Annotated in this window: 51 protein-coding genes (1 of these 51 running past the window's edge); 38 read left to right on the forward strand and 13 right to left on the reverse strand. The window is 69.6% G+C overall.

Annotated elements, in window-relative coordinates; translation table 11 throughout:
• Positions 1-840 (reverse strand): ROK family transcriptional regulator (locus Aple_RS40680; RefSeq protein WP_246265095.1); only part of this gene is annotated, 840 nt, incomplete at its 3' end.
• Between the two features lie 156 nt (positions 841-996).
• On the opposite strand from Aple_RS40680, the gene Aple_RS40685 reads away from it, so the two are divergent.
• The 5 genes from Aple_RS40685 (at position 997) to Aple_RS40705 (ending at position 9,487) form a co-directional block, all read left to right on the forward strand.
• On the forward strand, positions 997-2,034 hold the full coding sequence (locus Aple_RS40685) for a LacI family DNA-binding transcriptional regulator (RefSeq protein ID WP_246265096.1): 1,038 nt from the start codon (positions 997-999) through the stop codon (positions 2,032-2,034).
• Positions 2,035-2,316: 282 nt separating this feature from the next.
• Positions 2,317-4,164 carry an extracellular catalytic domain type 1 short-chain-length polyhydroxyalkanoate depolymerase gene (locus tag Aple_RS55110; protein WP_155350114.1) on the forward strand — a complete coding sequence of 616 codons (1,848 nt, stop codon included), beginning with the start codon at positions 2,317-2,319 and terminating at the stop codon, positions 4,162-4,164.
• Positions 4,165-4,249: 85 nt separating this feature from the next.
• A complete protein-coding gene (locus Aple_RS40695) occupies positions 4,250-6,493 on the forward strand; it encodes a HelD family protein (protein ID WP_155350115.1) in 2,244 nt (747 codons plus the stop codon).
• A gap of 580 nt (positions 6,494-7,073) precedes the next feature.
• Positions 7,074-8,735 carry an apolipoprotein N-acyltransferase gene (gene lnt / locus Aple_RS40700; RefSeq protein ID WP_246265097.1) on the forward strand — a complete coding sequence of 554 codons (1,662 nt, stop codon included), beginning with the start codon at positions 7,074-7,076 and terminating at the stop codon, positions 8,733-8,735.
• Between the two features lie 8 nt (positions 8,736-8,743).
• The gene (locus Aple_RS40705; RefSeq protein ID WP_155350116.1) at positions 8,744-9,487 is read left to right on the forward strand and encodes a polyprenol monophosphomannose synthase; all 744 of its coding nucleotides are present in this window, start codon (positions 8,744-8,746) and stop codon (positions 9,485-9,487) included.
• Here the strand turns inward: Aple_RS40705 and Aple_RS40710 are convergent, their stop codons facing one another.
• Entirely contained in the window at positions 9,488-10,204 is a 717-nt protein-coding gene (locus tag Aple_RS40710) for a TetR/AcrR family transcriptional regulator (RefSeq protein ID WP_155350117.1), read from the reverse strand.
• Between the two features lie 96 nt (positions 10,205-10,300).
• Here Aple_RS40710 and Aple_RS40715 point away from each other — a divergent pair, with 96 nt between their 5' ends.
• Entirely contained in the window at positions 10,301-11,212 is a 912-nt protein-coding gene (locus Aple_RS40715; protein ID WP_155350118.1) for an SDR family oxidoreductase, read from the forward strand.
• A 284-nt stretch (positions 11,213-11,496) separates the two neighbouring features.
• Complete coding sequence (locus Aple_RS40720) at positions 11,497-12,024, forward strand: hypothetical protein (protein ID WP_155350119.1); 528 nt, start codon at positions 11,497-11,499, stop codon at positions 12,022-12,024.
• A gap of 226 nt (positions 12,025-12,250) precedes the next feature.
• Here Aple_RS40720 and Aple_RS40725 read toward each other — a convergent pair whose 3' ends face one another.
• Complete coding sequence (locus Aple_RS40725; protein ID WP_155350120.1) at positions 12,251-12,523, reverse strand: site-specific integrase; 273 nt, start codon at positions 12,521-12,523, stop codon at positions 12,251-12,253.
• A gap of 424 nt (positions 12,524-12,947) precedes the next feature.
• On the reverse strand, positions 12,948-13,700 hold the full coding sequence (locus Aple_RS40730; protein ID WP_155350121.1) for a nucleotidyltransferase domain-containing protein: 753 nt from the start codon (positions 13,698-13,700) through the stop codon (positions 12,948-12,950).
• 281 nt (positions 13,701-13,981) lie between these two features.
• On the opposite strand from Aple_RS40730, the gene Aple_RS40735 reads away from it, so the two are divergent.
• The gene (locus Aple_RS40735) at positions 13,982-14,905 is read left to right on the forward strand and encodes an NmrA family NAD(P)-binding protein (protein ID WP_218038750.1); all 924 of its coding nucleotides are present in this window, start codon (positions 13,982-13,984) and stop codon (positions 14,903-14,905) included.
• 44 nt (positions 14,906-14,949) lie between these two features.
• Here the strand turns inward: Aple_RS40735 and Aple_RS55115 are convergent, their stop codons facing one another.
• Positions 14,950-16,566 carry a fibronectin type III domain-containing protein gene (locus tag Aple_RS55115; protein ID WP_246265098.1) on the reverse strand — a complete coding sequence of 539 codons (1,617 nt, stop codon included), beginning with the start codon at positions 16,564-16,566 and terminating at the stop codon, positions 14,950-14,952.
• A 264-nt stretch (positions 16,567-16,830) separates the two neighbouring features.
• Between Aple_RS55115 and Aple_RS40750 the strand changes: the two genes are divergently transcribed.
• Both Aple_RS40750 and Aple_RS40755 read left to right on the forward strand, forming a co-directional pair.
• Positions 16,831-18,243, forward strand: a complete 1,413-nt coding sequence (locus tag Aple_RS40750; protein ID WP_155350122.1) for an RICIN domain-containing protein — start codon at positions 16,831-16,833, stop codon at positions 18,241-18,243.
• 72 nt (positions 18,244-18,315) lie between these two features.
• Complete coding sequence (locus Aple_RS40755) at positions 18,316-18,822, forward strand: winged helix-turn-helix transcriptional regulator (RefSeq protein WP_155350123.1); 507 nt, start codon at positions 18,316-18,318, stop codon at positions 18,820-18,822.
• A 73-nt stretch (positions 18,823-18,895) separates the two neighbouring features.
• Here Aple_RS40755 and Aple_RS40760 read toward each other — a convergent pair whose 3' ends face one another.
• Together Aple_RS40760 and Aple_RS40765 are read right to left on the reverse strand one after the other, a co-directional pair.
• A complete protein-coding gene (locus Aple_RS40760; protein WP_155350124.1) occupies positions 18,896-19,561 on the reverse strand; it encodes a hypothetical protein in 666 nt (221 codons plus the stop codon).
• A 318-nt stretch (positions 19,562-19,879) separates the two neighbouring features.
• Positions 19,880-20,980, reverse strand: a complete 1,101-nt coding sequence (locus tag Aple_RS40765; RefSeq protein WP_155350125.1) for a hypothetical protein — start codon at positions 20,978-20,980, stop codon at positions 19,880-19,882.
• A 350-nt stretch (positions 20,981-21,330) separates the two neighbouring features.
• On the opposite strand from Aple_RS40765, the gene Aple_RS40770 reads away from it, so the two are divergent.
• Positions 21,331-22,521 (forward strand): MFS transporter, encoded by a 1,191-nt coding sequence (locus tag Aple_RS40770; RefSeq protein WP_155350126.1) that lies wholly within the window; start codon positions 21,331-21,333, stop codon positions 22,519-22,521.
• On the opposite strand, the gene Aple_RS40775 is transcribed toward Aple_RS40770, so the two are convergent.
• Positions 22,518-23,552, reverse strand: a complete 1,035-nt coding sequence (locus tag Aple_RS40775) for a uroporphyrinogen decarboxylase family protein (RefSeq protein WP_155350127.1) — start codon at positions 23,550-23,552, stop codon at positions 22,518-22,520. The genes Aple_RS40770 and Aple_RS40775 overlap by 4 nt on opposite strands.
• A gap of 159 nt (positions 23,553-23,711) precedes the next feature.
• On the opposite strand from Aple_RS40775, the gene Aple_RS40780 reads away from it, so the two are divergent.
• From Aple_RS40780 to Aple_RS40795, 4 genes are all read left to right on the forward strand, one after another.
• Entirely contained in the window at positions 23,712-23,885 is a 174-nt protein-coding gene (locus Aple_RS40780) for a hypothetical protein (protein WP_155350128.1), read from the forward strand.
• Between the two features lie 205 nt (positions 23,886-24,090).
• Entirely contained in the window at positions 24,091-25,620 is a 1,530-nt protein-coding gene (locus tag Aple_RS40785; RefSeq protein ID WP_155350129.1) for a S8 family peptidase, read from the forward strand.
• Between the two features lie 13 nt (positions 25,621-25,633).
• The gene (locus tag Aple_RS40790) at positions 25,634-26,866 is read left to right on the forward strand and encodes a hypothetical protein (RefSeq protein WP_155350130.1); all 1,233 of its coding nucleotides are present in this window, start codon (positions 25,634-25,636) and stop codon (positions 26,864-26,866) included.
• Between the two features lie 142 nt (positions 26,867-27,008).
• On the forward strand, positions 27,009-27,725 hold the full coding sequence (locus Aple_RS40795) for a cellulose-binding domain-containing protein (protein WP_155350131.1): 717 nt from the start codon (positions 27,009-27,011) through the stop codon (positions 27,723-27,725).
• Positions 27,726-27,742: 17 nt separating this feature from the next.
• On the opposite strand, the gene Aple_RS40800 is transcribed toward Aple_RS40795, so the two are convergent.
• A complete protein-coding gene (locus Aple_RS40800; protein WP_155350132.1) occupies positions 27,743-27,922 on the reverse strand; it encodes a hypothetical protein in 180 nt (59 codons plus the stop codon).
• Positions 27,923-28,202: 280 nt separating this feature from the next.
• Between Aple_RS40800 and Aple_RS40805 the strand changes: the two genes are divergently transcribed.
• From Aple_RS40805 to Aple_RS40885, 18 genes are all read left to right on the forward strand, one after another.
• Positions 28,203-29,039 carry an aldehyde dehydrogenase family protein gene (locus tag Aple_RS40805; RefSeq protein ID WP_246265099.1) on the forward strand — a complete coding sequence of 279 codons (837 nt, stop codon included), beginning with the start codon at positions 28,203-28,205 and terminating at the stop codon, positions 29,037-29,039.
• Entirely contained in the window at positions 29,036-29,368 is a 333-nt protein-coding gene (locus tag Aple_RS55120; RefSeq protein WP_246265100.1) for an aldehyde dehydrogenase family protein, read from the forward strand. The genes Aple_RS40805 and Aple_RS55120 overlap by 4 nt, the downstream gene beginning before the upstream one ends.
• A gap of 220 nt (positions 29,369-29,588) precedes the next feature.
• A complete protein-coding gene (locus Aple_RS40810; RefSeq protein ID WP_170321919.1) occupies positions 29,589-31,076 on the forward strand; it encodes a 4-hydroxyphenylacetate 3-hydroxylase family protein in 1,488 nt (495 codons plus the stop codon).
• 12 nt (positions 31,077-31,088) lie between these two features.
• The gene (locus Aple_RS40815) at positions 31,089-31,631 is read left to right on the forward strand and encodes a flavin reductase family protein (protein ID WP_155350134.1); all 543 of its coding nucleotides are present in this window, start codon (positions 31,089-31,091) and stop codon (positions 31,629-31,631) included.
• 38 nt (positions 31,632-31,669) lie between these two features.
• Positions 31,670-32,656 carry a DODA-type extradiol aromatic ring-opening family dioxygenase gene (locus Aple_RS40820; protein ID WP_155350135.1) on the forward strand — a complete coding sequence of 329 codons (987 nt, stop codon included), beginning with the start codon at positions 31,670-31,672 and terminating at the stop codon, positions 32,654-32,656.
• Positions 32,656-33,378 carry a PIG-L deacetylase family protein gene (locus tag Aple_RS40825; RefSeq protein ID WP_155350136.1) on the forward strand — a complete coding sequence of 241 codons (723 nt, stop codon included), beginning with the start codon at positions 32,656-32,658 and terminating at the stop codon, positions 33,376-33,378. Before Aple_RS40820 ends, Aple_RS40825 begins: the two co-directional genes overlap by 1 nt.
• Positions 33,375-33,986, forward strand: coding sequence for an RraA family protein (locus Aple_RS40830; protein WP_155350137.1), 612 nt, complete (start codon positions 33,375-33,377; stop codon positions 33,984-33,986). The genes Aple_RS40825 and Aple_RS40830 overlap by 4 nt, the downstream gene beginning before the upstream one ends.
• Positions 33,986-36,013: a hydantoinase/oxoprolinase family protein gene (locus Aple_RS40835; protein WP_218038751.1), complete on the forward strand. Its 2,028-nt coding sequence runs from the start codon at positions 33,986-33,988 to the stop codon at positions 36,011-36,013. The genes Aple_RS40830 and Aple_RS40835 overlap by 1 nt, the downstream gene beginning before the upstream one ends.
• Positions 36,010-37,737 carry a hydantoinase B/oxoprolinase family protein gene (locus Aple_RS40840; RefSeq protein ID WP_155350139.1) on the forward strand — a complete coding sequence of 576 codons (1,728 nt, stop codon included), beginning with the start codon at positions 36,010-36,012 and terminating at the stop codon, positions 37,735-37,737. The genes Aple_RS40835 and Aple_RS40840 overlap by 4 nt, the downstream gene beginning before the upstream one ends.
• Before the next feature lie 3 nt (positions 37,738-37,740).
• Positions 37,741-39,315, forward strand: coding sequence for an ABC transporter substrate-binding protein (locus tag Aple_RS40845; protein WP_155350140.1), 1,575 nt, complete (start codon positions 37,741-37,743; stop codon positions 39,313-39,315).
• A 13-nt stretch (positions 39,316-39,328) separates the two neighbouring features.
• Positions 39,329-40,384 carry an ABC transporter permease gene (locus tag Aple_RS40850; protein WP_155350141.1) on the forward strand — a complete coding sequence of 352 codons (1,056 nt, stop codon included), beginning with the start codon at positions 39,329-39,331 and terminating at the stop codon, positions 40,382-40,384.
• A complete protein-coding gene (locus tag Aple_RS40855) occupies positions 40,381-41,196 on the forward strand; it encodes an ABC transporter permease (RefSeq protein WP_155350142.1) in 816 nt (271 codons plus the stop codon). Before Aple_RS40850 ends, Aple_RS40855 begins: the two co-directional genes overlap by 4 nt.
• A complete protein-coding gene (locus Aple_RS40860; protein ID WP_155350143.1) occupies positions 41,193-42,161 on the forward strand; it encodes an ABC transporter ATP-binding protein in 969 nt (322 codons plus the stop codon). The genes Aple_RS40855 and Aple_RS40860 overlap by 4 nt, the downstream gene beginning before the upstream one ends.
• On the forward strand, positions 42,149-43,123 hold the full coding sequence (locus Aple_RS40865) for an oligopeptide/dipeptide ABC transporter ATP-binding protein (RefSeq protein ID WP_155350144.1): 975 nt from the start codon (positions 42,149-42,151) through the stop codon (positions 43,121-43,123). Before Aple_RS40860 ends, Aple_RS40865 begins: the two co-directional genes overlap by 13 nt.
• The gene (locus Aple_RS40870; RefSeq protein ID WP_155350145.1) at positions 43,123-44,823 is read left to right on the forward strand and encodes a thiamine pyrophosphate-dependent enzyme; all 1,701 of its coding nucleotides are present in this window, start codon (positions 43,123-43,125) and stop codon (positions 44,821-44,823) included. Before Aple_RS40865 ends, Aple_RS40870 begins: the two co-directional genes overlap by 1 nt.
• 37 nt (positions 44,824-44,860) lie before the next feature.
• The gene (locus Aple_RS40875; RefSeq protein ID WP_246265102.1) at positions 44,861-45,703 is read left to right on the forward strand and encodes an amidohydrolase family protein; all 843 of its coding nucleotides are present in this window, start codon (positions 44,861-44,863) and stop codon (positions 45,701-45,703) included.
• A complete protein-coding gene (locus Aple_RS40880; RefSeq protein WP_155350147.1) occupies positions 45,700-46,416 on the forward strand; it encodes an SDR family NAD(P)-dependent oxidoreductase in 717 nt (238 codons plus the stop codon). Before Aple_RS40875 ends, Aple_RS40880 begins: the two co-directional genes overlap by 4 nt.
• A complete protein-coding gene (locus Aple_RS40885) occupies positions 46,413-47,156 on the forward strand; it encodes an SDR family NAD(P)-dependent oxidoreductase (protein ID WP_155350148.1) in 744 nt (247 codons plus the stop codon). Before Aple_RS40880 ends, Aple_RS40885 begins: the two co-directional genes overlap by 4 nt.
• On the opposite strand, the gene Aple_RS40890 is transcribed toward Aple_RS40885, so the two are convergent.
• Positions 47,114-48,145 carry a LysR family transcriptional regulator gene (locus tag Aple_RS40890; RefSeq protein WP_155350149.1) on the reverse strand — a complete coding sequence of 344 codons (1,032 nt, stop codon included), beginning with the start codon at positions 48,143-48,145 and terminating at the stop codon, positions 47,114-47,116. The two genes, Aple_RS40885 and Aple_RS40890, sit on opposite strands and share 43 nt — an antisense overlap.
• 95 nt (positions 48,146-48,240) lie before the next feature.
• Here Aple_RS40890 and Aple_RS40895 point away from each other — a divergent pair, with 95 nt between their 5' ends.
• From Aple_RS40895 to Aple_RS40910, 4 genes are read left to right on the forward strand one after another with little or no spacing between them, the layout of a single operon-like run.
• Complete coding sequence (locus Aple_RS40895; protein WP_155350150.1) at positions 48,241-49,233, forward strand: amidohydrolase family protein; 993 nt, start codon at positions 48,241-48,243, stop codon at positions 49,231-49,233.
• Positions 49,230-50,369 carry a M24 family metallopeptidase gene (locus Aple_RS40900; RefSeq protein WP_155350151.1) on the forward strand — a complete coding sequence of 380 codons (1,140 nt, stop codon included), beginning with the start codon at positions 49,230-49,232 and terminating at the stop codon, positions 50,367-50,369. The genes Aple_RS40895 and Aple_RS40900 overlap by 4 nt, the downstream gene beginning before the upstream one ends.
• 1 nt (position 50,370) lies before the next feature.
• Positions 50,371-50,778: a RidA family protein gene (locus Aple_RS40905; RefSeq protein WP_155350152.1), complete on the forward strand. Its 408-nt coding sequence runs from the start codon at positions 50,371-50,373 to the stop codon at positions 50,776-50,778.
• 37 nt (positions 50,779-50,815) lie between these two features.
• Positions 50,816-51,610 (forward strand): SAM-dependent methyltransferase, encoded by a 795-nt coding sequence (locus Aple_RS40910; RefSeq protein ID WP_155350153.1) that lies wholly within the window; start codon positions 50,816-50,818, stop codon positions 51,608-51,610.
• Positions 51,611-51,614: 4 nt separating this feature from the next.
• Here the strand turns inward: Aple_RS40910 and Aple_RS40915 are convergent, their stop codons facing one another.
• The 3 genes from Aple_RS40915 to Aple_RS40925 all read right to left on the reverse strand — a co-directional run bounded on the left by Aple_RS40915 (position 51,615) and on the right by Aple_RS40925 (position 56,010).
• Complete coding sequence (locus Aple_RS40915) at positions 51,615-52,712, reverse strand: hypothetical protein (protein ID WP_155350154.1); 1,098 nt, start codon at positions 52,710-52,712, stop codon at positions 51,615-51,617.
• 122 nt (positions 52,713-52,834) lie between these two features.
• The gene (locus tag Aple_RS40920; protein WP_155350155.1) at positions 52,835-53,833 is read right to left on the reverse strand and encodes a hypothetical protein; all 999 of its coding nucleotides are present in this window, start codon (positions 53,831-53,833) and stop codon (positions 52,835-52,837) included.
• A 14-nt stretch (positions 53,834-53,847) separates the two neighbouring features.
• A complete protein-coding gene (locus tag Aple_RS40925) occupies positions 53,848-56,010 on the reverse strand; it encodes a hypothetical protein (RefSeq protein ID WP_155350156.1) in 2,163 nt (720 codons plus the stop codon).
• A gap of 185 nt (positions 56,011-56,195) precedes the next feature.
• Between Aple_RS40925 and Aple_RS40930 the strand changes: the two genes are divergently transcribed.
• Positions 56,196-57,671, forward strand: partial view of a glycoside hydrolase family 15 protein gene (locus tag Aple_RS40930; protein ID WP_246265101.1) — the 5' portion only. 324 nt of this gene lie beyond the right edge of the window; the window shows 1,476 of its 1,800 coding nt (coding positions 1-1,476); it begins with the start codon at positions 56,196-56,198; its stop codon lies beyond the right edge, outside the window.

Consider the following 57,671-nt stretch of genomic DNA (forward strand, 5'->3'; position numbering starts at 1 on the left):
GCGCAGGCCGTGCCCGCGCAGCACCCGCAGCACGGCCGGGCCGCCGGACAGGGCCTGGAAGCCGTGGTCGGCCCGCTTGCCGACCTCGCGGGCGGTGGGCGCGCCGACGGCGGGCATGTAGCCGACCTCGCCCGCGCCGCCGGTCGCGCCCCGGTGCAGCCGGCCGCCGAGCACCAGCGCCGCGCCGATGCCCTCGTCGGCCCAGAGCAGCACGAAGTCGCGGTGCCCGCGGGCGATGCCGTGCGCCTGCTCGGCCATCGCGACCAGGTTGACGTCGTTCTCCACGTCCACCGGCACGCCGAGGCCGTCGCGGAGGGTGCCGAGCAGGTCGGGGATGTGCCAGCCGGGGATGTGGGCGGCGTAGCCGAGCCGCCCGGTGGCCGGGTCGATCGCGCCCTGGATGCCGATCACCACCCGGCTCGGGGCGGGCAGGCCGTGACCGGCCCCCGCGAGCGCGGCCCGGACCCGCTCCACCACATCCCCGGCCGTGCGGCCCGGCGTGGGCAGCCGGTGCTCGGCGACCACGGCGCCGGTCAGGTCGGCCATCGCGACCTCGATCCGGGCGGGGGTGACGTCAAGCGCGGCGACATAGGCCGCGCCCGCGTTGATCCGGTACAGCTCGGCGGTGCGTCCGGGGAGTCCCTCGCGGATGCCGTCCAGCACGACCAGCCCGGCCTCCTGCAGCCGGGCCAGCAGCTGGGAGGCGGTCGGCTTGGACAACCCCGTCAGCGCGCCCAGCTCCGGCCTGGTCAGCGGGCCCCGGTCGAGCAGCGCCTCCAGGGCGGCCCGGTCGTTGATGGCACGCAGCAAGCTCGGCGTACCCGCCATCGCACGGCCCACGTTTCCTCCTACAGATTAGGAAAGCTTCCTAACTTATCGTAGAAAGTAAAGAAACCTTCCGAACCCGTCAAGTGGGGGAACGCGCTCGCAACCGACTCGTGACCGATGGGGTCGCCGGGAGAACCGGCTGTGATTTCCCGGCAATATAATCGCCGCGTGACGGCCACTGATCCGGAAGCTCATCGGCGTGGGCGTCGTCGGGGTGCGATAACGGTCGCGACCATCGCCAGGATGGCGGGGGTTTCCGCGCCGACGGTCTCCAAAGTGATCAACGGCAGGGCCGGGGTGGCCCTCGACACCCGGCGGCGGGTCGAGGAGCTGCTGCGCGAGCACGGCTACCGCCGCCCCGAGGCGGTCGAGCCCGCCGCCATCCTCGAAGTGGTGTTCTCGGTCCTGGAGAGCCACCTGGCCATCGAGATCATGCGCGGCGTGGAGTCGGTGGCGCGCGAGCACGAGCTGGCCGTCGGCTTCAGCGAGATGCGCGGGCGGCTGGCCCCCGGGCGCGGCTGGATCGAGCAGGTGCTGGCCCGCCGCCCCACCGCCGTGATCGCCGTCTACGCCGGGTTCACCCCGCAGCAGCAGGGCCTGCTGTCCACCAGCGCGATCCCGCTGGTCGCGCTGGATCCGACCGGCGAGCCTGGGCACGCGATCCCGTCGGTGGGCGCGACCAACTGGAGCGGCGGGGTGGCCGCCACCCGGCACCTGCTCGACCTGGGCCACCGCAGGATCGCCAAGATCAGCGGCCCGCCCGGCTTCCTGTGCGCGCGGGCCAGGCTGGACGGCTACCGGGCCGCCATGGACGCCGCCGGGATCCCGGTCGACCCCGCCCTGGTCCGGGATGGCGCGTTCGCCTTCGAGGACGGCCTGGCCAGGGGCGCCGAGCTGCTCGCCCTGCCCGACCGGCCCACCGCCGTCTTCGCCGGCAACGACCTGCAGGCGCTCGGCGTGTTCGAGGCGGCCAGGCGGGCCGGGCTGCGGGTGCCGCAGGATCTCAGCGTGGTCGGCTTCGACGACCTGGAGTTCACCCGCTGGTGCGGGCCGCCGCTGACCACCGTGCGCCAGCCGCTGACCGACATGGGCGCCGCCGCCGCCGAACTGGCCGTCGGGCTGGCCGCCGGGCGGCCCCCCGCGCAGACCAGGGTGGAGCTCGCCACCACCCTGGTGGTGCGCCAGAGCACGGCCGCCCCCGCCTGAAAGTTTTCCGCTTCGCGCCTTCCCGCTCACGCCTGAAAGTTTTCCCCGCTCCGCGCCTGAAGGTTCTCCCGCTTCGCGCCTTCCCGCTCACCCCTGAAAGCTTTTCCCGCTCCGCGCCTAAAGGTTTCTCTGGCTTCGCACCTGAAAGTTTCTCTCGCTTCGCTCTCTGGCCAGGGACGCGTGCCTCCGCCCTGGCCAAGCGCTTGACCGGCTTTCCGGCGCGGCCTACGTTTCCGCCGAATGCGATCGCTGCTAGCTGCGAAACGTTTCTAAGGAGAGCGAATGACGAAGGTGAAAGGCGTCGTGAGCACGGCCGTGGCGATGCTGATGGTCGTCGCCGGCCTGGTGCTCGCCCGGCCGGCCTCGGCGGCGTCGCTGGTCGAGGTCACCGGCTTCGGGACCAACCCGACCAACCTGCGTATGCACATCTACGTGCCCGACAACGTCGCGCCGAACCCCGCCATCCTGGTGGCCGTGCACTACTGCACCGGCTCCGGCCAGGCCTTCTACTCCGGCACCCAGTTCGCGTCCCTGGCCGACCAGTACGGCTTCATCGTGATCTACCCCACGGCCACCCGCAGCGGCAGCTGCTTCGACGTGTCCTCGCCGCAGACCCTGACCCACAACGGCGGCAGCGACTCGCTGGGGATCGTGTCGATGGTCCGCTGGGCGGTGCAGAACCGCAACGGCGACGCCAACCGGGTCTACGTCACCGGCGCCTCCTCCGGCGGCATGATGACCAACGTGCTGATCGGCGCGTACCCGGACGTGTTCAAGGGCGGGGCGGCGTTCATGGGCGTGCCGTTCGGCTGCTTCGCCACCACCGACGGCTCGATGTGGAACAGCCAGTGCTCCTCCGGCCAGCGGATCATGACGCCGCAGCAGTGGGGTGACCTGGTGCGCAACGCCTTCCCCGGCTACACGGGGGCCCGGCCGCCGATGCAGATCTGGCACGGCACCACCGACACCACCCTCGCGTACCCGAACTTCAACGAGCAGATCAAGCAGTGGACCAACGTCCACGGCATCAGCCAGACGCCCTCCTCCACCACGACCCCGCAGCCGAACTGGACCAGGACCCAGTACCGGGACGGCGGGGGCAACCTGAAGGTCGAGGCGTACAGCATCGCGAACACCGGGCACAGCCTGCCGCTGAGCGGCCAGGCGGCGCTCGCCGTCCAGTTCTTCGGCCTCAACAACCCCACGCCGGGCAACGACACGACCCCGCCGAGCACGCCGGGCGCCCCGACCGCGTCCAACGTGACCTCTTCGGGTGCGACCCTCACATGGACGGCATCGACCGACACGGGTGGTTCCGGTCTGGCGGGTTACAACGTGTATCGCGAGCAGGGCGCGACGGACCCGCTGCTTGGGTCGCCGACGACCAACTCGATCACGCTGACCGGCCTGACCGCCAACACCCAGTACCAGGTGTACGTCCGAGCGCGTGACGGCGCGGGCAACCTGTCGGGCAACTCCCAGCTGGTGACGTTCACCACGACCACCGGCGGCGGCACCGACACGACTCCGCCGTCCACGCCTGGTACGCCTACCGCCTCCAACGTCACCTCGTCGGGCGCGACCCTGACCTGGACGGCGTCCACCGACACGGGTGGTTCCGGCCTGGCGGGTTACAACGTGTATCGCGAGCAGGGTGCGACCGACCCGCTGCTGGGTTCGCCGACGACCAACTCGATCACCTTGACCGGCCTGACGGCCAACACCCAATACCAGGTCTACGTCCGAGCCCGTGACGGCGCCGGGAACCTGTCGGGTAACTCCGCATTGGTCACCTTCACCACCACCGGTGGCGGTACCGGCGGCGCCTGCACCGTCGTGGCCACCACCCAGAACACCTGGAGCAACGGGTACGTGATTCAGCCGGTCACCGTGACGGCCGGCGGCGCGCCGATCACCTCGTGGACGGTGACCTTCACCCTGCCCGCCGGTCACACCGTCACCGGTTCCTGGAACACCGCGCTGACCGTCAGCGGCCAGACCGTGACCGCCAAGAACGTCGGTCACAACGGCAACCTCCCGGCGGGAGGCAGCGGGAACTTCGGCTTCCAGGGCAGCCGTCCCAACGGCAACACCGCCGTGCCGACCGGCTACACCTGCACCACTCCGTAAATCCGGGAAACCCGGAAACCGATGGAATGATCGCCGACTCGCCCGTCGTGAGAGTCGTGGGCACCCAGGTAGAATCTGGCGGCCTATGTCTCATTCAACGGCGGGCGAGCTGGCCCGCGAGCAGCAATACGTCGCCACGCTGTACGAGCGGCTTGACGTCCTGCGGGTGCGGACCCGCGGTCAGCTGGACGGCGTCCTGGCCCAGGGCGCCGCGGGCGGAACCCACCAGAACCGCTCGGAGCGCGACTCGTTCGCGGACATGTACGCGACCCGCCTGGCCCGGCTGTGGGCGGTGGAGCACGGCCTCTGCTTCGGCCGCCTCGACCTGGTCGACGGCGTCGGCGACGAACTGGATGAGACCAGGCTCTACATCGGCAGGCTGGGCCTGTCCGACGACGACCAGCAGCGGCTGCTGATCGACTGGCGGGCCCCGGTGGCACAACCGTTCTACCGGGCCACCCCGGCCGCGCCGATGGGCGTCACCCGCCGCCGCCACCTGCACACCAAGGGCAGGACCGTCCTCACGATCGACGACGACCTGCTCGACCTGGACGGCCTCTCCGACGCCGACAAGGCCACCCTGAACGGCGAGGCCGCCCTGCTGGCCGCCCTCGGCGAGACCCGCACCGGCAGGATGCGCGACATCGTCGCCACCATCCAGGGCGAGCAGGACAAGATCATCCGAAGCGACCTGAACGGCGTGCTGGTCGTGCAGGGCGGTCCTGGCACCGGCAAGACCGTGGTGGCGCTGCACCGGGCGGCGTACCTGCTCTACACCTACCGGGAGCGGCTGGAACGCCGGGGCGTGCTCATTCTCGGGCCCAACCTGACGTTCCTGCGCTACATCGAGCAGGTGCTGCCGTCGCTGGGCGAGACCGACGTGCTGCTGTCCACCGTGGCCGAGCTGTATCCCGGGGTGACCGCGCGCCGGGCCGAACGGCCGGAGGCCGCCGCGTTCAAGGGGGCGGCGCGGATGGCGGAGGTGGTGGCGCGAGCCGTACAGGATCGGCAGCGCATGCCGCGGCAGACGGTCGAGATCAGGCTGGACAAGTTCACCCTCAAGCTGGACCGGCAGACCTGCGACGTGGCCCGCTCCCGGGCGGTCAAGTCGCGGCGGCCGCACAACGCGGCCAGGAGCGTGTTCGTGCGGCAGCTGCTCAACGCGCTGACCAAGCAGGCCGCCCGGCATCTCGGCCGGGGCATGCTGAACGACGAGGACTTCGCCGACCTGCGCGAGGACCTGCGCACCGAGGAGCCGGTGCGGGCCGCGCTGAACCGGCTGTGGCCCTACCTGACCCCGCAGCAGCTGCTGATCGGGCTGTTCACCTCCCGGGAGCGGATGGCCTACGCCGGGCTGACCCCGGCCGAGGCCGACCTGCTGCTGCGCGAGCCGCCCCGGGCCGGGGAGGGCTGGTGGAGCGAGGCCGACGTGCCGCTGCTGGACGAGGCGGCCGAGCTGCTCGGCGACATCGACGAGAGCGTGCTGCGGGCCGCCCGCCGGGCCGAGGAGGAGCGCGAGCAGCAGCTCGCCTACGCCCGCGAGGTGCTGGAACTCACCGGCATGGCCGACATCATGGACGCCGAGCGGTTCGCCGAACGGCAGCAGGCCGAGGAGACCTACCTCACCACCGCGGAACGCGCCGCCAAGGACAGGACCTGGGCGTTCGGGCACGTCATCGTGGACGAGGCGCAGGAGCTCTCGGCGATGGCCTGGCGCCTGGTGATGCGCAGGTGCCCCACCCGCTCGATGACCGTGGTCGGCGACATCGCCCAGACCGGCTCCACGGCGGGCGCGCTCAGCTGGGCCAACGTGCTGGACCCCTACGCCGCCGGACGCTGGCGTGAGGCCAGGCTGTCGGTCAACTACCGCACCCCGGTGGAGCTGATGGCGGTCGCCGCCGACGTGCTCACCCTCGTCGACCCGGCCCTGAAGGCCCCGGAATCGGTACGGGAGAGCGGCGAGCGCCCCTGGGCCCTGCACGTCGCCGACCTGGCCGGACTCCCCGCCATCGTGGCCGAGCACCAGGTGCGGGACGGCAAGCTGGCGGTGCTCGTCCCCGAAGCGCTGCGGATCGAGCTCCCCGGCGCGGCGACCGGCGCGGGACCGGCCGCGCTGGAGGCGCCCGTGTCGGTGCTCACCGTGGCCGAGGCCAAGGGCCTGGAGTTCGACGCGGTGCTCGTCGTCGAGCCGGGCCGGATCCTAACCGAGTCGCCGCGCGGCCCAAGCGATCTTTATGTCGCGCTGACCCGGGCCACGCGACGCCTTGGCGTGGTGCACACCGCGGGCCTGCCGTCTGTTTTGACGGCCCTGGATCGGCGCACCCAGTAGTGCGGCAATAGCGGTCGGTGGGGGACATCCCCGGTGCGCACCCCTACGGTGGCTCTCGCCCGGGCCTGTCCTACCTGCGAAAACTTGGTATTCCCGCTGTTCGGGACACGGTTGACATCTGCGCTGAGGTCGGTAGTTTGCTGCGCAGTCCAGCACGGGACTGACCGGTTGGCCGTCTTCAGACATCATCGGATTCTGCGTCCGTGACGGAGCGTGACCACCTGGTCCGTCCGTTAGCTCAGCCAGGCGCAGCGCCGACGTTCCGTCGAGGCGGGGCACCCCAACCGGGTGGGGGGTTGGACCCGGGAAGGATCCGGACACCCAGTAGACAACGGAACTCCGCGCCCGCCGCCGACGGGACGGAACCGGTCCGAAGGGTTCGTCCGCGTCCTGTTCCGTCTCGTGCGAGGGACTGCGAAGGACGAAGGGCACGAAGGCACCCGTGCCCGGAGCGAAACGCCGGGATGGTCCTTGAGTTCTCCTGTGGCCACAGGAGAACTCAAGGACCATTGATCCATAACCGACTCATAACGCCCCCCGTGGTTTGGGGTCCGCTGGTCATCGCGGGTACGGTCCTATCGTGCTGAGTGACGCGACCGTCCCCGACGTGGCCGAGACGGCGGAGACGCCCGGTTCCGGCCACCCGGCCGGGCCGCCCGCCTGGGCGCGCGCGCTCACCGTCATCGGCGGCGGAATCCTGACATTCCTCGCCTTTCCTCCGCTCGGCTGGTGGTTCACCGCGCCGTTCGGGGTGGCGCTCCTCTTCTTCGGTCTGTACGGCGTGCGCCTGCGGCGCGCGGCTTGGCTCGGCTACCTGGGCGGGGCGGCTTTCCTGTTCCCCGCGATGGCCTGGGTTCGGCCCATCGGAGACGACGCCTGGGTGGCCCTGGTCGCCACTGAGAGCGCTTTCTGGGCCGTTATGGCAGTCGCGGGCACGCTCGTCATGCGGCTGCGGCTGTGGCCGCTCTGGGTCGCCTGCCTGTGGGTCGCCCAGGAGTGGGCCCGCGGCCAGTTCCCCGTCGGGGGGTTTCCCTGGGCCCGGCTCGCTTTCAGCCAGGGCGATTCCCCCTACACCGGGCACGCCGCGCTGGGCGGGGCTCCGCTTGTAACTTTCACGGTGGTCCTGTCCGGCTCGCTGATCTCTTTCCTGCTCGTGCGCGGCCTGCCGCGCCCCGCCTGGGACCGCCAGGTCGCGCTGATCCTCGCCGGGGCGGTGGCCCTGCCGGTGCTCGGGCTCCTCGTTCCCCGGCCGGGCGATGAGGGCAAGACCATTCGCGTCGGGGTCGTCCAGGGCAACGTGCCCGGCCGTGGTCTCGGCTGGGCGGGGAACGAGCCCGCCGTCGTGCTGAAGAACCACGCCGACGAGACCCACCGGCTGGCCGCCGCCGTGCGGGCGGGCGAGCTGCCGAAACCGGACATCGTGGTGTGGCCGGAGAACTCCACCGACATCGATCCGTACCGGAACGCGGCCGCTTACCAGACCATCGACGCGGCTGTGAAGGACGTCGGGGTGCCGGTTCTGGTCGGGGCCGTGGTGTCGATCGGAACCGAGAACCGGGCCACCCGGGCCGTCGTGTGGGATCCGGTGACCGGGCCCGGGGCCTACTACGACAAGCAGAAGCTGGTGCCGTTCGGGGAGTTCACGCCGTACAAGGAGATCGTGCTGGCGCTGTTCGAGCGGGCCAACCTGGTCGGCAGGCAGTCGGTGCCGGGGTCCGAGGACGGGGATCTGGTGGTCGGCCCGGTCACCGTCGGGGCGGTGAGCTGCTACGAGGTGGCCTTCGACCAGATCGTGCGCGGCACCGTCCGGGCCGGGGGCTCGCCGCTGGTCGTGCAGACCAACAACGCCACCTACGAGCTGACCAACCTGCCGCCGCAGCAGCTGGCCATGTCCCAGCTGCGCGCCGTCGAGCACAACCGGGCGGTGATCGCCGTGGCCACCACCGGCATCTCCGCCTACGTCAGCCCGGACGGGACCGTCCAGTGGCGGACCGCCGAGCTGGTGCCCGGCCGCACCGTGGTGACCGTGCCGGTGCGCACCGCGAACACGCTGGCCACCCGGGTGGGCGGGTGGCCAGAGCTGCTGTTGATATTGATGGGGGCGGCGGCGACGATGGTGGCTACCGGTGCGGCATGGCGGCAGCGGGAGAACGCGCGACGGGAAAACAGGCGGGACGGCAGGGCGGCACGGGACGACGTGCCGGGCGAGCACAGCCAGGGTCACAGTCAGGGATTGGACTAGGGAGTCGCATGGATCGGATGCCGGGACGCGTCCTCGTCATCGTCCCCACCTACAACGAGCGCGAGAACCTCCCGCTGATCGTGAAACGGCTCCGCACCGCGCTGCCCGACGTGGACGTGCTCGTCGCCGACGACAACAGCCCCGACGGCACCGGGCAGGTCGCCGACGAGCTGGCCGCCGACGACGCGCAGGTGCACGTGCTGCACCGGCCCGGCAAGCAGGGCCTCGGCACCGCCTACATCGCCGGATTCCAGTGGGGCCTGGGCGAAGGCTACGACGTGCTCGTGGAGATGGACGCCGACGGCTCCCACCAGCCCGAGGAACTGGCCAAACTCCTCGACGCGGTGGCCGGGGGCGCGGATCTGGCGATCGGCTCCCGCTGGGTGCCCGGCGGCAAGGTCGTCAACTGGCCGTCCTCCCGCGAGTTCCTGTCCCGGGGCGCCAACATCTACACCCGCATCATGCTCGGCCTCCCGGTCCGCGACGCCACCGCCGGCTTCCGCGCCTACCGCGCCACCACCCTCCGCAAGATCGGCGTCGAGGGCGTGCAGTCCCAGGGCTACTGCTTCCAGGTCGACCTGACCCTGCGCACGGTCCGCAACGGCCTGCGCGTCACCGAGGTCCCGATCACCTTCGTCGACCGCACGATCGGCGCCAGCAAGATGAGCGGCCGCGTAGCCACCGAAGCGCTCTGGCGGATCTCCCTGTGGGGCATCACCGGCCTACCGGCCCGCCTCCGGCGAAAGCGCTGATCACAAGACTGGTTCCGACGCGTTCAGGTCGATGGGGGCGGCTCCCACCGGTAGGTCCTCGCGGCGGGCGAGGAGCCCGGAGATGGTCACCGCGAGGGTCTGGCGCAGCAGGTCGGTGAAGTCCACGCGGAGGGCGGCCACGGCCGGGTCGGCGGCGTAGGCGGCCAGCATCGCCTCCGGCGGCTGGCTGTACGGCCAGGCCGCGGCGGTGATGAGCGTGGTCACCGCCACCAACCGGGTCGCGTCCTGCGCGCCGAGTTCCGGCACGTACCGCAGGACCAGCCGGGCTTGTGTCTCGATGGCCAGCCTCGTGGCGCGCTTGTGCCGCAGGGCGACCTCGGTGGACACGTTATGTTCCAGCACCGTGGCCTGCGTGCTGATCAGGTCGCACAGCACCGGCCGCCGCGCCAGCGACTCGGCCAGGATGGCGGCGAACCGGTCCCCGCGCTCCCGGGGTGTGCCGTCGATGGGCTCGAGCGATCGCTCCAGCTGGGCCAGCCACTCCTGGAGTTCCGCGTCCAGTAGTTCGAGCAGGACCGCCTCGCGGGAGTCGAAGTAGCGCAGCACGTTGGATTTGGCCAGGTGGGCGCGGCGGCTCAGCTCGTTCAGGCTGAGCTTCGCGACGGGCATCTCGGTCAGCATCGTGGCCGCCGTGTCGACGATCTGCCGCCGCCGTTCGGTCCGCTGCTCGTCGTTTCGGGCGCGCTTGAAGTCCACGACCACATCGTACAGACCACAGGTCTCTTGTTAGAAGACCGCCGGTCTGCTAGGTTCGGATGACATTACAGACCAGTGGTCTTTAAGGAGTTCGTCATGTACCAGGTTCCGGATCAGCGGGGGAAGCTCGCGGTGGTGACCGGCGCGAACAGCGGGACCGGCAAGGAAGCCGCCAAGCGGCTGGCCGCGGCCGGCGCGGAGGTGGTGCTCGCGGTGCGCACGCCGGCCAAGGGCGAGCAGGCCCGCGCGGAGATCATTGCCGAGCACCCCTCCGCCCGGGTGCGGGTCGGTCGCGTCGACCTGGCCGACCTCGCCTCGGTCCGCGATTTCGCCGAGGGCCTGCTCGCCGACGGCCGGCCGCTGGACCTGCTGGTGAACAACGCCGGTGTGATGACCCCGCCCCGTCGTTTCGAGACGGCCGACGGGTTCGAACTGCAGATGGGCAGCAACTACCTCGGCCCGTTCGCGCTGACCGTCCGCCTGCTGCCGTTGCTGCTCGCCGCTCCCGCGCCGCGGGTGACCACGATGAGCAGCGGCATGGCCAACCGCGGCCGGATCAACTTCGACGACCTGCAGTGGCAGCGCCGCTACAGCCCGGTCGGGGGCTACGCGCAGTCGAAACTGGCCGACCTGATGATGATGCTCCAGCTGTCCGAGATCGCGGCCGCGCGCGGCTGGCCGCTGCTGTCCACCGGCGCGCACCCCGGCAACACCCGCACGAACTTGGCGGTCGCGGGCCCGAATCTCGGCGGCCGCGCAAGCCTGCTGCTCAGGGCGGCGGCGAAGGTCGTGCCCTCACAGGCGGTCGAGCAAGGCACCGAACCCCTGCTGTACGCCGCAACCAGCCCTGACGCGGTGCCCGGCGGCTACTACGGCCCCCACTGGTCGATGATCGGCCCGACGAAGGTCGCCCGCCCACCGCGCGCGGCGCTGGACAAGGCGGCCAGCACGCGCCTGTGGACCGAATCCGAACGCCTCACCGGCGTCTCCATCCCCGCACCTGCCTGAGCAGTTGAAACATGTTCAAGGGAGGATGTGTGTGGTCGGCAGCAGGTTTGCCACCCGCTACGGAGCGTCGTCCTGAGAGTTGTCGTCGTCTGCAGGCCGCCCCGAAGTGAATCGCGGTAGGCGGCAGGCGAGCCGAACGACGCCTGCGCGACGCGTGGCGCTGCATTGGAGTAGACGGTCATAGTCCATTCGTCCGTCAGAAGCCGGTGCTCAAATACACCGGCACGGCGTGGGCACGCTGGGGCTATACCGGCTCTATACCGGGGTTTCCTAGGGTCGGGCGCATGATGATCAGGAAATTGGCCGCAGGCCTCGCCGCGGCCGGATTCGCCGCAGTCCTCCTCGCGCCCTCTCCCGCCGTGGCGGCGGAGTGCACCCTCGGTTTCTGCGGAACGGTCAAGAACAACCTCCCGAGTTACTACACCGTCAAGGTCGCCCGGTTCGGTGTCGGCAACGAGACCTGCTGGACCTACAACGCCGGTTCGTTCACCTGCCAGACCTACTGGCTGCCCAGCGGCAAGTCCAGCAGCGACATCGGTGTCAAGGACGCCGACGGTTTCATGCTCGAGCAGCCCTTCCGCCACGGCATCCTGGGCCAGGTTCTGCCCGCCTACACCTGGGTCAAGATCCCGTCGATAGCCACCGTCTGGTGCAACCTCCTGAACGGTGCCACCACCCCGACCTGCTACCAGTGCCCCCCCATCCGGCGGGAACGCGCACAGCAGCCGGTCGCCGCCCTCCTGCCACAGCGTGCGGATCTCAGTGAAGCCCGCCTCGGCCAGCGCGGTCACGTGGGTGTCGAGGTGGAGTGACCCGAGCCGTGTGCGCGGCCATCGCGCGGCGCTTCTCGCGGTCGGCCGCCCACCAGGCCGCCCACTCCTAGGGGCGCTCCCCGGGGAGTGGGCGGCGGTCGGGTGGCGCGTTCGTAGCGATCTGAGTGGAAGGCCGTGATGGCGGAGCCCGGGGGAGAACAGAGGGATGGGTGGGTGGTGAAGGTAAGCCATCGAGGGATATAGACCCTGACCTGCGGCTATGTCTCTACGCAGCGGCCGGAAGGGGTGTGTGGCCCGTGTGTGGCCCGTCGTTTACGGGCGTGTTCGCGCTGGTCACAGAGCCGAGCACAGCGGCATCGAAGGCCGCTTCAATCTTGGCGTTGACGGCGTCTTCGTCGGCCTCGATCCAGTGGGCGTAGACCGCGAACAGGACCTTGACCGTGTGCCCCATGCGTTTGGCGACCTCCAAGGGGTTGACGCCCGCCGACAGTTGCATGGTGGCGTTGGCGTGGCGCAGGTCATACGGCCGACGCGCCACTTGGGAGGCGAACTCGGCAGCGGTGAAGGCGCCTTACGAGCCTGCCGCCAGATCTGGCCGTAGACGCTCTTGTCGATCCGGGCATGGTCGTCACCGTCCCAGAACAGCCGCCCGTCATCCGCCGTGCCGTACGTGGTGATGTGCTCACGGAGAATCGCCACGAGCGCCGGGAGAATGGGCACGATCCGGACCGCCTTACGGCCCCGGGGCTTGAGCCCCCGCTGTCCGTTGCTCTCGCCGGTTCCGGTCCACAGCTCACCCACATCAGGCGAGGAGCCGCACAGGGTGAGCCGCCCGCACCCCGACTCAGGCCCCTAAAGCAGTTCCAAGCGGCCCGGATCTCGCAGGGCACGCCCACCGGCGGACGCTCAGGGGGGAATGCTCCGGGCACCCCCCGGCCCGCATAGCGGTAATCGGTGCCACCTCAGAGTTGCCTCTTCAGCGTCGTTTCGATCGCTGGCCCGAGAAAGGCGAGGGTCAGGTCCGCTCTTCGAGCTAGCCATTGGTCAGAGACCGGAGCGGCGTCCCCATACCGGCGTCGCCTTGTGTCCTCCACGACCTCTGACGGTGCCCCCAATTGATCGAGGACATCCAAGGCTTCTCGCTTGGTGATCAACTTGCCCGTGCGCAACGTCACTGTTGCCCTGGCAAGTGTTAGCAGGCCAAGGTCAACCCAGATGTCACGGAGCCACCACTCCGGATGGTCGAGCGATGGACGCCAGAAGGTCTCAAGATCTTCGACCACAAAGTCCGTGAGTTGCTCATCGGTCACCGGCGGCAGGATCGCTCCCGGTCCTTCGCCCCACAGAACCAAGCCGAACTCATGAAGCTCACGCCTCGTCACCGGCGTGACGGGTTTGCGCATCAGCTCCTCATGCGCCCAGCGGAGATGTACACCCGCAAGGTCAGCGACCTCAGCCTGGACGAGGTAAGAGCAGTGCAGTTCGGATGCAAGGGTGGTCGACTCGCTCAATTGCCGGTGCATTCCCTCTAACCGCCGCTCATCTTCGGAGGAGCATGCTCGTCCGAGAATCGCGATGAGATCGAGATCGCTACGGCCCGGCTGATAGTCCCCACCCGCGAGTGATCCATGCGCCCACACGGAGACGACAGGAACAACCGACTGCACCGCCTGGACAAAGCGGCCGAGGAGCTGATCTGTGGCTTCGTCAGTCATACGGCCAGTCTGTGTCACACGAATGCCGAGGGCGTGCGCAATTGCAGAGTCTTCGACATGTTTCCCGCCCCCGCGAGTTCTGTCACTCGCCCAATCATAGACTTACTTTCGCGCCCGATCCAACACGCAGGATTGCACTCCATGGGCGCTATATTGTTGGATATACCAACCATTCATACATTTTCCTATAGGTACGCAGCCCATACAGGAACCACCCAATTCACTTCACCCTCGTATATCGCGCTTTACACTTCCAGCCCTGGTTCATACTTGGCGCTCATGTGGGCGAGACTCTGATGTCCGATGAACGGCCGATTCTGGTGACCGGGGCCGCCGGAGGGGTCGGCGCGGTCGGGCGTACCGTGGTCGAACTGCTCCGGCGGACCGGTCTGCCTGTTCGTGCGCTCGTGCACCGGGAGGACGAGCGGGCCGAGGCATTGCGGGCCGTGGGCGCGGAGGTTGTGGTGGGGGATCTCAGCCGAGCGCCCGACGTTGTGCGGGCTGTGGAGGGGTGCAGGCGGATGTACTTCGGCATGAGTGTTTCACCGGAGTATCTGGAGGCCTCGCTCACCACGGCTATGGTGGCCCGTCGTTACGGGGAACTGGACGCTTTTGTGAACATGTCTCAGATGACCGTCTCGCAGATGGATCTGATGAGTACGGAGGAGTCGGTTCATCAGCGGTATCACTGGCTGGCCGAGCAGGCGCTGAACTGGTCGGGTGTTCCGGTTGTGCATGTCAGGCCGACGGTGTTCATGGAGAACCCGCTCTTCATGGTCTTGGCGGTTTCGTCGATCAAGAAGGACGGGACGATACGGCTTCCGTTTGGCTCAGGCCGCACCTCTCCGGTCGTGGCGCATGATGTGGCCGAGGCGGTGGCCGCGATTCTGCGATCCCCTGGTGCTCATGTTGGCAAGGTCTATGAACTGACCGGCCCTCGATCGCGTGATTTGACGGACATGGCGGCGGAATTCTCCGAGGTGCTCGACCGGCCGGTCACCTATGTCGACGTTCCCTTCGGCGAATGGGTCGAGCAGAGTCTCCGGCCTCTGAAGCTGCCTCCGCATCTGTTCGACCATGTGGTCACCATGGCCCGGCTGCACGCCAAGAATCGCTATGACCGCGTCACGGCCGATGTTGAGCTTCTCACCGGAAGGCCTGCCTCGGATATCCGCGAATTCTTCGAATTCCATCCGGAGCTCTGAAGAGCCGGTCGGGCCCCCGGAGCGGGGGCCCGGCCGGTGGGGAATCAGGGGGAGGTGCAGGTGTAGGTGGTAGGGACTGCGGTGTTGCCGTTGGGGCGGCTGCCCTGGAAGCCGAAGGATGTGCTGGCTCCGGCGGCGAGGGTGCCGTTGTGGGCGACGTTCTTGGCGGTTATCGTCTGGCCGCTCTGGGTGAAGGTGGCGTTCCAGGAGCCGGTGACGGTGTGGCCGGCCGGGAGGGTGAAGGTGACCGTCCAGGAGGTGATCGGGGAGGTGCCCGCGGTGACGGTGACCGGCTGGATCACGTAGCCGTTGCCCCATTGGGTCTGGGTGGTCGGGACGACGGTGCAGGCGCCTCCGGTGCCGCCTCCGGTGGTGGTGAATGTGCCGAGGGGGGAGTTGCCGGAGAGGTTGCCGGCGTTGTCGCGGGCGCGGACGTAGATCTGGTAGGCGGTGTTCGCGGTCAGGCCGGTGAGGGCGAGCGTGGTGCCGGTGGTCTGGCCGAGGAGCGGGTCGGTGACGCCCTGCTCGCGGTAGACGTTGTAGCCCGCGAGGCCGGAGCAGCCGGAGTCGGTGGAGGCGGCCCAGGTGAGGGTCGCGCCGGAGGCGGTCACGCCGGACGCGGTCGGGGCGCCCGGGGTGGTGGGTGGGGTGGTGTCGGTGCAGGTGCCTGGCTGGGTGGTGAAGGTGACCAGGCCGGAGTTGGCGGAGAGGTTGCCCGCGGCGTCCCTGGACCGTACGTAGATCTGGTACTGGGTGTTCGGGGTCAGGCCGGTGAGGGTGACGGTGTTGGTGGTGGGCGAGGCCAGCAGCGGGTCGGTGGCGCCCTGCTCGCGGTGCACGTTGTAGCCGGCGACGCCGCCGGTGCCGCCGGTGGATGCGGTCCAGTTGAGGGTGGCGCCGGTGGAGGTCACGTTGGAGGCGACCGGGGTGCCGGGCACGCTGGGCGGGGTGACGTCGCCGCCGCCGACCAGGGGGGCCAGCACCGGGTACCACGCGTTGGACATCTTCTGGTCGCCGGCCGCGTTCGGGTGCACGCCGTCGTAGGTGTCGGTGGTCGTGTTGAAGCCGGTCCAGTGGTCGACCACGGTGATCGGCGAAGCCGAGGTGGTCTTGCCCGCGGCCCAGGCGGGGATGGCGTTGTTGAAGTCGATGACCCGCTGCGGGCAGGGGCCGCAGGCGCTGGCGGCCATTGGGATGATCTTGGCGACCAGGATCTTCATGTTCGGGTTGTTGGCGCGCATCTGGTCGACGAGCTTGCCGAACGCGGTGAGGATGGTGGCCGGGGCGATGTTGCTCCACACGTCGTTGGTGCCGAAGTGCATCAGCACGACGTCGGGGTTGGTGGCCGACAGCCAGCCGGGCAGCTGGTTGGCGTTGGCGACGTTGGTGGCGAGAAACCCGCCGTGGCCTTCGTTGTCCCCGTCGTACGGCACCCCGCAGCCCTGGGGGCCGAGCGTGCCGACGAAGTCGACGTTGGTGAGGCCGTTGCTCTGCAGGCGGTTCCAGAGCAGGGACCGCCAGCAGCCGGGGGAACCGGTGATGGAGTCGCCCAGCGGCATGACGCGCACGGGGGCGGCCTGGGCGGGTGAGGTGAAGCCGAAGACGACCGCCCCCACCATGGTGAGCAAAATCGTGAGTAAGGTGCTGATTTTTCGGCGCATGCGTACTCCTGTGGTCGGCTCAGGCGATGCTAGGAGCCGACTGATCGGATGGGCATGTCATGACCAGGGCCGATATCGGCTACCTGCGGCTTTTCCGAGACGGGAATGTAATTTTCGTCATTTCGGCCGAGGGCCTGAGGGCATAACCCCCGTTGAGGGGCCCTGTCACGTGGACACGATGATCTTCATCGTTGCGGCTTCCGGATTCCGGCCGTAATTTTCGGGTGCCCATCGCGCGCCGGCGGCGACAAAGAGGGAGCCCTCATGTCCAGAATCGTGGCACTCGTGCTGGCGCTGGCGCTGATCCTGGTGGGGAGCCCGGCCGCCGCGGCGGCGGTGACCGTACCCGTCGGGGCGCAGTTCACCGACACGAGCGGCGCGCTGGTGCACGCGCACGGCGGCGGCGTGCTGAAGGTCGGGGCGTACTACTACTGGTTCGGTGAGAACCGCAACGCCAACGGCACCTTCCGGTACGTGTCGGTCTATCGCTCGGCGGATCTGCGGACCTGGGAGTTCCGCAACAACGTGCTCACCCAGTCGAGCGCGGCGGAGCTCCAGGTCGCCAACATCGAACGGCCGAAGGTCATCTACAACGCGAGCACCGGCCAGTACGTGATGTGGATGCACAAGGAGAACGGCAGCGACTACGGCGAGGCCCGGGCGGCGGTGGCGGTCTCGTCGACCGTGGACGGCAACTACACATATCTCGGCAGTTTCCGCCCGCTGGGGCATATGTCCAGGGATATCACGGCGTTTGTGGACACGGATGGCACCGGGTACATGATCTCGGCGGCGGATGAGAACTTCGATCTGCACATCTACCGGCTTACTCCGGACTACCGGTCGATTTCAGCGCTTGTCCGGATGTGGGACGGGGACCATCGCGAAGCGCCCGCGATGTTCAAGCGGAACGGCGTCTACTTCCTGCTCACCTCGGCCGCCACCGGCTGGCAGCCCAACCAGGCCAGGTACGCCACCGCCACCAGCATCACCGGCCCGTGGAGCGCGTGGCAGAACGCCGGCGACGGCCTCACGTTCGGCTCCCAGTCCACGTTCGTGCTACCGATCCAGGGCACGCAGACCACGTCGTACCTGTACATGGGCGACCGCTGGGCCGGCGCGTGGGGCGGCCCCGTCAACGACTCCCGCTACGTCTGGCTGCCCATCGCCTTCCCGACCGGCACCACGATGAGCCTGTCCAACGCCCGCCAGCTCAGCGTCGACACGACCACCGGGACCCTGTCGGCGACCGGTTCCGGGTTCGACCGCCTGGCCGTACGGCATTCGGGCAAATGCCTGGACGTGCGCAACCAGTCGACCGCCAACAGCGCCGCCGTCGTGCAGTACGCCTGCAACGGCGGCAACAACCAGCAGTGGCGCATCCAATCCATCAGCGGCGGCTACGTTCAGGTCATCGCCCGCCATTCCGGCAAATGCCTGGACGTGAACAGCGCGAGCACCGCCGACTACGCCACGATCCTGCAGTACACCTGCGGCTCCGGCGCCAACCAGCAGTGGACCCTCCAGGACGCGGGCGGCGGCTACCTCCGCCTGGTGGCCCGCCACTCCGGCCGCTGCCTGGACCTCCCCAGCTCCTCCCCCGCCGACAACATCCAGTTCCAGCAGTACGCCTGCCACACCGGTAACCAGCAGCAGGTCACCCGCACCGCGCTCTGACCCGCAAAACCGGAGGTCCCGCCGCTGGTTCTCTCTTGTAACCAGCGGTATCTTGGGACACCATCGATGACCATGGAAGACGACATTTCAAAGTCATCCGGTTACTGCGGGGATACCGACGGCGACTACGACGTTCTCCAGTGGGACACGCGGGAGGACTGCGAGGTCCGGCAGATTCTCGACCGGATCGCCGACAAGTGGTCGCTGCTGGTCATCGCCCTGCTCGACCAGCGCAGCCTGCGCTTCTCCGAGCTGCGGCGCAGGATCGAGGGCATCAGCCAGCGCATGCTCACCCGGACCCTGCGCCAGTTGGAGCGCGACGGCCTGGTGAGCCGCACCGTGTATCCGGCCGTGCCGCCGCGCGTGGACTACGCGCTCACCCCGCTGGGCGTGACCTTGCACCACACCATCCGCGCACTGGTCACCTGGACCGAGGAGCACCAGAACGAGATCGCCTTCGCCCGCGCGGCGTACGACACCCGGGTGGCGGCCGAGCAGGAGGCCGCGGAGCGGGACTCGGCGGAACGGGACGCCATCGCCCGGGACGTTCTCGCGGCAGGCCGGGCGACCACCGGCTGAGCACACGGGTCGACGCACGCCTTGGCAGTACTCGCGACCCGCGAGCTGGACGTCACCTCGCCGCGGCAGGTGATCAGGGGGCGCGGAACGGGGTGAACTTCAGGATCGGGGCCAGGCCGAACAGGGGCTCGCCGGGGGTCAGGGCGCGCTCGCCCAGGACCGTGTTGATGATCTCGGCGAGGGACTGGGAGACCTTGAACGGCCAGGGCCTGATGCCGCCGCCGAGGCCGCCGTCCTTGATCCCGGCCACCGACGCCAGCGCGTCGGGGGCGAAGCAGGTGGCCAGCTGGATCTCCCGGGTGGCGCGCACGCCGTTGACGACCGGCCTGGCGTAGGCGCCGCAGGGCATCACGCGGATCGCGAACCCGTCGTCGACGCGCAGGTGGGCGCCGTTCTTCAAGGTGATGGAGAACCCGCCGGGGTAGCAGATGCGGCCGTCCAGGCCGATGCTGTCGTGCTGCATGCCGATCGGCATCGTGATGCCGAGGTCGGCGCCGTCCGCGCCGATGACGCGGGTGACCGGCTTGACCGCGTCCCAGGTCCCGTCGTACTTCTGGACCAGCTCCCTGATCTTGGGCTCCCAGAGGACCGTCGCCTTGCCCCAGGGCGAGAAGTAGAGGCCGCCCTTGGTGCTGGAGCAGTACTCGGTCCGCGGGGCTTCGGCCGTGGCCACGGCGACGGTGGACATGGCCAGGGCCGCGCCGGCGACGGCTGACGCGATCAGACGGGTGGTGCGCATATGTGGATCCCTCTCTGGACACGAAACGATGTCACTTTAAGTAGCTGGCGACTACCCAAAGCGATGACACGCCGCTTTTGCCGGGCCCGGTTACGGTGGAGGGATGGCGCGGGCCGATTGGGTGATCGTCGACCTGGGGCCGAAACTTTCGGACTCGGCGAGGATGACCGTTTGAAGGATTGACCGAATCGCCAAGGATTACCTATGTTTCAAGGGCGAAAACTCTCGGAGACAATCCGAAAGTTTCGTCCCCACATGTGGAGGCGCCGGCGGATCGGCGCCCGCCGGCGCCTCCATCTCATCGCTAGAACTCCATCGCTAGAACTCTGAGGTGTAGGTGACGAGTGACTGGCGGTCCACCCGTGTCGTGGCGTTGTAACAGACCACGTCGCGCACGGTGGCCTGACTGCCGCCCGTCCCCCACGTCGTCAGCAGGTTGCAGTACTCCGGACCGGGTCCGTACGCCGTGGCCTGGACGTGGTCACGCAGCACGCCGGCCCTCGGGAAGAGCACCAGCCGCATGCCCACTCCGGCGGTCTGCACCGTGTTGACGGCGCCCTGCGAGTTGTAGTTGATGCCCGGCGGAGCCGGGACGTACGGGCCCGGGTTGGCCGGGCTGACGTCGAAGGTGTAGGCGAAGTTCTTCGGCGGGATCGCCCCGCCGGTGATCGCCCGCTCCCGCTGGTAGGTCAGGTTCCAGCCGGTGTTGAAGGGATTGTTGACCGCGTCATGGCAGCGCACCTGCACCGTCTGCACGACGGCCGAAGGCGCCCAGCCGCCCACCTTGCACCGGGCGGGAGCCGTCGGATTCACCGCGGTCACCTGGATGTTGCCCGCGGGCGACGGCGAGCCCAGGCCGTTCAGGGTGACCGTCCAGACGCCGGGAGCGGCGGGGACCACGGTGTTCGGGGCGAGCACCGAGTTGTAGGAGCCGACGACCGCCGCGCCGTTGTAGGCGACGTAGCCGAAGCCGTGGGTGCCCGGCGGGAGCGGGCCGCTGCTCTCCTCGTAGACGATGGTGAACGGCACGAACCCGGGCACCCCGCCGAACCGGTAGCAGCGCACGCTGACCACCTCGTCGACGCCGACCGCGTTCCACTTCTCGACCTGGCACCAGGCCGGTCCGCCGACCACGGCCGTGACGTGCACGATCCCGCCGGGGCCGCCGATCTGCGGGAACCGTACGAACGTCTGCCCGACCACGCCCGGGGAGACGCTGACGCTGAACGCGGCCGGCCAGCTGCCGGCCTGGTGGCTCGGGTCCGGCACGCCGGACGGGATGTTGACGAGCGCGAATCCCCACCGGTTCGGCACGGCCGCCTGCGCCGGACCGCTCAGCGCGGTCAGCCCGGCCGCCACCAGGGCGGCCGACACCAGCGCGAGAAGAATCCTGCGGAGAGGTAATCGGATTGGCGACATACGCTTCCTCACTACTCGGGAAATCGGCCGGTGCAGGCCGTCGTGACGTTCATAGGCTGGAAATCAACCGTTGAGAAGACTCATTTCTCCCACTGGACGCCAACTCCGCTGTCAAGGCCCGCTGACGTGCGAATTCGAGTTACTCGGGCATTCGTTTCGCGAACGATTCATCGGTACGGCATGATGGTCCGGTGGACCCCTCCGAAGAAATTTCGGGAAGACCAGCGCGGCCCTATATTCGCCGAACTTCATGGCCCATTTTCGGCCACCCTTATCCGCCCTCTCGTCCGCCGGGCCAAGGGAATTAGCTCCGTCCCCCAGATCATTTTCGATGCCCGGAAGGACAGTCGATGGGACACGGCCTGCGCGGGGCCCGGATCGGCACGACTCTCACCTTCATCCTCGCGGGGATCTTCTCGGGCACGGTGGCCGTGCGTATGCCCGCGCTCACCGAGAAGCTCGAACTGTCGGAAGGGCAGCTGGGCATGGCGCTGCTCGCGCTGGGGATCGGCTCGCTGGCCAGCATGCAGACGGCTCGCCCGCTGATGCGGCGGCTGGGCAGCCGGGGCATCCTGGCGGTGGCCGGGCCGAGCTGCGCGGGCGCGCTCGCGCTGGTGGGGGCGGCTCCCTCCTACCCGCTGCTCCTGGTCGCCACGAGCGTGTTCGGGATCACCTTCGGCCTGCTCGACGTCGCGATGAACGCGCAGGGCGCCGCGGTGGAGGCCGGGTACGGGCGCCCGCTGCTGAGCGGCATGCACGCCGGATGGTGCTTCGGCGCGATCGTCTCGGGCGTCCTCGGCTTCGCGGCCATCCGGCTGGGGCTGACGTTCACGCCCCACCTGGTGGCCGTCGGGCTGGCCGGCGTCCCGGCCGCGCTCGCGCTCCTGCCCGCGTTCCTGGCCGACCCGCCCGCGCCGGACGAGGACGCCGGTTCACGGCGCGGGCTGCCCCGGGTCGTGTACCTGCTCGGGGTCGTCGTCTTCGCGGCGTTCACGGTCGAGGGCATGGTCGCCGACTGGAACGGCCTCTACCTGCGCGACATCCTCGACGCCCCCGAGTGGCTGGCCGCGCTGGGCTATCCCCTGTTCGTGACCGGCATGCTCGTCGGACGCCTCGCCGGGGACCGCCTCCGGGCCCGGTACGGCGCCCGCGCCCACCTCACCGCCAGCGGCGTCGCGACAGTGGCCGCGTTCACGGTCGTCGTGTCGGCCCCGGCGGCGGGGGTGGTCATGCCGGTCCTGCTCCTGGCCGGGCTGGGGATCGCGCCCGTCATCCCGTTCGCGCTGTCCCTGGCGGGCGGCGCCGACCCCGCCCAGTCCGGCCCGGCCATCGCCCAGACCGCCACGATCGGCTACGCGGGCCTGCTGCTCGGGCCGGTGATCATCGGTTTCCTGGCCGACGCGACCTCGCTGCGCGTGGCGATGGCGTTCGGCCTGGTCCTCGGCGTGGTGATCGCGGTGACGTCCCGCTTCCTCCCCGGGGACAGGCCCGGCAGTGCCGTACCCAGCCTGGCCCGGGAGGAGTCCGCGGCTCAGCGTTAGGCCAGTTCGCGGCGGACCAGGGCGACCGCTTCGGTCATCGCCTGGAGTTTGGCGAAGGCGCGAGGGCGGGGCAGGTATTTCATGCCGCAGTCGGGGGCGATCTGGAGCTGGTGCGGCGGGTGGTAGCGGAGCGCCTCGCGGATCCGGGCCGCGATCGACTCCGGGGACGCCACGTCCGGGGTGGACAGGTCGAGGACGCCGAGGATGACGGTCTTGCCGGGAAGCTGCTTGAGGATGGACAGGTCGAGGCCGGGCTGGGCGGTTTCGAAGGCGATCAGATCGGCGGCGCAGTCGTTGAGTTCGGCGAGGAAGGAGTAGCCGGGGGGCCGCTCGTGGACGATCGCCGCGTAGCCGAAGCAGGTGTGCAGGGCGACCGGTCCTGGCAGGCCGTCGATGGCGCGGTTGATGGCTTCCACCGCGTACTCGCGGGCGGCTTCTGGGCGGGCCTGGAGATAGGGCTCGTCCAGCTGCACGATGTCGGCGCCCGCGGCGAACAGGTCGGCGACTTCGGCGCGGACGGCGTCGGCCAGGGCGAGCGCCAGGGAGCGGCGGTCGCCGTAGAAGTCGTCCTGGGCCTGCTGGGCCATGGTGAACGGGCCCGGCAGGGTGATCTTGACCGGGCGGTCGGTGTTGCGGCGCAGGAACTCCAGGTCCTCGACCTCGACCGGGCGGGTGCGCTGGATCGGGCCGACGGCGCGGGGCACGGGGTTGGGGTGGCCGGTGCGGTCGATGGCGGTGCCGGGGTTGTCCACGTCCATGCCGTCCAGGGCGGTGGCGAAGCGGTTGGAGTAGCTCTCCCTGCGGATCTCGCCATCGGTGATGATCTCGACGCCCGCGCGTTCCATGTCGCGGATGGCGATGATCGTGGCGTCGTCCTGCGCTTCGGCGAGGAACTCCTCGGGAACCCGCCAGATCTCCTTGGCCCGCACCCGGGGTGGCAGCCTGCTGCCGAGCATCTCCCGGTTGACCAGCCAGCCGGGCTGCGGGTAGCTGCCGACCACCGTCGTCACCAGAACACCATCAATCACCATGAGCGACCTCCTCCCCCGACCCTGCCCCGCCCAGGCGGTCCCGGCAAGAGCCCGTTCCGGACGTTGTGCCACGGTTCCGCCCGCCAGGGACAGCTGATGGAACGAAAAGTCACGGCTAGGGAGTAATGCGGAAATAGCAAGACATCAGGGGGATCGGTCATGGATGTTGAGGTCAGGGACCCGGATCGGGAGGAGACGACTGCCGCCGAGTTACCCGCGAACGTGAAGGGGAAGCTCTTCCACCGGCACGAGTGGCTGGAGATCGAGCGAATCGGGAACGTCGTCACCAGCCAGTGCCTGTGCGGGAAGAGCAAGACCCGCGTCAAGTATTAATTAGAAAGTCGTGATCTGGACAGCCGCGGCGGTGAATCGCCTGATCGGCGGCTATGCGGCTGTCTACGGGACGGGTTTCTGGTTAATAGCCGCTTCGGAATCCGATCCCCGGGGTATGGGACTAGGGATTTCCCTAGGCCGGAACCGGATCCGGCCGCACTCCCCCGCGCTTTAACGTGGACCGCCACGAACGGGGAGGTGGGCGATGAGCATGCCGGACGGGCCGGAGATCCCCCGCGAGTACGGCGCGAGGTCCGAGGGAACCTCGCCGCGGGAACATGTCCCGGCCGCGCCCGACCTGGTGGCCGACTCGATCATCTCGCGCCCGCTGATGGAGCGCATGGCGGTGGCGGAAGGCCGCCGGCTGGGTGTGGTGATCGAGCTGCGCACCTCCCATCCGGGCGGCGTGCGCGGGGCGTACGAGCAGGTCAACGCCCTGGTCCGGGAAGTGGCCGGAACCGAGACGCGGCAGGTCGGGTCGTATCTGGCGGTGGCGCTGACCGCCGACGAGATCCGCGACCTGGTCGACCGGGACATGGCGAAGGGCCGCAGCCGCGGCGACACGTCCACGCCGGGCGCGCCCCGCTGGTCGATCCACCGGCTGTGGCCCAACTTCGAGGTCACCACGCTCACCCACCGCAGCGTGATCACCACCAAGTGCGCCGCCGCGCACCGCACCTTCGAGGCCTCCGGCGAGGGCATCGTGTGGGCGGTGCTGGACTCGGGCATCGCCCCGCACGCCCATTTCGACCTGCATCGCAACCTGGAGGAGCTGCCCGGCATCCGGCACCGCAGCTTCGTGCCCGGCAAGACCCACGCCGAGGCCCTGCTCGACGAGCACGGCCACGGCACCCACGTGGCCGGCATCCTGGCGGGCGAGTCGGTCAGCGAGGACGCGCGGACCGCGCCGCTCATCGCCGCCGCCTGGTACCAGGACGAGCGCAACGCGACGACCGGCCGGCTGGACGTGCGCCGGCTGGAGGTCGAGTCGTTCCGCGGCATGGCGCCCCGCTGCCGCCTGCTGTCCTGCAAGGTGCTCCGCGACGACGGCACCGGCGACGTCACCGCCGTGCTGGCGGCCCTGCAGTACATCAACGACCTGAACGCGGGCGGGCGCGAGCTCAAGGTGCACGGCGTCAACCTGTCGGTCGGCTACCCGTTCGACCCCAGCTGGTTCGGGGCCGGGCTCAGCCCCGTCTGCCGCGAGGTCGACCTGCTGGTCCGCAGCGGCGTCGTCGTGGTGGTCGCGGCCGGGAACACCGGTTACGGCTTCGCCCAGGACACCGGCAGCAGGGCCGTACGGCTCGGCCTGGACATGACCATCAACGATCCCGGCAACTCCGACCTGGCGATCACGGTCGGGTCCACCTCGTGCAGCCCGCACGTCAGCGGGGTGTCGTATTTCTCGTCGAAGGGCCCCACCGGGGACGGGCGGCCCAAGCCCGACCTGGTCGCGCCCGGCGAGCGTATCGTCAGCGCCGGTTCCGGCGCCCTGCTGCGGCGGGCCACCGACTCCGTGAAGGACGCCATGTTCGTGGAGGACTCGGGCACGTCGATGGCCGCGCCGCACGTGTCCGGGGTGATCGCGGGCTTCCTGTCGGTGCACCGCGAGTTCATCGGCCGCCCCCGGGAGGTCAAGGAGACGCTGATGCGCTCGGCCATCGACCTGGGCCGGGACCGGTCCTTCCAGGGCGCCGGGCTCGTCGACGCCATGCGCGCCATCCAGCTGGTCTGAAAGGGAGACTCCGGTGCGATTCCCGTACGCGAAGGTGCAGTTCCGCTCCACTGGCGAGCCGCACGACCCGGCCGAACGGCAGCGGGCGCTGGACCTGGTCCGGACGCCCGGCGTGACCGACATCCTGGTGCTGTCACACGGCTGGAACAACGACATGGCGGCGGCCGAGGCGCTGTACCAGGACCTGGCCGCCAGCCTGGACAGCGTGCGCCGCCCCGGCGGGATGAACCTCGCCGTGATCGGCGTGCTCTGGCCCTCGATCCGGTGGGCCGAGACGGGGCAGCTGGCGGGCGGCGGCCTCGGGGTGGACGACGGCGCGGCCCAGCTCAGGCAGGAGATCCAGGAGACGGTCGCCGACCCGGAACTGGCGGCGGCCCTGGACGCGCTCGTCGGCGACCTGGACTCCGCCGCCGCGCAGGCCCGCTTCCTCGGCCTGCTGCGCGGCTCGATGCCCGCCGTGGCGCCGGGCGACGAGGAGCCGCCGCCCTCGCTGCTCACGGAGGGCGACGCCGGGACGGCGTTCTCGCTGGCCGGTGAACCGCTGCCGCTCGTGCTGCTGCCGGAGGCGCCGGGCGGGGCGGGCTCGCTCGGTGGCGGGCTCGCGTCGTTCAGCGACGTCTTCCGGGCCGGGCGGCTGCTGCTCAACACGGCGACGTACTTCACGATGAAGGAGCGCGCGGGGACGGTGGGGTCGACGGGGGTGGCCCGGCTGCTGAACGACCTGGCGACCGTGGCGCCCAACGTGCGGCGGCATCTGGCCGGGCATTCCTTCGGCGCCCGCCTGGTGACGGCGGCGGCGCGACGGCACGCGCCGCTGCACTCCGTCTCCTTGCTGCAGGGCGCTTTCAGCCATTACGCGCTGTCCACCGACTACGACGGCGACAAGGACGGCTTCTTCCAGGGTGTCCTGTCTCCCGGCCGCCTGACCGGGCCCATGCTGATCACCCACACGGCCAACGACCTGGCCGTCGGCATCGCGTACGCGATCATCTCCCGCCTGGCCCGGCAGAACGCCTCGGCGGTCGGCGGCCCGGACGACGCCTACGGCGGCCTCGGCCGCAACGGCGCCCTGCGCACCCCGCAGGTGGCCGCGCCCCCGGACACCCTCCTCGACGCCGACGCGACGTACGCCTTCCGCCCGGGAAAGGTCTACAACCTCCAGTCCGACGCTTTTATCAAGAGCCACGGCTCGGTCACCGGCCGCGAGGTCGCCAACGCCATGATCCAGGCTATGACCAGCCGGTGACCTCGCTGGTGAAATGTTCAGCGCTTCGCCGTCCTGAGCTGAGCGAATCGCCGTTCTCCCGCCGGGGATTTTGACGGCCAGCGGGCTGGACCGGACGATCCCGGCAGATGGGAACAGGCCGTTCCCGATCAGAGAGGACATCATGCGAAACGTCCTTCGGGCGGGTGCCGGGGCCGCCCTGGCCGCCCTCGTGTTCGCGTTCGGCTCCGCCGCCGCCGCGGCGTCGGTGGACACCTCGCCGCCGTCGAAACCGGTCGGGCTGCGCGACAACTGCCTCGCCGACTACCCGGGTACGGCCTTCTGCTGGACGCCGTCCACCGACGACGTCGGCGTCACCGGCTACGACGTCTTCCGGCAGATGCCGGCCGGCTTCGTCAAGGTGGGCACGGCGCCCGCGACCCAGCTGCCGCTGTTCGCCGAATCCGGCCTGGTCACCGGCCAGACGTACGTCTACCGGGTGCAGGCCAAGGACGCGGCCGGAAACCTGAGCGTCGTGTCCGACCCGGTCTCGGTGATCGCCCGGCAGGGCCTCCCCGTGCCCCCGTCATGCCGGGTGGAGTACGTGACGAACACCTACAACAGCACCGGCTTCCACACCCAGATCAAGATCTTCAACACCGGATCGATCGCCATCAACTCCTGGACCCTCGCCTTCACCTTCCCCCACCCGGGCCAGCACATCACCAACCCGTACAACGCCACCTGGACCCAGACCGGCGCCGGCGTGACCGCCAGGAACCTCCCGTGGAACGCGGTCATCCCCCCGGGCGGCAACGTCCAGATCGGCACCAACGGCTCGCACACCGACGCCAACCCGGTGCCCGCCCAGTTCAGGGTCAACGGAGTGCTCTGCTCCTGAACGCGGGATCCAGCTGATCACGCGAACGTTGGCCCTGGGGTCCCCCCAGGGCCAACCCATTCGACCGCGTCCCGTCCGGTCACGGGGAAGGGGTCGGTGGAGAGGTTGAAGGAAACCAGCCCGACCAGTTGATTCAGCTCCTCGAAGCCGAGTTCGGCCAGGAGCTCCTGACGGGTCATGGTCTGCTCGATGCGCACGGTGGCCCTCCAGGGGATTGGGGTGGGTGAACTTCCCGGTATGTCACTGCATCGAGGATTGGGCGCGCAACCTGCCAAATGATTGGCTGATCAATATGTCAATTGAGTAGGGGCGAGTTCGCGTATCGGCTATACAACTTGTCCAGTGTTTGGCGGCACGTGGAGCTATCGGTGAGCCCGATGGCCGCCATCGGTGCCAGGACTTGGACGCCGACCGGCCGCCTGCCTACCGTGAGCGCGTGGGCTTGCCCGCATACCAGGCCCGGTGAAGGAGGCAGGCGTGGAGCGGATCCGGCATGTCATCGACGGCAGGCTCGTGGACTCCGCGACCGGGGCCACCTTCACGAGCACCAACCCGTACACCCGTGAACCATGGACGGAAGTGGCGCTCGGCGGCGAGCGGGAAGTGCGGGCCGCGATCGACGCGGCCCGCCGCGCATTCGACGAGGGACCCTGGGGACGCATGCCGGTCGCCGAGCGGGTGACCCTCCTGCACGCGTTCGCCGACCTGCTGGAGCGCGACGCGCCGGAACTGTCCCGGATGGACACGCTCGACATGGGCAAGCCGTACGGGGACGGATCCGGCGTGGACGTCGCGGGTAATGCGAGCCATCTGCGTGAGCACGCCGAGCACGCCCGGCTGGCGACCGCGCCGGCGTTCCCCGGCAACGGCCGCCACCACATCTTCAGCCAGTACGAGGCCGCCGGAGTGGTCGCCGCGATCACCCCCTGGAACCTCCCCGTCCTGATGGCGATCTCGAAACTCGGCCCGGCGCTCGCCTGGGGAAACACGGTCGTGCTCAAACCGGCCGAGCAGAGCCCGGCCTCCGCGACCCTGCTCGCCCGGCTCGCCCTGGAGGCGGGCATTCCGCCCGGCGTCGTCAACGTGGTGCACGGTTTCGGCCCCGGCGCGGCCGGTGAGGCGCTCGCGTCGTCGCCGGGAATCGACCGCCTGACGTTCACCGGATCGACCGCGGTCGGCGCGGCCATCGGCATGCTCGCCGCGCGCAACCTGGTGCCGGTGCTCCTCGAATGCGGCGGCAAAGGGCCGAACATCATCTTCTCCGACGCCGATCTCGGCACGCCGGCGGCTGGCTGGTCCGCCCCACCGTGGTGACCGGGCTCGTGCCGGGCGCGCGGGCCTGCCGGGAGGAGATCTTCGGCCCGGTCGTGGTGGTGACGCCTTTCGACACCGACGACGAGGTGGTGGCACTCGCCAACGACACCGAGTTCGGGCTGTCCGCGTCGTGCTTCACCCGTGATCGAGGGCGGGCGCACGGGGTGGCCGACCGGCTGCGCGCGGGGATCGTGTGGGTCAACACGTTCGGGGTGCGCGACTGGCGGGCGCCTTTCGGCGGATACCGGCGCTCCGGTGTCGGCAGGGAGGGCGCCGAGCACGGCCGCGCCTTCTACACCGAGGCCAAAGCGGTCGTGCTCGCCTACTGAGCGCGCGCCACAGGCTGTGATTTTTTCGGCCTGATTTCTTGAATGTGACAAATGGCGTGATTATGTCATCGAGGATGGCGCTGAGCGCATTCTTGTATTTCCATATCGGCCAGACCGATGGATCACATCGGAAATGCGCGTTGGACTGCGGAATTGCCAGTTCCTACCGTCGAGACAACAAGCCGGCTGGGCCGGGCAGTCTCACGGAGGTCTACACGTCGTGATCCGCACTGGGAAGCAGTACATCGAGGGACTACGGGCGCCGCGCGAGGTGTACGTCGGCGGCGAGCGAGTCGTGGACGTGACGACATATCCGGCGTTCCACGAGCCGATCCAGAGCTACGCCCGGCTGTACGACATGAAGCACGACAGCCAGTACCAGGACATTCTCACCTACACGGAGGAGCCGGGCGGGGAACGCTACGACATCAGCTACCTCGTCCCGAAGAGCAAGGAGGAGCTGAAGGCGAAGGGCAGGGCGTACCACACGTACGCGCGGGCGTCCTACGGATGCCTGGGCCGAGGCCCGGAGTTCATGGCGGCGTTGATCGCCGGGATGTGGGAGAGCACGGACTGGTTCGAGCAGTGGGGCGAGGGCGGCGCCCAGAAGGTCGCCGACTACGTCCGCTACGTCCGGGACAACGATCTCTTCCTCACCCACGCGCTCGGCAACCCGCAGTCAGACCGATCCAAGCCCTCCCACCAGCAGGCGAATCCGTACATCCACCTGCGGGTCAAGGAGGAGACCCCGGAGGGCCTGATCATTAGGGGCGCCAAGCAGCTGGCCACCGCCGCGCCGGTGACCGACGAGATCCTGGTGTTCCCCAACGGCCGGCAGTTCGGGCCGGGCGACGACGCGTACGCCCTGTGTTTCGCGGTTCCGACCACCACCCCCGGCGTGAAGATCATCTGCCGTGAGCCGCTGGTCCCCGAGAGCCGCAACGTGTACGACCACCCGCTCAGCTCCCGGTTCGAGGAGATGGACGCGCTGATCGTCTTCGACGACGTGCTGGTTCCGTGGGATCGGGTGTTCTTCTACAACAGCCTCACCGCGGCCAACAACATGCGCTTCATGACCGGCGTGGCGGCGTTCTCCGGCCACCTGTCCGTCCACCGGGCCACGGTCCGCGCGGCGCTGACGGTGGCCACCGCGATGAAACTGTGCAATTCGGTGAAGACCGACGTGTTCCCCAACGTCGGGGAACTCCTCGGCCGGCTGGCCGCGCTGTACAAAGCCCAGGAAGCTCTGCTGTTCCGGTGCGAGGAAGAGCCGAGGGTCAGCGAAACCGGCACGTACTGGGTCAACGGGGACGCGCTCAGCGCCTCCGGCCTGCTCTTCCCGGACTTCTACACGACCATGCTGGACGTGATCAAGCGGACCGGCGCCGCCGGGCTCATGCTCACGCCCACGCTGGGCGAGTTCACCGGCGAGGTCGCCGACCTGGCCAACACCTACTTCGCCGGCGCCGACGATATGCCGGGCGTGGACCGGGTGCAGATCGCCAAGCTGGCCTGGGATCTGGCCGGGGACTCGATCGGCCAGCGGCTCTCGCACTACGAGCGCTTCTACATCGGCGAGCCGATGTTCGTCGCCTCGTTCTTCGCCCGCTCGGCCGACATGGGGCTCGGCCGGGAACTGCTGGAGAACATCCTCGCCGAAGGCCGGGCGCTGCGTGACGCGGCCCTGGAGTCCCGGCCCGGCAGCTAGCGGAGCCCCGCGATGTCCCCCGATCGCGCCTTCCGCGCCACCATGGGCCTGTTCGCCACCGGAGTGACCGTCATCACCGTCGGGCACCAGGGCGTCCGGCACGGTATGACGGCCAGTGCCGTGATGTCGGTGTCCCTGCGGCCGCGGTTGCTCGCGGTCGCGGTGGACAACCGGTCCCACACCAACGAGATGGTTCAGCGGGCCGGCCACTTCACGGTGAACATCCTGGCCGAGGGGCAGGCGGAGGTGGCGCGGCGGTTCGCCCGGCCGATGGCGAGGGAGGCCGAACTCTTCGGCGCGGCGCCGACTACGGCCGGCCCCACCGGCGACCCCGTTCTGCCGGCGACACTGGCCCACCTGTCCTGCGAGGTCGCCTCCGTACACGAGGAGGGGGACCACACGCTCTATGTCGGACGTGTCACCGCGCTGTGGCGCACGCCTGAAGCGACCGCGCCGCTGATCTTCTACGCCGGCCGGTTCTGCTCCACCAGCTGCCGCGTCTGCATCGCCCGCGTCGACCCGACCGAAGCCCTGTACGCCCTGCACGGGGGCTGAGCAGCCCGTCCGCATGGCGGAGGAAGAAAGGCACATTCATGGCACAGTTAGTTCTCGGGCTCGGGGTCTCGCACACCCCCCAGATGAGCATGCCCAGCGACCTGTGGGCCTCATACGCCAGGCATGACCGGAAGAACCCCAACCTCATCTACCGCCGCAAGAAGTGGGCCTACGAGGACCTCGTCGCGACCAGGGCCGGGGACGGCATCGCCGAGCGGATCAACGAGGAGACCTTCTCGGCCCTGCACGCGCGAGCCCAGACCGCGGTGGACTCGCTGGCCGCCAGCCTCGCCGAAGCCGCGCCCGACGTCGTGGTGATCGTCGGCGACGACCACCACGAGATCTTCGCCGAGGACAGCATGCCCACGTTCGCCGTCTACTGGGGCGAAACCGTGCGGGCGATCCCGCCGGAGAAGTTCTGGTTTCCCGAGGTGGCGACAGCGGCCTGGGCGCTGTACGGCGAGCAGCCCGAGACCTACCCCTGCCACGCCCCGCTCGGCGAGCACCTGATCCGCGGCCTCAACGGTTCCGGTTTCGACGTGGCGCAGGTGCGCGCGCAACCGGAGGGCCAGTCCATCGGGCACACGGTGGTGCTGGTCCGCAACCGGCTCATGGACCGGGAGGCCGAACCGCTGCCGATGGTGCCGGTGCTGCTCAACACCTACTTCGAGCCGAACCGGCCGGCCCCGGCACGCTGCTGGGAGCTGGGCAAGGGCCTGGCCGCGGCGATCGAGGCCTACCCGGAGGAGCTGCGGGTGGCGGTGATCGCCTCCGGCGGGCTGAGCCACTTCGTGGTGGACGAGGAGCTCGACCGCGCGGTGCTGAACGCGATGAAGGACCGCGACGAGGAGGCGATCGCCGGGTTCTCCGGCGAGGACTTCGTCTCCGGCACCAGCGAGTCCATGGGCTGGCTGGCCGTCGGCGGCGCCTGCGCGGGGCTGGACATGGAGATCGTGGACTACATCCCGGCCTACCGCACCGAGGCGGGCACCGGCTGCGGAATGGCCATGGTGCGGTGGTCGTGATGGCGCCCAGGCAATCGATGCTGGTGGTCAGCGCGCACGCCGCGGACTTCGTCTGGCGGGCGGCCGGCGCCATCGCCCTGCACACCGCCGCGGGCGGCACCGCGACGGTGGTCTGTCTCTCCTACGGAGAGCGGGGCGAGTCCGGCGACCTGTGGCGGGAGCCCGGCCAGACGGTGGAGGCGGTGAAGACGCGCAGGCACGCCGAGGGGCAGAAGGCCGCGGCCGAGGTGGGCGCGGACTACGTCCCGCTGGATCTGGGCGACTACCCGCTGGAGGTGCCGGCGGAGGCCATGCGGCGGCTGGTCGAGGCCTACCTGCGGACCCGCCCGGACGTGCTGCTCATACACGCTCCGGCCGACCCGTTCAATCCCGACCATCCGGTCGCCTCGGCCGCGGCGGTCAAGGCCAGGCTGCTGGCCATGGGCGCGGGCGGGGTCCCGGCCGCGTTCCCGACGATCCCGCCGCCGAGCATGTTCGCCTTCGAACCGCATCAGCCCGACCAGTGCGGATTCGCCCCCGACACCTACCTGGATGTCACGGCGGTGTTCGACCGCAAGCTGGCGGCGATGGGGGCGATGGCCTCGCAGGCGTACCTGGCCGGCCACTACCGCCAGCGCGCCGAGCAGCGCGCCTACCAGTCCCGCTATCTCGGCGCCGGCGCCGAGGTGCGCTATGTGGAGGCGTTCCAGCGGATGACCCCCGAACTGCGGGACCGGCTGTGAACGGGTTCGCCCAGCTGGGCGTGTCCACCGTGTACGAGGCGTCCGGCCGGGCCGGTCTGGTGGACGGGGCGCTGATCCGGGTGGTGCCGGGCAGCCGGGCCGCCGGTCCGGCCCGTACAGTGCGCTGCGGTCAGGACGACAACCTGGGCATCCACCAGGTGCTCGATCGCATCGAGCCCGGGGAGGTGCTGGTGGCGGTGATGCCGCGGCCCGCCCCCGTGACTCTGGTCGGGGAGCTGCTCGCCGTGCAGGCCAAGGCGCGCGGGGCGGCCGCGCTGCTGCTCGACGCGGCCGTGCGCGACGTCGACGAGCTGGCCGAGGTGGGCCTGCCGGTGTGGGCGCGCTGGGTCTGTCCGCGCGGCGCGGGCAAGGAGCTCGCCGGAGAGCTCGATGTGCCGGTCGAGTTCGGCGGCATCGTGATCGCGCCGGGCGACACGGTGGTGCTCGACGGCGACGGCGCCGTGGTGGTGCCCGCGGCCGACGCGCGGGCGACGCTGGCCACCTCCAGGCAACGGGCGTCGGTGGAGCGGGAACTGCTGCCCCGGTTGGCCGCGGGCGAGGCGACACTCGACCTCCTCGACTTGAGAACCAGGATCGGAACGGCGTGATGACACAGACACAGAGCTACCGGGTGGCCGTGGACATCGGCGGGACCTTCACCGACGCGGTCTGCCTGAGCCCCGAGGGAACGGTACGGCTCGCCAAGGCGCTGTCGATCCCCGGCAGGCAGGATTCCAGCGTGCTGGAGGCGGTCGAGCGCATCGGTGTCGGCCTCGCCGAGGTCGGTGATTTCATCCACGGGACGACCACCGCGCTCAACGCGTTGCTGGAGCGTTCCGGCGCCCGCCTGGCCATGGTGGTCACCCGCGGCTTCAGGGACGTCTACGAGATCGGCCGCGCCAGCCGCCCGGAGATGTACAACATCCACTACCACCGGCCCCCGATGCTGCTGCGCCGCCGCGACGTGTTCGAGGTGGCCGAGCGGGTGGGGGCCGACGGTGAGGTGGCGCTCCCGCTGGACGAGGCCGAGGTGACCGCGCTGGCCGCGCGGCTGGCGGCGGACTACGAGGCGGTCGCGGTGTGCTTCCTGCACGCCCACCGGTTCATGGAGCACGAGCGGCGTGCCAAGGAGCTCATCAGCGCGGCGGCGCCGGGGCTGGCGGTGGTCGCCTCCCACGAGGTGGCCCCGCAGTGGCGGGAGTACGAGCGTTTCTCCACCACCCTGGTCTCCGCGTACGTCACCCCGAAGATCGGTGACTACCTCAGTCGGCTGGAGACCCGGCTGGCCGAGGACGGGCTGCCCGTGCCCCTGCACGTCATGCAGTCCAACGGCGGGGTGATGACCGCGCAGATGGGCGTGCGCCGGGCCGTGCAGACGCTGTTCTCCGGCCCGGTGGGCGGCACCGTAGCCGGTGTGGCCATCGGCGCCCAGCTCGGCGTGGACCGGCTGATCTGCGTTGACATGGGCGGCACGTCGTTCGACGTCTCCCTGGTCGTGAACGGCGCCGCCGACATCGACGCGGAGCTGGAGATCGAGGGCCATCCCGTGCTCACCCCATCGGTGATCATGCATTCGCTGGGCGCCGGCGGGGGGTCGATCATCCACGTGGAGTCTGGCGGCCTGCGGGTGGGCCCGGAGTCGGCCGGAGCCAGCCCCGGCCCCGCCTGCTACGCGCGGGGCGGCGAGCGGCCCACCATCACCGACGCGAACCTCCTGCTCGGCCGGATCCCGGAGGACACCCGGATGGCGGGCACGGTCGCGCTGGACCGCGCCGCCGCCGAGCGGGCCATGGCGCGGGTCGCCGCCGAGCTCGGCCTGGCCGTCACCCGGCTGGCGGCCGGGGCGGTGGCCGTTGCCGACGCGGCCATGGCGGACGCGATCCGGGAGCTGACCGTGGCCCGCGGCATCGATCCGCGCGGGTTCGACCTGCTCGCCTTCGGCGGGGCCGGGCCGCTGCACGCCGTGGCGCTCGCCGAGGAACTTGCCATCCCGCGGGTGATCGTGCCGGCGGCTCCGGGCACGCTGTCCGCCTGGGGCATGCTCCAGGCCGACGTCCGGCACGATCTGGTGCGGGCCTTCTTCGCTGTCGCGGGACGCGTGCCCGCGGGCCGTGTGGCCGAGGAACTGCGCGCCCTGCGGGCCGAGGCGCGGGGGTTGCTGGCGGCCGAGAACGTGTCCCCCGCCCAGATGGTGCTCCAGAGTTCGGGGGACCTGCGCTATGCGGGCCAGGAGTACACGCTGACCGTGCCCCTCCCCGAGCGCGTCAACGGCGCCGCGCTCGGGGAGGTAACCGAGGCCTTCCACGCCGCGTATCAGGAGCGCTACGGGCACAGCAACCCGGCGGAGGACGTGGAGATCGTCAATCTGCGGGTGGCCGCGATCGGAGTCCGGCCGCGGCCCGCCGCACCGCCGGTCGAAGCCCGGCCGCGACCCGCGCCCACCCGGTGGGCCAGGACGGTGTTCAGCGGCGAGGCGCACGACACCGCCGTGCACGACCGCACGGATCTGGGCGCGGGCAGCCGGGCGATCGGTCCCTGCATCGTCCTCGAAACCGGGTGCACCACCCTGGTCCCGCCGGGCTGGCAGGCCACCCTGACCGAGCATGGCCACTTGATCCTGGAGAGGCTGACATGACCACGATCTCGCCATCCGCGAACCTGCCCTCGCTGGTCGATCCGGTCACCGTGGAGGTCATCCGCAACGCGCTGTCGTCGATCGCCCGCCAGATGAACAACAACCTGGCCCGTTCGGCCTACACGCCGATCATCTACGAGATGAAGGACTGTTCGGTCGGCGTCTTCGACCGGCACGGCCGGCTGCTCGGCCAGTCGCCGGGGCTGCCGATGTTCCTCGGCAACCTCGAGATGGGCATCAAGGTCACCACCGAGAAGCTCGGCGGGCCGGAGCGCTACCGGCCGGGCGACGTGTTCATGGTCAACGATCCTTATCTGGTCGGCAGCCACACGTACGACGTGACGATCTTCTCGCCGATCTTCCACGGCGAGCGGCTGATCGGGTTCGGCGCGACCAAGGCGCACTGGCTCGACATCGGAGCGAAGGAGGCCGGTCGGCCGGTCGACACGACCGAGATCTACCAGGAGGGCTACCGGTTCGGCCCGACCTACGTCTACCGGGCGGGTGAGCCGGAGACGCAGGTGCTGGACTACATCACCCGCAACAGCCGGTTGCCCCGCTCGGTCTGGGGCGACCTGCACGCGCAGATCTCGGCCTGCCGTACCGGGGAGCGGCGGTTGGTCGCGCTCTACGAGCGGTTCGGCGGGGACGTGGTCGAGGCGGCGGCGGAGGAGATCTTCGCCCAGTGCGAGCGGCTGGACCGGGAGACCGTCTCGCGCATACCGGACGGCGTGTACCGAGCGGAGGGCGCGATGGACTCCGGCGGCCCCGGGCTGCCTCCGGTGCCGGTGAAGGTGGCGGTGACCGTGTCCGGCGATCGTATGACCATCGACCTGAGCGGCTCCGGCGGTCCCACCGCGGGTTCGGTCAACTCCCCGCTGCCCGGCACGGTGGCCGGCGCCCGCCTGGCGTACAAGTGCCTGATCAACCCGGATGTCCCGGTCACCGATGGCACGTTCAGGAACCTGACGATCGTGGCGCCCGCGGACACGGTCTTCAACGTCGCCGAGCCGCACGCCACGATCTACTACTACCCGCCGCTCGGGCTGATGATCGACCTGGTGATCCGGGCGCTGGCCGACGCCCTGCCCGACGACGTGGTGGCCGGTCAGCCGGCCGATCCGATGAACGTGACGTTCGTGGGCGTCCGCGCCGACGGCAGCCGTTACGTCACCGGGGAGGCGACCGCGGTGGGCTGGGGTGCCTCGTCGGCCGCCGACGGCGCCAACGGAATGATCAACTATGGTGCGGGGGACCTGAAGAACTACCCGGTCGAGGTGCTGGAGACGCGGTATCCGATCCGCGTCAACCGCTACGGGCTGCGCGAGGGCTCTGGAGGCCCGGGCAGGTTCCGCGGTGGTCTGGGCATCGTCCGGGAGTACGAGACCCTGGCCGAGGAGACCTACCTGTCTCTGTGGCTGGAGCGGTCGACCCTGCCCGGATGGGGGCTGCACGGTGGGGGCGACGGGGCGCCCACCCACGGCGAGATCGAGTCGGACGGCGTGACCGAGACCGTGCTCAAGGTCGGCGCGCGGCGGCTGCGCAAGGGCACGCGGATCAGGGTGATGACTGGCGGGGGAGGCGGTTACGGACCGTCTTCTGAGCGTGACCCGGCGAGGCTTGATGCCGACCACGCTGATGGATATGTCCACAATTCCTACGAAATGCCAGATATAAGGGGCATGGTACGATTCGCCGCCGCCCCGGACCCGTACAGGAGTTAATGTATGCGGAGTCGATCTTTGATCACCGCAGTGGCCGCCGTTCTCACCTCGGTGGGATGCACCCAGGTCACGCCCCCCACCGTCCGGGAAAGCCGCACCGTGTCCGCGGTCTTCTCCAACATCGCCGAGACCAAGTCCCTGGATCCCCACCTGGCCTTCGCCTCCGAGTCGGTCCTGTTCGTCCGGCAGGCCTACGACAGCCTGCTCGAGTACAAGCCCGGCGGGACAGAGACACGCCCCGCGCTGGCCACCAAGTGGGAGTCGTCGGCGGACGCCAAGACCCACACCGTCACCCTCCGCTCCGGCGTGCGGTTCCACGACGGCTCCACCCTGGACTCCGCCGTCGTCAAGACCAGCGTGGACCGGCTGCTCGAGATCAACCAGGGACCGGCCACCCTGTTCGGCAACGTCGACACCGTGGAGACGCCCACGGCCGACACCGTGGTCTTCCGGCTGAAGAACGCGGACGCGTTCTTCCCCGGCATGCTGCCCAAGCTGCCGATCGTCTCCAAGAAGGCGATCGACGAGCACAAGACCGCCGACGACCCGTGGGCCAAGGAGTGGTTCACCGGCAACGAGGCGGGCAGCGGGCCGTACACGCTGGGGACCTGGGAGCGCGGCAAGGCCATCACCCTCAACGCGTTCGAGGGCTACTGGCAGAAGTTCGAGGACGGCACGCCCACGAAGGTCACGCTGCGCACCGACCCGGACGTCACCACCGCCGTGCAGCTCATGTGCCAGGGCCAGGTGGACATGATCGGCGGCATCGGCACCGACCAGACCGACCAGGCGGCGGCCTGCGCCGACGTCAAGGCGGTCGAGCAGCCCAAGCTCGGCGTGAACACGGTCTTCTTCAACCTGAAGGCCAAGGGCCCGGTCAGCGACGTGCGCGTGCGCAAGGCCATCGCGCTGGCGGTGGACTACAAGGCGTACCTGGAGTACTTCAAGGGGCGCGCGCAGGAGGCGCGTGGCCCGCTGCCGCCCGGCGCGGTGGAGTTCGAGCCGCCGTTCCCCGCCTTCGCCCAGAACCTCGACGAGGCCAAGCGGCTGCTCGCCGACGCGGGCTACCCCGATGGCGGGTTCACGCTCAGCTACCTCGGGCTCAAGGGCCTGGCCTGGGAGGAGTTCTTCGGCACCCTTCTGGAGCAGAACCTCAAGCCGCTCGGGATCAAGGTGAAGCAAACCCTGGTGGCCTGGCCCCAGATGGTCTCCCTGCAGGGCAACCCGGAGACGGCGCACGACCTGTCCTTCCTGGTGCTGAACATGGTCACGCCCGACCCGACCTCGATTCTGCGCAACTACACCACCGCGGCGCGCGCCGACAAGGGCGGCATGAACTGGGCCTACTACTCCAACACCGGCTTGGACGAACAGCTGGGACAGATCAGCGGCATCCTGGACGAGACCCAGCGGCTGAACGTGCTCCGCGAGGCGCAGCAGTCGATCATCGATGACCAGGTGGCGATCTGGCTGCCCTCGTCCAACATCTACCAGCCCGTCGCCAAGAAGTGGGAGGTCAGCTACGAGCCGATCGACTTCGTGGTGATGGTGCGCTTCTTCTACGCCAGGGAAAGCTGATCGGAGGGCGGAGGTGACGGACAACAGAGAACGAACCATGCGGTTGCGGGCCGGATCGCGGCTGCTCAGGCTGCTCGCCAGCCTCACATGGATCCTGCTGGTGGTGTGGGTCGCGGTGTCCGTCACCTTCGTCCTCAGCCGGATCGTGCCCGCCGACCCCGCCCGGCTGGCGGCCGGGCTGGACGCGGGCCCCGAACAGGTGGCCGAGGTCCGGGCCGAGATGGGGCTGGATCAGCCACTGGCCGCGCAGTACGGGAGATACCTGGGCGATCTCATCACCGGTGACCTCGGACGGTCGCTGCAGACCCGCCAGCCGGTCATCGACGACCTGCTCACCGCGCTGCCCGCGTCGCTGGAGCTGATCCTCGCGTCGTACCTGATCTACGCCGTGATCGGCATCCTGGCCGGCATCGCCTGGGCCTACTGGCCGCGCGGGCCGCACACGCTGCTCCTGCGCTTCGGCGCCGTGATCGGCGTGGCCGTGCCGGTGTTCTGGGTGGGGCTGGTGCTGCAGGTGGTCTTCGCCGGCAAGCTGCAGTGGTTCCCGGTGGCGGGCAACTTCGACTTCGAGGGCACCGGCGTGCCGAAAGTGACCGGTATGGGGCTGGTGGACACCGCGCTGACCGGGCAACTCCCGCTCATCGGGGAGGCGCTGCGCACACTCGCGCTGCCGGTCGTCACACTGGTGGTCACCCATCTGGCGGTGACGATGACGCTGATGCGCTCCTCGCTGGAGGAACAGCTCAAGCGGCCGTACGTGCGGACGGCCAGGGCCCGCGGCGTCAAGGAGCGGCGGATCGTTTTCGTCGACGCGCTGCGCAACTCGCTCAACCCCGTCGTGACCATGCTGGGGCTACAGCTCGGCTGGAGCCTGGGCGGCGTGGTGATCGTCGAGGTGATCTTCTCCTGGCCGGGGTTCGGCCTGTACGCCTACCAGGCGTTCAGCGCCTTCGACTACAACGCGATCATGGCGATCACACTGCTGTCCACGGTGGTCTTCGTGACGGTCAACGCGCTCGTCGGAATGATCTATCCGATGCTCGACCCGCGGCTGAAGGAGGCCCGATGACCGCATCGCAGGCCCGTCCGACCTGGTCGCAGATCTGGGCCGGGGCCACCGTGCTCACGATAGCCGCCCTGCTCCTCGCGCCGGGCTGGCTGACCCCGTCCGACCCCTACCACCTGGACGTCTCACAACGATTCCAGCCGCCGGCCGCGGCACACCTGTTCGGCACCGACGACGCCGGCCGGGACATCTTCAGCCGGGTCATCCACGGCGCCCGCTACTCGATCGGCACCAGCCTGGTCGTGGTCACCGCGGCCGCGCTCTTCGGGACCGTGTACGGCGCGGCGGCCGCGTGGTTCGGCGGCGCGATCGACCGGGTGCTGATGCGGATCGTGGACGTGTTCCTCGCGTTCCCGTACCTCGTCTTCGCGATGGCCATCTCCGCGTCCCTGGGCCGAGGGCTCACCTCGGCGCTGATCGCGCTCGTCTCGCTCTGGTGGCCCAGCTACGCGCGGATGGTGCGCGGCCAGGTGCTGTCCCTGATCAAGGACTACCACGTGCGGGCCGCCCGCACGCTGGGCGCCTCCGGCCCGCAGATCCTGCGTTGGCACGTGGTGCCGCACACTTACGACCAGGTGCTCGTCCGCTACACCCTCGACCTGGGGCAGGCGCTGATCGCCCTCACCGGCTTGTCCTTCCTCGGGCTGGGCGCCCAGCCGCCCACTCCGGAGTGGGGCCTGCTCATCGCCGACGCCAAACAGTACGCGCTCACCGCCTGGTGGGCCGCGGTCCTGCCCGGCTGCGTCGTGTTCCTGGTCACGCTCAACTTCATGTCCCTGGGGGACAGGCTGCGCCGGCGCGGAGGTCTGCGATGAGCCCGATCCTGTCCGTACGCGGCCTGACCGTGTGCTACCCCAACGCCGACCAGCCCGCCGTGGACGGTGTCGGCTTCGATCTGGAGCCGGGCGCGACGATCGCCGTGGTCGGCGAGTCGGGCAGCGGGAAGTCCACGGTGGCGCTCGCGCTGAGCCGCCTGCTGAACCCGGCCGTGTCGATCCGCGCGGACGCGCTCACCTTCGAGGGACAGGACCTGCTCGGCCTGCGCCGAGAGGCGCTGCGCCGGTTGCGAGCCCGCCGCATCGCTATGATCTTCCAGTCCCCATTCGGGTCGTGGAACCCGTCCAGGACCATCGGCGCGCAGCTCGTCGACGGGCTCCGCGCGGCGGGCCTGTGGCCGGACCGCAGGGAGCGGCTGCTGGAGCTGCTCAAGCGGGTCGGCCTCGACGACCCGGAGCGGCGCCTCGGCGACTACCCGCATCGGTTCAGCGGTGGCATGCTCCAGCGCGCGATGATCGCCGGAGCGCTGGTAACCGAGCCCAGCCTGCTCGTGGCGGACGAGCCGACCAGCGCACTGGACGCCACGGTGCAAGCGGAGATCCTTGAGATCCTCGACGAGCTCCGCAAGGAGCAGAACCTCGCGCTGATGCTGATCAGCCACGATCTCGGCGTGGTCGCCCGGGTCGCCCAGCACACGCTCGTGCTCTACCGCGGGCAGGTGGTCGAGTCCGGCCCGACGGCGGCGCTCTACCGGCACGCCGGGCATCCGTACACGCAAGGGCTGCTGGCGGCCGTGCCCCGGCTGGAGGGGCCGCGGAAGACACCGCTTCCGGCGATGCCCCAGGGGACCGCCACCCGCGGCGGCTGCGTTTTCGCGTCCCGGTGCCCGCGCGCCGAGGACCTGTGCCGGACCTCGGCACCGTCCCCGCGGCACCTGAACGGGACGAATGTGGCGTGTCACTTCGCCGAGGACGTACGAAGGGAACCGATATGGCGATGGTGACCCCGCTGCTGGAGCTGCGGAACCTCCGAAAGACCTTCACCGTCGGCCCCCGCGCCGTGGCGGCGGTCCGGGACGTGTCGCTGACCATCCATCCGGGAGAGATCGTCGGCCTGGTGGGGGAATCCGGCTCCGGCAAGTCCACCGTGGCCAACCTCGTCCTGGGACTGGAACGCCCGGACGCCGGTGAGATCCTTTACCAGGGTCGGCCGCTCGCCGAGTTGCTGACCGGATCGGGCCGGGCGTACCGCTCGGCGGTACAGGCGGTCTTCCAGGATCCGGTGCAGGCGATGGACAGCAGGAAGACCGTCGGCTGGTCGATCGCCGAGCCGTTGGTGATCCACCGGGCCGCACGCGGGGCCGCGCTCCGCTCCCGGGTCGCCGAGCTGCTCGGCGCGGTCCACCTGGACCCGTCGCTGGCCGACCGTTACCCGCACCAGATTTCCGGCGGTCAGGCGCAGCGTGCCAACATCGCGCGGGCGCTCGCCCTGGAGCCGTCGCTGCTCGTCTGCGACGAGGCCGTCTCCGCGCTGGACGTCTCAGTGCAGGCGCAGATCATGAACCTGTTCCTGGAGATCCAGCAGCGGCTCTCGACCGCGATGCTGTTCATCAGCCACGCGCTGCCCGTGGTGCGCCACCTGGCCGACAGCATGGTGGTGATGTACGCGGGCGCCGTCGTCGAGCAGGGCCCTACAGAGGCGGTGTGCGAGGCGCCACGGCATCCGTACACCCGGCTCCTGATCGGCTCCTCGCTGCCGCCCGACCCGGAGCGGCAGCCGGTCCGCCCGCCGTCGGCGCGCCGGGAGGCCCTGCCCACGGCAGGTTGCCGGTTCGCGCCCCGCTGCGTCCTGGCCACCGACCGCTGCCGTTCCGACGACCCCGTCCTGGGCGAGGTCGGCTCCGCGCACTCCGCCGCCTGCTGGCGCACCGACGTGCCCGCCCTGGTCGAGCCGGTGCAGGGGTGATGATGGCAGAGGTCGCGGAACCGCTCGTCGACGCGATGGTCGCCGGTGGGGTCCGGGTGCTGTTCTTCGCCTCGGGCTCCGACGTGATGGTGTTCCAGGAGGAGATCGCCCGGCGCGAGGCGCACGGCCTGCCCGCGCCGCGCCTGGTCCCCGTCCTGCACGAAACCGTGGGTCTCAACGCGGCCATGGGGTTCGCGATGGCCGGCGGCGGGGTGGCCGCGGTCGCCGCGCACGTGGACGTGGGCACCCTCAACATGGGGGCAGCCTGGCATACGCTGCGCCGCTGTGGCGAACCCGTGCTGATCCTCGCGGGTTCGCCGCCCACCTCGGAACCGGGTGTCCGGCGCGGCGGGCGCGATCATCCGGTGTACTGGCTGCAGGAGCCGGTCGACCAGCGGACGCTGTTCCAGCCGTACCTGAAATGGGGCTGGCGGCTGTCCTCCTTCGACAATCCCGGGCTGGTGGTCAGCCGGGCGCTGCAGATCGCGCGCAGCGAACCCTGCGGAGCCGCCATGGTGACCCTGCCCCGCGACGTGGTGATGGGGCAGGCGCCCGATCTCCCCTACCCTGACACCGGACGGCTCGGCCTGCCCGCGCCCACACACCCGGATCCGGAGGCCATCTCCCGGCTCGCCCGCCTGATCGCCGATGCCGACTGCCCGGTGATCGTCACCGGCGCCAGCGGGCGGGACCCGCGGACCGTGCCGTTGCTCACCGAACTGGTCGAACTGGCGGGTGCCTGGGTCACCGAAAGCGGCTGGCGCGAGCGGCTCAACATCTCCTCACGCCACCCGATGCTGGCCACCGGACCGGCGCTCGGCGCGGCCGACATGGTCCTGGTCGTCGACCGCCATATTCCGTGGGTGCCCGACGGCGGCCCGGACGCGCCTCCCGAGGACGCCACGGTCGCCTGGCTGGGCCGGGATGTGCTCGTCGCCGACGTGCCGATCGTCGAGCATCCCGCCGATCTGCGCATTCCATGCACCACCGCGAACGGGCTCGCCGCGCTGATCGCCGCGCTCCGCGACGCGCACACACCGGTCACCCGCCGCCGCGCGCAGGCCCGGCTGGCCGAGGGCCGACGCCGCCGCACCGCGCTCGACACGCGACAGGACGCGGAGGCCATCGCGGCACCGGGGAGCCCGGTCGACCCCCGGCGGGTCGCCTACGAGCTGGGCCTGCTCCTCGGCGACGACGCCATCCTGCTCGACGAGGCCGTCTCCAACGCCCCGCACGTACGAGCCCACCACCGCGGCGGCAGGCCGGGGTCCTTCTTCGCGCAGAGCGGCAGCGCGGGCGGATGGGGGTCAGGCGCGGCACTGGGCGCCAAGCTCGCGGCCCCGGAACGGGATATCGTGCTCGCTTCCGGCGACGGCTTCTACTGGTTCGGGTCGCCCGGCGCCGCACTCTGGACCGCCCGCCACGCGGGCGCCCCGTACCTGGCGGTGGTGTTCGTCAACGGCCGCTACAGCACCGGCACCGTCCAGGCCAGCCACTTCTATCCAGGCGGGTACGCCGAGGCTGCCGGATTCCCTGGAGGCGTCTTCGACCCGCCGCCCGACTACGCCGCCGAGGCCGCCGCGGCCGGCGGCTGGGGGCGGTACGTCGACGACGCCGACCAGGTGGCGCAGGCGCTCCGCGAAGGGCTCGCGCGGACCCGCGAAGGGGCCCCCGCCGTCGTGGCCGTCCGAGTGCGCTGAGCATGCTCAACCGAGGAAGGACCTGAACGTGAGCGACATGCGGATCATCGATGCGCGCAGCCGGCCGCCGATAGCGGCGTTTCTCCCCGATCGCACTTACGTCAACCTGGAGCGCACCCTGCGCGACGTGCGGGCCAGGGGCTGGCGGCCGACGCCCAGCATGGAACGCCCCGAACTCGACCGCTACCTCGCCGAATGCGACAAGGCGGGCATCGTGCGCGCCGGTATACCCGCGCGGGCGCCGAACCGGTGGTGGGGCGGGCAGGGCAACGAGCCGGTTCTCGCCGCCTGCGCGGAACGGCCGGAGTTCTTCTTCCCGTACGCGGCTGTGGACCCCTTCGCCGACGCCGCCGAGTCGGTGGCCGGGCTCCACGAGCGTGGCGCCCGCGCGATCGTCATAGAACCAGGTATCGCCGACGAACCGGCCTACGTTGACGATCCCAGGATCAACCCGGTCTACGAGGCGTGCCAGGCTCTCGGCCTGCCGGTGCTCCTGATGGGCGGCGGGGAGACCGGGCCCGACCTGTCGTTCAGCGACCCGCGGCGCTTCGAGCAGGTGGCGATCCGTTTCCCCGGACTGCCGCTGGTGAACGTCCACGGTGGATGGCCGCTGGCGCAGGCGGCACTGGGTGTGGCCTTCCGCCGCCCCAACGTGTGGCTACTGCCGGACGTGTACTTTCCCGGCCTGCCCGGCGAGCACGACTACGTGCTGGCGATGCGCACGTACCTCGCGGACCGCTTCCTGTTCGCCACCGGCTACCCGTTCTGCCCGGTGCAGGCCACAGTGGACCGCTACCTGTCGTTCGGGCTGCCGGACGAGGTCCTGGAGAACGTGCTGTATCGCAACGCGGCCCGGCTCTTCGGATTGGATCCCCAATGATCGTGGAGGAGTTCCACGGGGCGGTCGCGGTGGTCACCGGGGCGGGCAGCGGCATCGGCCACGGTGTGGTGACCGCCCTGGCCGCACGCGGCGCCCAGGTTGTCGCGGCCGACCTCGACCCGGCCGGCCTGCCTGAGGCGCCCGGCATCCGGACCGTGACGGCCGATGTGACCAGCCCCGGCGACGTCCGTCGGGTCTTCGCCGCGGCCGACAGCCTGGGCGGGGCGGACCTGCTGGTCAACGCGGCGGGAATCGCGGTGACCAGGCCACTGCTGGAGCACACCGACGACGACTGGGACCGGGTGCTCGCCGTGAACCTCAAAGGCAGCTTCCTGTGCCTGCGCGAGGCCGCCCGCACGATGACGGCCCGGCGGCGGGGCTCCGTCGTGAACGTGTCCTCGATCGTGTCCATCATCGCCTCGCCCACACCCGAGATCGCCTACGACGCGAGCAAGGGCGGGGTGTCCCAGCTGACGCGCTCCGCCGCCGCCGAACTCGGCCCGCACGGCGTGCGCGTCAACGCCGTCGCCCCGGGACCGGTGCCCACCGCACTGTACGGCCCGCCCGCCGGTGCCGTCGCCCGGAACATCCCGCTCGGACGGCTCGGCACGGTCGAGGACATCGTGGCCCCCATCCTCTTCCTCTGCTCCACCGCGGCGGCCTGGATCACCGGCCACGTGCTGGTGGTCGACGGCGGGCGGGTGCTCCGGTGAGAGGGCTGGAGGGCCGCGTGGCCGTGGTGACCGGCGGCGGCCGGGGGATCGGCGCGGCGGTGTGCCGACGGCTGGCCGAGGAGGGCGCGGCCGTGGCCGTGCTCGACCTGGACCCCGAGCCCGCCGCACAGGTCGCGCGGACGCTGCCCGGGGCCGGCGCGTACGCAGCAGACGCGGGCGACCGGGCCGAGGTGGAGGACGTGGTCCGGCGCGTGCTGGCCAGGCACGGGCGGATCGACGTCCTCGTGCCGTGCGCGGGCGTCATGCGTGGCGCGCCCGTCACCGAGATGACCGACCAGAACTGGACCGAGGTGCTGACCAGCCACCTCACGGGGGCGTTCACCGCCGTGCGGGCCGTCACCCCGGCCATGACCGCCCAAGGGTACGGCCGGATCGTGCTCATCTCCTCGATCGCGGCACGCGGCATAGCCGGTCACGTCAACTACGGCACGGCCAAGGCCGGAATCGCCGGAATGGCTCGATCACTGGCCTTGGAGCTCGGCCCGCGCGGCGTGACGGTCAACGCGGTGGCGCCCGGCTTCATCGCGACCAGGATGACCCGCGAGGGGGCCGAGCGCCGTGGGCGCACCTGGGAGGAGCACGCCGCGCAGGCGGCCGCGGGCACCACGCTGCGCCGGATCGGCACACCGGAAGACGTCGCGGCCGTGGTCGCGTTCCTGGCCGGCGCCGACGCCGGCTATGTGACGGGCCAGGTGATCCACGTCAGTGGTGATCCCTGAGCTGTGCCGCCTTCTCCATCGTGATCGCCGTCTTCGGCGCGACCAGCGCCGTCGGCGTCCATCCGGGGCGGCCAGCTGCCCGGCTCGGGCAGATGCTCTCGGGCCAGCCGGAGCAGCTTCTCAATCGTCTTACGCCGTGGCGTGTCCGAACGGTAGAGGGCGGTCAGCACCCGGCGCGGCTTGTACGCTTCGTCGATCTCCACCACGTGCACATTGCTGCTCGGCAGCAGCGTCACCGCCCGGGGCACCACGGTCACCCCCATGCCGACCTCGACGAACCGGATCGCCATCTCCATCCAGCCGGTCTCGATCACCGGGGAGACCGACACCCCCGCCTTCGCGAAGAACTCGTCCAGCACGGTGCGCAGCGTGTACTGCTTGGGGAAGAGCACCAACTGCTCGTCGCGTAGGGCCGCCAGAGGCACCGAGCCGTCGGCGATGAACGGGTGCCCGTCCGGCACCATGATCACCCAGTCATCCTCGAACAGGGAGTGCACCTCCATGCCGACACCCGGCGACGCGGACAGCCCGTCGTCGCCGAGGCTCGCGATACCCAGGTCCAACTGCCCGATACTGACCTTCAGGAAGATCTCGGCGGTGATGATGTCCTCGATGCGGATGTCGAGCTTCTCGTGTGACCGGCTCAGGTTCGCCAGCACCTCCGGCAGCCAGACGAGCAGCGGTCCCATGGTGACCCCAAGCCGCAGCGGCTGGCCGCGGTGCCGCTGCCGGGACTTGGCCGACTGCTCCAGCTCGTTGGCGACACTGAGCAGCAGCATCGCCTGGTCGAACAGGGCCTCGCCGTGCACCGTCAGCCGCGCCCCGTGCCGTCCCCGGTCGAAGAGCCTGCAGCCCAGATGCCGCTCCAGCAGGAGAATCTGCTCGCTCAGCGCCGACTGGGTCACATGCAGCGCGGCCGACGCCGCCGTGAAACTACCCCGCTGAGCGATTTCCACGAAGTACCGGTAGTGCCTGAGCTCCGCTGCCATTCACGCAGCGTACGCGATACCATCGGCGGTCCCGATGGTTCGCATCGGCACTCTGCGTTGGACCCCTCCACCGGCCGGTGCCTACGGTCGAAGCTATGCAGATCATTGACGTGCACGGGCACATCAGTGCCCCGCTGGCACTGTACGCCTACCAGGCGCAGCTGATCGCGAGCAAGGGCTTCCACGGCAAGGGCCGCCCCGCCTGCTCCGACGAGGAGGTCGTCGACGCGGCCAAGCCCCATGTCGAACTGCTGCGCAAGCTCAGCGTGGACACCCAGTTCATCTCCCCCCGGCCGTTCGCGATGATGCACTCGCAGAAACCCGAGCGGATCGTGCACTGGTACACCGAACACGTCAACGACATGATCCACAAGCAGGTGACGGCCTACCCGGACGTCTTCGTGGGCGTGGCCGGTCTGCCGCAGTCCGCCGGGGTCAGCCCGGCCAACGCCGTCGCCGAACTGGAGCGCTGCGTCACCGAACTGGGCTTCGTCGGCTGCGTGCTCAACCCGGACCCGGGCGAGGGCGACTACGCGAGCCCGCCCCTGGGCGACGAGTGGTGGTATCCGCTCTACGAGAAGATGGTGGAGCTGGACGTTCCCGCGCTCATCCACACCGCGGCGTGCGCCAACCCCCGGGAGTCGTACTCCAACCACTTCATCACCGAGGAGAGCATCGCGATCCTCTCCCTCGTGGAATCGCGGGTCTTCACGGACTTCCCCGGCCTGAAGCTGATCGTGGCGCACGGTGGCGGCTCCATCCCATACCAGATCGGCCGCTGGCGGGCCCAGCGGCTGCAGAAGAACGCCGAGCGCTTCGACGACAGCCTGCGCCGCCTCTACTTCGACACCGTCCTGTACAGCCCCGAGGCGCTGGAACTGCTGCTCAAGGTGGCCGGCCCGGACCGCTGCCTGTTCGCCACCGAGGCGCCAGGGATCGGCTCCGGCTACGATCCGGAGGTCGGCCGCACGCTCGACGACCTCAAACCGGTGGTCGAAGGCATCGGCTGGCTCACCGCCGAACAGCGCGAAGCGGTCTTCCAGGGCAACGCGCGCACGGTGTTCAGCCGCTGGAAGGCGGCGCTGTGACCGTGCCGATGGACCACGCGGGGCGTCGCGCCCGCTTCTCCGAGGCCCTCACGGCGGCAGGCATCGATCTCGCCTTCTGCCCACCCTCGGGAGACCTGGAATACCTGACCGGGTTCCCCCGTCGCATGGCCTCGTTCGGCAACAACGAGTACGCCAACCAGTGGGTCGCGGGCGCGCTCTTCCGCCCCGGCGCCGAACCCGTCTACGTGATCCCCCAGGGTTACGCCGCCTTCAACCTGCCCGGCGGCATCGACGGCGAGGTCGTCGCGGTCGCCAACACAGACGACGCGGCGACGGTGTTCGCCGGGCTCCTGCGCAAGCACGGCCCGCCCCGCACTGTCGCCGTGTCCGCGCGGACCTTCGGCGCGACCGCCGTACGCATCCTGGAAACCCTTCCGGAAGTACGCCTGGCCGATCTCGACACCGTGCTCAACCCGCTGCGCCGGGTGAAGTCCGCGGAGGAACTGCACGCCCTGGAGCGCGCGAGCCTCATCTGCGACACGGTAATGGCCGAGATCACGCCCCGGGTCGCGGTGGGCGTGACCGAACTGGAGATCGCCGCCGAGATCGACTACCTGATGCGCGAACACGGTGGGCGCACGTCCTCCTTCGACACCGGCGTCTTCGCGATGGGCCCCCGCGACGGCCGCGACGCCTCCGCCCGCGTCAGCGCCAACGCCCTCGTGCCCGGCCTCGGAGTCTCTTTCGACTTCGGTACGGTCGTGGACGGCTACTGCTCCGACTTCGGCCGTACGGTGCACCTCGGCGAGCCCGGCGAAGAGTACAGCAGGGTCTACGACGTCGTCATCGCCGCCCAGGCCGCCGGCATGGCCGCGGCCCTACCCGGGGCCACCGCCGCCGACGTGCACCGGGCCACCCGCCAAGTGATTGTCGACGCCGGTTACGGCGACTGGTTCCGTCACCGCACCGGCCACTGCATCGGCCTGGACACCCACGAGCGCCCCTTCATCTCCGAGGAGGACCACACGGTGCTGGAAGAAGGCATGACCTTCACCATCGAGCCGTCGATCTTCTGGCCCGGCCACGTCGGCGCCCGCGTCGAAGACCTCTTCGTCTGTACCCCCACCGGCGCCCACAGCCTCAACCGTTACCACCGCGAAATGGTGGTGGTCTGAGATGGCCAAACGCCGCCAGGTCATCGACGTGCCCGGCGTACGCCACGGCACCGCCCCCATCCCGATGGGCATCCGCATCGGAAACATGGTCTATTCCAGCGGCATCCACGGCATGGACCCCGAATCCGGGCAAATGCCCGAGAACGCCGCCCGTCAGGTGGAACTCGTCTTCCAGCACATGCGCACCATCGTGGAGAACGCCGGCGGCACCACAGACGACATCGCCATGGTCATCTTCAACCTCACCGATGACGACCATCGACCCCTCGTACACGCCGAGTGGATCAAGATGTTTCCCCACGACGACGACCGCCCGGCCCGCAACACACACATCATGCCCCTGGGCATGGGCATGATCATCCACGTCCTGATGACCGCCGTCCTGGAAGAGCGCGGCGGGGGCCTATGATCACCGTTGTAAGTTCTTTTGGAACGAGGAGACGGTCATGGACGAGCTCACGCGCGTTCCCGACGGCATCAACTCCAAGGTGCCGAGCTCGGCCAGGGTCTACGACTACCTCCTCGGGGGTAAGGACAACTACGCCGTGGACCGCGCCATCGCGGAACGGCTGCTGTCGGTCGCCCCGGACACCCGGGCGGTCGTGCGGGCGAACCGGGCGTTCCTCACCCGGGCCGTCAGGTTCCTCGCCGAGCAGGGCATCACCCAGTTCATCGACCTCGGGACCGGGATCCCGACCTCGCCGAGCGTGCACGAGGTCGCCAGGGAGATCCACCCCGAGGCGACCGTGGTGTACGTGGACAACGACCCCCTGGTCAAGGTGCACAACGACGCCCTGCTCGCGACCGACGACGGCGTGATCACCCTGGAGGCCGACATCCGCCGGCCCGAGGACATCATCGGGCACCCGGACGTGAAGGCGCTCATCGACTTCGACCGGCCGGTGGGGGTGCTCCTGGTCACCGTGCTGCACTTCGTCTCCGACGAGGAGGGGGCGTACCGGATCGTCACCGCGTTCCGCGACAAGGTGGCCTCCGGCAGCTACGTGGTCATCTCGCACAGCAGCTCGGAGAGCGAGCCGGAGGTGCTCACGCAGCTCAAGGCGTCCACGGCCGGCAGCCCCGCGCAGTCGACCTTCCGCTCCCACGAGGAGATGCTCGACTTCTTCGAGGGCATGAAGATCGAGGAGCCCGGCCTCGTCCCCGTCCAGCGCTGGCGCCCGGCCATGGACTCCATCCGCAGCCGCCTCATCGTGGAAGGCGCCGTGGCCAGGAAGCCATGAGGGCTTAGTTTGCCACGCGCACATTAATATTGATCTGATTCACCTCGGCACCCGATTTCTGGAGTCCTTTCAGGGTGCCCTTATCTTTTTCAACAACATTCCACGCGCGCGTGCACATCCTGTTGACGGTGCCCGACACACCGATCGTGAACACATGGGTTCCGCCGGGGCGGATGTGCGCTGACATGGTTTGCGGAAGCCGCCATGCGCATTCGTCACCGCCCCGGGTTCCCTCCACGAGTTCGACGTCAAGCCATTTCGCCGCATCCGCGTTGATGACCAGCCATGTGCTTGTGGCCAGCCTGCCGGGTTTCACGCTTTTGGGATTCGAGGTCTCGACAAAGGCCCGGAAACCCTCAGGCGCGGGGCTTCCGGACGGTTCCGGTTGTGGTTTGGGTGTGGGGGTGGACTGGAGGGTGTAAGGGACGGCGGCGCCCACCACGAGGGAGACGCCGACGATGAAGATGGTCCGTCGCAGGCCGTTCAAGGTGCGGACCGCGGTTGACGCCGCCCCCACCACGTTCTTCTGCAGGACATCGGTGAAAGAAGCATCCGAGGAGCCCTTCGGATACTGCGTTCTTTCGATGGCGTCCGACAGGCAGCGCCACACATTCAGGTGAAAGATCTGCGTGCTGTCGAGCAGTGTCGTCCGGAGCACGATGATGCGATCGCGCATCCGGGCGATCCCGTTCTCCGCATGCGATCCGATCAGATCGTCGGCGACCTTCCGGCGAAACTCCATCTCGTCGGGATCGAGCCGCTGCGCGTCCGCGGTCACCGTACCGCCGGTCAGCCGCACGGCCGCGTCCCTGACATATGCCTCCCAGGCGGCGGAATCCACGGTGAAACCACCGGCGCTGATCGGCGGATAGGCGACCGGAAGATCGGCCTCAAGCGTCCCCCGCAGCGCACGCGCCGCCACGGCCACCAACGCCGTCAGATCGTCAGGGCCGCCCACCCCGAGCAGCATCGCCCGGATCTGCCGACCGGCGAACTCGGTGGGATTGCCCGGCGGGATCAACCCGGTCACGACCAGGATGGTCCGCCCGTCCTTGTTCATCAGGAGCAGGCCCGGCTTCTCGTCGTTGACCAGCCGCTGCAACCGGATGCCGTCGAAACCCTCCTCGAAGACGTCCGCGGGCGAGAGCCGCGCGTCCCCGATCGGCTTCCAGTCGTAGTCGTCGGTGGCCCGCCTGCCCCGCGACTTCACGAACCAGGACAGGCTCATGACGCCCGCTCGCTGATGAGCAGCGGATGGTCCTGCACGACGGCGAACCCGCCCGAGGTCCGGCAGTCCTTGGCCACCTCGTAGACCGCGTTGACCAGGGCGAGGTCGGTGCCGATGATGCTCTCCCACAACGTCTTGACCAGGCCACGGTCGTTGGTCCTGTACTTGTTGATGATGAAGCGCAACGCGTAACGCAGCAGCTGGTCGGTGTCCATGGGGGCGTACTTCAGACCGGCCTTCTTGAGCCGGAAGTGGAAGATCGGGTGGCCGGTCTGCTCCTCCTCCAGCCGGGTGAAGATGACCGAGCCGACCGTCTGGACCGGCGTCAGCACGCAGGCCGTGCGGGCCCGCACGGCCCCGCCCCCGAGCTGGCTGATCAACGGCCGGTACGCGTGATGCACCCGATCGGCCAGCTCGTTCGCCCCATCGGGGGTGGCCATCCACTTCTCGCACTTCAGGGGCGCCAGCAGGATCAGCCGCGGCGTGTCGATCGACACCATGCGCATGATCGTGTCGATGACGATGCCGGGAGCGTTCACGAAATTGTGGTACCTGCCGTCGCGCTCCATGAGCGCGGGGGTGTCGATCGCCACGACCACGACGTCAGCCCGGTTCATCGCCCGGTCGAACATGTTGCTGCCGTCGATCTCCGGGCTGATCAGGTATTTCCCCGGGTAGTCGGTGAAACGCAGGTCGAATAACGGGGGTCGGCCTTTCCTGCCGACCTGGAAGAGATACTCGCGCACCTCGCCGGTGCCGGCCAGGCCGTCCTTGGCGCGCACGGTGTCGGTGACCCGGTGCAGGTCGTTGATGTATCCCTGCAGCGTGACCGAGGTTGCGCGCTCGGCCACCAGCGCGAGGTCGGCCGTTCCGATGACGTTGCCGAACTGCTCGTACATGGAGGCCAGCAACGTGGTCTTGCCGACGCCCACCGCGCCCAGCATGGTCACATCGATGACGGCCGCCTCACCGCGCGCGCCAAGGACCTGCTTCACCGCGTCTCCCCTTCTCACAGCATTGCCTTCAATCGCTCGATTGCCTCGTTCCACATCTGCAGGCGAACGGTGTCCGCGGCGAGCGCGTCGAACTCGTCCGACCAGATCTCGGAGCGATAGCGCCGGTAGATGCGCTCCCACTCGCGGGACGCTCCGCGCGAGCGCAGCACGCGGTCGCAGAACTCCTCGACGATGGCGAACACCGCGCCGTTGGGTTCGGAGACCAGGCCGGACAGCGCGTTCTCGCACTGGTAGACCGCCTCGTCGTAGGCGACCTGGAGACTTTCCCTGATGCTCTGCGGGGTCTGCGCGCCCCTGGGCGTGTAGGTGCCCTCGTGGTCGGCGCTCATCCCGTCCAGGCATGGGCGGATACGGTGCTGGAAGAAGCCTCGGTAGGAGAGGCCGAAGCCGGCGACGACGTCCAGGGCGTACCGGATCTCGCTGCTGCCGTCGGAGCGGACCAGGCCGATAAGCCCGGACATCTCCCGCAGGAATTCGCGGCCTTCCTTCTCGCTCAGATGGCGGAACTCGCCGTCCTCGCGCAGCACGGTGGCCAGTTGCTCCCACATGTGCCCGACGGTCGCGTTGAGCGCGTCTTCCAGTTCCAGGAACTGCCGGGACAGATACGCGCGGGTCTCCTCCATCAGGTCGCTGAAGGCGCCCGCGAACGCGCCGCCCCGGTTCCGCCGCCTGGTGATCTCGTCGACCGTCGGTATCCCGTCGCCCTCCTTGACCCTTTTGATCACGGCCGCGACGGCTTTCGCCAGCGCGGAGTCGGGGGCGTCCCGGTCGGCCCTGAACTTGTCGACCAGCTGGACGACGGCGCCGGCCAGGTTGTCGTAGGTCTGGTCGAACAGGTCGTCGAACTTGTTCTCGGACACATCCCCCAGATGGGCGAACTGCGGCACGACGGGTGACTGGCCGGTCAGCAGCCGTACCTCCTGGTCGATCTCGGCCACCCGCCGCACCCGCTCGGTGATGATCGCCTCGTCGAGCGACTCGAGGTTGTCGACCAGGTAGTCGACGATCGGGTCGAACGCCGCGATCACCTCGTCGGTCTTCGAGCAGTCCGCGATGTACGACCCGGCGACCCGGATCACCGACTTCCCCAGCCCGGCCTGGAACGCCTTCGCGCCGGCGAGATTGTCCTGGTCGACGCTCTCCCGGTGGTTGAGGATCATGAACGCGCGGCGTTCCATCGCGATCTCGGGAAGGGCGCTCTGGGCGATGCCGTACAGCTCGACGTCGAACTCGTGGATGTCGTCGCCCTCGGGGTTGGGCCGCCGGACGAACAGCACCAGGTCGACGTCGTCCTTGAGCGCGGCGAGCAGCACCCGGGAGTCGCCGAGGTTGGTGTCCCCGAGGCCGGGCAGGTCGATGACCGCGATCCCGGTCAGGTCGCTCTGCTTGAACTTGGTGGAGATCTCCACGTGCCGCACGGCCCGGAAGGTGTGCTGGGGTTTGCCGTCGAGGTCGTCCTGCGCGACGAACCCGCGAATCATGTCGTCGCCGACACGTTCCGGCGAGGAGTGGCCGATGAGGTTGCCGTACGCGGAGAACGTGGTGTGATAGTCGCGTAAGTGGCCGTACGCGCTGACGGCCGTCGCCATCGACGCCCGGTCGGCCGGCAGGGCGGGCAGCGGCTCGACGCCGAAGGCGCGGGCCGAGACCGGGCGGGCGCCCAGGCCGTACTTGTCGTAGTAGGGCCCGAGGACCTCGTCCACGAACGAGCGCTCGGAGTGGTAGTAGACGTCGGCGTAGGTGTGCCCGTCGAAGTGGCGGATCGTGCTGGGCACCCCGGTGCAGAAGCCGCCAGAACCGTCGGGGATCTCCCGGTTCGTGAGCCCGGTCAGGCTCTGCAGGAACCGGCTCTTGCCCTGACGGGCCCGGCCCACCACCCCGATGTTGATCGTCATCCGCCGCAGTCGCGCCAGCGCCCGGTTCAGCGCGGCACGTTCCAAAGCGACCTTGTCGATCAGTTCGCGCACCACAGGCCCGAGGGCCGCGAGATGTTCCCCGCGCTCATGGCCGATCCTGGCGAGCAGGTCGGCCCGGGCCTTCTCCAGGCTGAGCAGCCCGGTCTCCAGATCGGCCAGATGGGTCTCCAGCGCCTCCGTCTTCAAGGCGTTCTCCACCCGGCGGGCACGGATGGCCTCGATCTTCTCGACCCGGCCCATAGTCACCTCCACGAGAGCTGCGAAAGGTATGTGTCCGTTGTATCACTGAAGATAGCTATATAGACACATATCCTGATGCCTTTGGTTTGGGAAAACTTGACGGGACTTCGGCGGTCGCGAAGATCTGCCGCCATTTGACTCCCGGCAGGGCCGGCGGCGTGTCCGGAATGCGTAGCTTGGGAGAGGTGAGCGCCACGGAGTACCTGCCGATCGGGGAGCACGGGCTGATCGGCAACCTGCGGACGGTCGCCCTCGTGGGCACCAACGGCACGATCGACTGGTACTGCTGCCCCGACTTCGACTCGCCCAGCGTGTTCGGCGCGCTGCTCGACGCCGACCTCGGCGGATCGTTCGAGCTGGCCGCCGACACGCCGGCGGCGACCAAGCAGTTCTACTTTCCCGACACCAACGTCCTGATCACCCGGTTCGCCGCCGCGGACGGCGTGGGCGAGGTGCAGGACTTCATGCCCATCACCTCCTGCGACTCCGGCCGTCACCGGCTGATCCGGCAGGTGACCTGCGTGCGCGGCAGCCTGCCGTTCCGGGCCGCGATCGCGCCCCGCTTCGGCTATGCCACAGAGCCGCACACCGTACGCGTGTCCGGCGACCACGTGACGTTCGAGTCGCCGTCCCTGGCCCTCAGCCTGACCGCCACGGTCCCGCTGGAATCCGACGGCCGGGACGTACACGCGCGATTCGTTCTCGGCGAGGGAGAGCAGGCGGTGTTCGCGCTGGACCGGGTCGGCGAGAGCATCACGCTGCGCACCTGCCCGGTGCGGGAGGCGCAGGAGGAGTTCATCGCCACCGTGCGGTACTGGCGGAACTGGCTGTCGTCCTCCCGCTACCGGGGCCGCTGGCGCGAGGTCGTGCACCGCTCCGCGCTCACCCTGAAACTGCTCACCTACGCGCCCAGCGGCGGCATCGTCGCCGCTCCCACCACCAGCCTGCCCGAGCAGGTCGGCGGCCCCCGCAACTGGGACTACCGCTACGTGTGGATCCGCGACGCCGCGTTCTGCGTCTACGCCCTGCTGCGCCTGGGCTTCACCGAGGAGGCGGAGGCCTTCATGGGCTTCCTGACCCGCCACGCCATCCTCGACACCGTACGCGCCGAGGGCCCGCTGCAGATCATGTACGGCATCGACGGCCGCCGCGACCTCCCCGAACGCGAGCTCACCCACCTGAAGGGCTACCGCGACTCCGCGCCCGTACGCATCGGCAACGCCGCCGCCGGCCAGCTCCAGCTCGACATCTACGGGGCGCTCGTCGACGCGGTCTACCTCTACAACAAGTGGGGCCAGCCGATCTCCAGCGACCGCTGGGACGAGCTGAGCGCCATCGTCAACTGGGTCTGCCAGAACTGGGACCAGCCCGACGAGGGCATCTGGGAGACCCGCGGCGGGCGCAAGAACTTCGTGTACTCCCGGCTGATGTGCTGGGTGGCCATCGAACGCGCCATCCGCATGGCCACCCACCGCGGGCTACCCGCGGACATCACGTACTGGCAGCGCACGCGGGACACGATCTACCGTCAGATCATGGACCGCGGCTGGTCCGGCAAGCTGACCGCCTTCGTCCAGCATTTCGACGACGACGTCCCCGACGCCTCGATCCTCATGATGCCGCTGGCCAAGTTCGTCTCCCCCACCGACCCGAAATGGCTC

The sequence above is a fragment of the Acrocarpospora pleiomorpha genome (assembly GCF_009687885.1).
Taxonomy (GTDB): Bacteria; Actinomycetota; Actinomycetes; order Streptosporangiales; family Streptosporangiaceae; genus Acrocarpospora; species Acrocarpospora pleiomorpha.

What these genes read in the sequence shown, in the direction of transcription:
- Aple_RS55110 (WP_155350114.1), top strand. Translation starts at nt 2,317, where the DNA reads ATGACGAAGGTGAAAGGCGTCGTGAGCACGGCCGTGGCGATGCTGATG.
- Aple_RS40695 (WP_155350115.1), top strand. Translation starts at nt 4,250, where the DNA reads ATGTCTCATTCAACGGCGGGCGAGCTGGCCCGCGAGCAGCAATACGTC.
- Aple_RS40705 (WP_155350116.1), top strand. Translation starts at nt 8,744, where the DNA reads ATGGATCGGATGCCGGGACGCGTCCTCGTCATCGTCCCCACCTACAAC.
- Aple_RS40715 (WP_155350118.1), top strand. Translation starts at nt 10,301, where the DNA reads ATGTACCAGGTTCCGGATCAGCGGGGGAAGCTCGCGGTGGTGACCGGC.
- Aple_RS40720 (WP_155350119.1), top strand. Translation starts at nt 11,497, where the DNA reads ATGATGATCAGGAAATTGGCCGCAGGCCTCGCCGCGGCCGGATTCGCC.
- Aple_RS40730 (WP_155350121.1), bottom strand. Translation starts at nt 13,700, where the DNA reads ATGACTGACGAAGCCACAGATCAGCTCCTCGGCCGCTTTGTCCAGGCG.
- Aple_RS55115 (WP_246265098.1), bottom strand. Translation starts at nt 16,566, where the DNA reads ATGCGCCGAAAAATCAGCACCTTACTCACGATTTTGCTCACCATGGTG.
- Aple_RS40750 (WP_155350122.1), top strand. Translation starts at nt 16,831, where the DNA reads ATGTCCAGAATCGTGGCACTCGTGCTGGCGCTGGCGCTGATCCTGGTG.
- Aple_RS40755 (WP_155350123.1), top strand. Translation starts at nt 18,316, where the DNA reads ATGGAAGACGACATTTCAAAGTCATCCGGTTACTGCGGGGATACCGAC.
- Aple_RS40760 (WP_155350124.1), bottom strand. Translation starts at nt 19,561, where the DNA reads ATGCGCACCACCCGTCTGATCGCGTCAGCCGTCGCCGGCGCGGCCCTG.
- Aple_RS40765 (WP_155350125.1), bottom strand. Translation starts at nt 20,980, where the DNA reads ATGTCGCCAATCCGATTACCTCTCCGCAGGATTCTTCTCGCGCTGGTG.
- Aple_RS40770 (WP_155350126.1), top strand. Translation starts at nt 21,331, where the DNA reads ATGGGACACGGCCTGCGCGGGGCCCGGATCGGCACGACTCTCACCTTC.
- Aple_RS40775 (WP_155350127.1), bottom strand. Translation starts at nt 23,552, where the DNA reads ATGGTGATTGATGGTGTTCTGGTGACGACGGTGGTCGGCAGCTACCCG.
- Aple_RS40780 (WP_155350128.1), top strand. Translation starts at nt 23,712, where the DNA reads ATGGATGTTGAGGTCAGGGACCCGGATCGGGAGGAGACGACTGCCGCC.
- Aple_RS40785 (WP_155350129.1), top strand. Translation starts at nt 24,091, where the DNA reads ATGAGCATGCCGGACGGGCCGGAGATCCCCCGCGAGTACGGCGCGAGG.
- Aple_RS40795 (WP_155350131.1), top strand. Translation starts at nt 27,009, where the DNA reads ATGCGAAACGTCCTTCGGGCGGGTGCCGGGGCCGCCCTGGCCGCCCTC.
- Aple_RS40815 (WP_155350134.1), top strand. Translation starts at nt 31,089, where the DNA reads ATGTCCCCCGATCGCGCCTTCCGCGCCACCATGGGCCTGTTCGCCACC.
- Aple_RS40820 (WP_155350135.1), top strand. Translation starts at nt 31,670, where the DNA reads ATGGCACAGTTAGTTCTCGGGCTCGGGGTCTCGCACACCCCCCAGATG.
- Aple_RS40825 (WP_155350136.1), top strand. Translation starts at nt 32,656, where the DNA reads ATGGCGCCCAGGCAATCGATGCTGGTGGTCAGCGCGCACGCCGCGGAC.
- Aple_RS40835 (WP_218038751.1), top strand. Translation starts at nt 33,986, where the DNA reads ATGACACAGACACAGAGCTACCGGGTGGCCGTGGACATCGGCGGGACC.
- Aple_RS40840 (WP_155350139.1), top strand. Translation starts at nt 36,010, where the DNA reads ATGACCACGATCTCGCCATCCGCGAACCTGCCCTCGCTGGTCGATCCG.
- Aple_RS40845 (WP_155350140.1), top strand. Translation starts at nt 37,741, where the DNA reads ATGCGGAGTCGATCTTTGATCACCGCAGTGGCCGCCGTTCTCACCTCG.
- Aple_RS40855 (WP_155350142.1), top strand. Translation starts at nt 40,381, where the DNA reads ATGACCGCATCGCAGGCCCGTCCGACCTGGTCGCAGATCTGGGCCGGG.
- Aple_RS40860 (WP_155350143.1), top strand. Translation starts at nt 41,193, where the DNA reads ATGAGCCCGATCCTGTCCGTACGCGGCCTGACCGTGTGCTACCCCAAC.
- Aple_RS40865 (WP_155350144.1), top strand. Translation starts at nt 42,149, where the DNA reads ATGGCGATGGTGACCCCGCTGCTGGAGCTGCGGAACCTCCGAAAGACC.
- Aple_RS40870 (WP_155350145.1), top strand. Translation starts at nt 43,123, where the DNA reads ATGATGGCAGAGGTCGCGGAACCGCTCGTCGACGCGATGGTCGCCGGT.
- Aple_RS40875 (WP_246265102.1), top strand. Translation starts at nt 44,861, where the DNA reads ATGCGGATCATCGATGCGCGCAGCCGGCCGCCGATAGCGGCGTTTCTC.
- Aple_RS40880 (WP_155350147.1), top strand. Translation starts at nt 45,700, where the DNA reads ATGATCGTGGAGGAGTTCCACGGGGCGGTCGCGGTGGTCACCGGGGCG.
- Aple_RS40890 (WP_155350149.1), bottom strand. Translation starts at nt 48,145, where the DNA reads ATGGCAGCGGAGCTCAGGCACTACCGGTACTTCGTGGAAATCGCTCAG.
- Aple_RS40895 (WP_155350150.1), top strand. Translation starts at nt 48,241, where the DNA reads ATGCAGATCATTGACGTGCACGGGCACATCAGTGCCCCGCTGGCACTG.
- Aple_RS40905 (WP_155350152.1), top strand. Translation starts at nt 50,371, where the DNA reads ATGGCCAAACGCCGCCAGGTCATCGACGTGCCCGGCGTACGCCACGGC.
- Aple_RS40910 (WP_155350153.1), top strand. Translation starts at nt 50,816, where the DNA reads ATGGACGAGCTCACGCGCGTTCCCGACGGCATCAACTCCAAGGTGCCG.
- Aple_RS40925 (WP_155350156.1), bottom strand. Translation starts at nt 56,010, where the DNA reads ATGGGCCGGGTCGAGAAGATCGAGGCCATCCGTGCCCGCCGGGTGGAG.